Origin of the sequence: Bacillus sp. EKM208B (genome assembly GCF_011800725.1) — a bacterium.
Taxonomy (GTDB): domain Bacteria; phylum Bacillota; class Bacilli; order Bacillales; family Bacillaceae; genus Bacillus; species Bacillus velezensis.
In genome coordinates this window covers 1-57,671 of sequence record NZ_JAANHO010000011.1, presented here as the reverse complement: position 1 = coordinate 57,671, position 57,671 = coordinate 1, and the positions used below count along the sequence as shown (strand labels likewise).

Sequence of the window (57,671 nt, the reverse complement as noted above, 5' to 3'; positions counted from 1 at the left end):
CCCAGCGGCTTGCCGATCGGCACGTAACCGCCGTCGTCAGCGGATGCCAATGTCCCCGGTACGATATGAAAGACCGATGCATCCACACAGGTTTCCGTCGGACCGTATACATTGGTTATGAGCGGCATTGATGACCCGTTCGAAGCAAACAATTCAAGCAATTGCGCCGCCGTCGCCTGCGGGAGCGCCTCTCCTCCAATAAGCATGTGCCGGATCGTTACCCCATGAAGGCTGTCTGCAGCGATAAGCAATTGCAAATGTGACGGTGTTCCGTCTGTTACGTCAATGCGGTGGGTGCGATAATAGTTTGACAAGGCATAACCGTCTGATACTGATGCTTTAGGGACGATATACAGTGCATGTCCCCCTAACAGTGCCGCGAAAATTTGCTTGACCGATGCGTCGAAATAGTACGGTGCCAACAGAGACACACGCAATCCCGAATCATAAGCACCGTACACTTGTCCGCGGAGCCCCTCCATCAAATGAAGGACCTGGCGATGCTCAATCAGCGTGCCTTTTGGCTTGCCGGTTGTGCCTGATGTGTAGATCACATACGCCAAGTGATCCGGTCCGGCTGCCGTCACCAGATTCGAGCCGTCCCCGCTGTTCATTCGTTCGTCATTCAGCAGTAAAATCTCTCCGGCAAAGGATACACGATCTTGTAAATGGGGCTGTGCCAGCAGAACCTTTGCTCCTGAATCCTCCAGAATATAGCGGATGCGTTCCTGCGGGCTGTCCGGATCCATCGGCACATACGCGCCCCCGGCTTTCAGGATCGCCATAATCCCCACGATCATTTCCAGAGAACGTTCTGCCAGAATACCCACAGGCTGGTCAGGCTGCACGCCTTCGCTTCTTAAAATCCGCGCCAGGCGGTTGGCCCGCTCATTCAGCTCACGGTATGTGAATCGGCTTTTCTCGTAAACTGCGGCCGTATGTTCCGGCGTGCGCTCCGCCTGCTCCTCGAACAATTGGTGAATTGTTTTGTCCCGTGGGCAGTCTATCGCCGGTTGACCCCATCTCTCCACAATCTGCTCTTTCTCCTTCGCGGTGATCATCTCCAGCGATGAAAGCGGCGCCTGCGGATCATTCGCAATCGCCTCGATCAATTGGATAAAGTGCTTTGCCATGCGTTCCGCAGTTTCCTGCTTGTACAGCGCCGCCGCGTAACTGATCATACCTGTAATTCCGTCTTCATTTTCTGCCGCTTGGAACGTCAGGTCGAACTTCGCCATCGCATGGTTGTCCGGATAAGGGGTAAAACGCACATCATCGAGGCTCAATTCTCCCCGTTCTGTGTTTTGCCATATGAACATCGTGTCAAACAGCGGATGGCGGCTGAAATCCCGGGACACATTCAGCTTGTCCACCAGTTCGTCGAATGGATACTCCTGGTTTTCGTACGCTTTTAATGTATGCTCTTTGACTTCCTGCACGTACTCCCGGAATGTTTTTTCCCCGACCGGATTCGTTCGTATCGCCAGTGTGCCCACGAACATGCCGATTAAGCTTTCCAAATCCGAATGGGTTCTTCCGGCAATCGGGCTGCCTACTACGATGTCTTCTTGCCCGCTGTATTTGGCCAGCATGGTCGTATAAGCAGCCAGCAGCACCATGTACAGCGTGCTTTCGCTCTTCACCGCCAAGCCTTTCAGCTGTTCCGTCAACTCCGGTCCGATGACAAACTCGATTTGTCCTCCTTCAAAGCTCCGCGCAGCCGGTCTTCCGTAGTCGGTTGGCATATCCAGCACCGGAACCTCTCCGCTGAACATATCCAGCCAGTACGCTTCCTGTTTCTTCATCCGTTCGCTTTGCATATCCGACAGCTGCCACGCCGCATAATCTTTATACTGAATCCGCAATGGCGGCAATTCTTTTCCTTCATATAATGAAACGAACTCTTCAATCAAATTCTTGATAGATACGCCGTCTGAAATGATATGATGCATGTCAAACAGCAGCAAATGGCGGTCTTTTGCAAGCTCGATCAGTCCTACCCGCAGCAGCGGCGCTTTCTCCAAGTCAAATGCCCGCACAAACCCATGAACGAGGGCTTCCGCCTGTTCTTCTTTCGCTTGAGTGAATTCCACTGCAAATGGGACGTCGTCATAGATCCGCTGCACCGGTTCTCCATCTATCAGTTCAAAGCCGGTACGCAGCGTTTCATGGCGCTGAATCAGCTTGCGGATCGCCTTCTCGACAAGTTCCCGATCCAGAGCTCCATCGGCTCTCATGACACTCGGCATGTTGTAGCTCAGCTCTCCGCCTTTCAGCTGATTCAAAATGTACAGCCGTTTCTGCGCCGAGGAGACGGCATAGTATTCTTTTGCTTCAACGGTCGGGATAGATGTATATGCTGTGTGTTTCATTCCGGTAATCGTTTCTGCCATTTCTTCAATTGTTGGCGATCGGAACACTTCCCGCAGCGGCAGGCTGACCCCCATCTCTTTGTGCAGCTTCGCCGTCAGCGTCGTTGCCCGCAGCGAGTGACCGCCGATGTCGAAGAAATTGTCTTTCACGCCGATACGCGGAAGTCCAAGCACCTCTTTCCAGATATGCGCCAGCTGCGCTTCCGCCGCTGTACGGGGAGCAACGTATTCGCCCCCCGTTTGCACGCCTCCTTCTGGTGCCGGCAATGCTTTGCGGTCGACTTTTCCGTTTGCCGTTAACGGCAAACGCTCCAGTTGGATAAAGTACGACGGGATCATATACCCCGGCAGTTCCTGCGACAGCGCTATTCGCAGCTCGCTCACCATCAGCTCGGTGTTCGCTGAAAAGTATGCGCATAGCTGCTTTTCTCCGTCTTCAAGAGCGGTGACTACTGCTTCCTGTACCGACCCTATCTTTAAGAGCTGAGCTTCCACCTCGCCGAGTTCGATCCTGTATCCTCGAATTTTCACCTGATGATCGATCCGTCCCAAATATTCGATGTTACCGTCCGGCAGCCATCTCGCCAGATCGCCCGTCCGGTACATCCGTTTGCCGGGTTCGAACGGATGATCCACGAACTTCTCCGCAGTCAGCTCCGGACGGTTCAGGTACCCCCTCGCCAGTCCGTCGCCTGCGATGCAAAGCTCTCCCGGTACTCCGACTGGCTGTAGACGCATTGATCCCGGTGCCATCATATACAGCTGTATATTCGAGATCGGCTTGCCGATCGGTACTGATGCATACGCTTGGTTCGCTTCGCAGTTGAAGTACGAGACATCGACCGTTGCTTCCGTCGGGCCGTACAGGTTGATCAGTCGGGCGCCGTTCACAGGCGTAATAAGGCGATGAAATCTTGCCGTATGTGCCGGCATTAATGCCTCGCCGCTTGCAAACACTTGCCGCAACGTACGCAGCTTGCTTGTCTGTCCGCTCGCCGTCTGTGTTTCCGCAAACTTCAGGAAGGCGTGCAGCATCGCCGGGACGAAATGCATTGTCGTGATACTTTGCTCTTCTATTGTGTTCCAAATCACCTCAGGGTCTTTCTCTCCGCCGAGCGGAAGCAGGCACACCTTCGCACCGGTCAAAGCCCACCAGAACAGCTCCCATACCGAGACGTCGAAGGTGATCGCTGTCTTTTGTAAAATCGTATCGCCGCTGCCGATCGGATAAGCCTTTTGCATCCACATCAACCGGTTTATAACCGGACGATGTTCAACCATAACCCCCTTGGGCTTGCCGGTCGATCCGGACGTGTAAATTACATATGCCCTATCGCCCGCACCGGACAGCGGCTCCAAGTTAGAAACGTCATCATCATAAACGGAAGTATCATCGAGATCGATGACCGTTCCTGCAAAAGCAACCCGTTCTTTCACGTGACGCTGTGACAGCAGCAGGGTCGCTCCTGAATCTTCAAGGATGTAGCGGATGCGTTCCTCCGGGTAATCCGGGTCGATTGGCACATAAGCGCCTCCCGCTTTCAGGATTGCATAAATCCCGACCATCATTTCTAGAGAACGCTCAGCCATGATCGCAACAAGCTGGTCGGCCTGTAGGCCTTCAGCTCGTAAAGTGCGTGCTAGTTGATTGGCCCGTTCATTTAACTCAAGGTAAGTCATACGCTGCTCCTCGAATATAACCGCCTCATGGTCCGGCGTCCGGAGTGCTTGTTCCTCGAACAGCTGATGAATCGTTTGTTCACGTGGGTAATGCATTTCGTTAGACTGAAAACGGCTGTGCAGCTGTTCTTTTTCTTGCTGCGTCAGAAGTTCCATTTCTTCTATTTTGACAGAAGGCAGCTGCAATACTTGCTGCATAAGCTGTTCAAAATGTCCGCGAATCCGCTCTGCCTCTGATAGTCCATATTCATTTTGGTTGAAATCAAAATGAATGGTGAGTTGTTCGCCAGGAATGACAACTACATTAAAATCGTAATGAGTATGTTCTTCTATATGGAAATTCACGATATTTAAATCCGCAGCATCATGACCCTCTTCGACTTGCTGCCCTATCGGATAATTTTCAAAGATCATGATATGATCAATTAAGTTTTGCTTTTGTTCCGTTTGGGCCTGAATTTCGTATAAAGGATAGGTATCGTACGATTGGGAACCCAGCGCGTTTTGTTGAACCATTTGCATCGTATCAGCAAAAGTGCTGTCTTCATCGCAGCGGATGCGAACCGGAATGGTATTGATGAACAGGCCGATCATCTGTTCCACATCAGGAATTTCCGCCGGCCTTCCCGACACAACACTGCCGAAGACAACGTCTGCGGACCCGCTGTATTTCTGTAATAAAACTCCCCATAACGTTTGGATCAACGTATTTAATGTAACCTGATGCTGATTTGCGATCTGCTGTAATTGTTTTGTCTGTTCGTGATTAAATCGGCAGATCACATTGGCATAGGCGTATTCTTTTTGTTCATGCTGCTCTATTTTATGAAGAAGCGTGGTTTCACCTTTATATCCTTCAAGATACCCGCTCCAGTACCGCTTTGCCGCTCCCTGATCTTGGCGGTCAAGCCACTCGATATAGTCGCTGTAAGGAGCTGCCGATGACGGTTCTGGTTCCCTGCCTTCCTGTAAGGCGCTATAATGATCAAACACTTCCTTCGTGATAAGAGACAGGCACCAGCCATCCATCACAATATGATGGAAGCTCCAAATCAAATGATATTTGCGGTCTTCCATACGGAAAATCGCTATGCGCATCAGCCGATCCCGAGCCAAGTCAAATCCTTTTGCCTTATCTTCTCTTTGATAGGCTGCGATTGCATCCTCGCGCAGGTGCTCCTCTCTATCACGCAAATCTGCAAAATGAATTTGCGGTGTTTGCGTTTTATAGACAATTTGTAAAGGAGTATCGTTCCAGCCGCTGTAAAAACGGGTTCTGAGCACGGCGTATGTTTCAAATAATCGTTCAAGGCTTGCTTTAAACCAATCAATCTTTAACTCTCCCTGCAAATCGAACGATGCTTGTTCAAAATAAGAACTTGAGGCCTCGTCCAGCAGGCTGTGGAAGAGCATTCCTTTCTGCATCGGAGTGAGCGGATACACGTTTTCAACCTCACCTGCATGCGGCAGTTGAATGAGGAGCTGATCCAATTCGTCAATGGACATGCCTTTTAACAAAATATCGCTTGGCGTCAGTTCCGATTGTTCTTTATGAACGCAATGCGTAATGATGGTCCGCAGGCGGCTTTGAATCGTTTCCGATAACCGCATGATCGTTTCTTTTGCGTACTGTTTGCTGCTGTAGCTGATCGTAAGCCTCAACCGGCCCTCGGTGATCATTCCGTTTATATTCAATACATACGGTCTTTCTTGATTTCCGCTTGAGTCTGAACCGCAAGAATAAGAAGATAATTGAACCCCATGCTGCTGTAAATCTTGGTCAAACTGTCCCAGGTAGTTAAAGCTGATCTCAGGATTGAGTTTCGATGGCATTCCGCCGCTTAAGTACCTTGCTATTCCATATCCGATCCCTTTATGCGGAATTTGGCGCAATCCTTCTTTGGTCGTCTTGATATAATCAGAGATCTCTTTGCCCGGCTGCGCGTGCAGCACAACCGGATACAGACTTGTAAACCACCCGACCGTGCGGGAGATATCTATATCCTGTATAATCTGTTCTCGGCCGTGTCCCTCTAAATGAATCGGAATTTGTTCCAGTCCTGACCAATGCGATATGGAAAGACCCAGAGAAGTTAAGAGCAAATCGTTTATTTCCGTGTTATAAGCGCGATTCGCTTGTTTTAATAAGAGCTCCGTTTCCTCTTTCGTCCATTCCACAGCTGCTGTTTCACTGTCTTTTGCAGTTGTATGAGTTTCATGAAAATCTTTAGGCAGCGGTTTGACTTCGGTTTGTTCGATCTTTGTCCAATATTCCTGTTCTTGTTTTATGGTTTCACTTTGCGCGTATTCTGAAAGTCTCTTAGCCCATAATTGGAAAGAGTCTGTTTTTTGCGGCAGTTGAATCACTCGCCCGTTCTCGGCTTGCTTGTAGCCGCTAACGATATCTTCCAGTAAAATGCGCCATGAAATCCCGTCTATAATCAAATGATGGATGGCAATGAGCAAATGATCTCCATTTGCGCATTGAAACAACCCGGCTTTCATTAACGGCCCATCACTTAAACGCATACTGCTTTGTATCTCATCAGCCTTGGCTTCAATTGTACGCCCCGGATCGGAATCTTCTTTCAGATTCAGGACGTCTAAGCGGTACAGTCCGCTTTGGGCGATTTCTTCATTCTGTGCCTCACAGCCATTTTCCGTAGTCCGGAATGTCATGCGGAGCGCATCGTGATGTTCAGCAAGCTTTTGCAGGGTTTGACGAAGCTGCGTTTCCTGAAAACCTTCCGGCGCATGCAGCATGACGGCTTGATTGTAATAATGCTGATCTGTCGTTATGTGATCAAAGAACCAATGCTGAATAGGAGTCAGGCTGACTTTTCCTTTGACCTCACCTTGATCGGCTATACGCAGATTCTGCTTGATATGCGGACTCAAATCTGCAATTGTTGCATATTGAAACAAGTCTTTGATTTCCATTTTGTATCCTTGCTGATTTAATCTGGACGATACTTGAATGGATTTAATGGAATCTCCGCCAAGATCAAAGAAATTATCAAGAATACTGACGTTTTCAGCGCCTAATACCGATTCCCAGGCAGAAACTAATATTTCTTCCGCTTTTGTTCGGGGAGCTTTATACTCTGCTCTGTCCTGCAGCTCGAAATCCGGAGCAGGCAGCCCTTTTTTGTTTATTTTTCCGTTAGAAGTTAAAGGCATTTCATCAAGCTCGATAAAATAAGCCGGAACCATATAACTCGCAAGGGTTTGAGACAATTGTTTCCGGAGCCGGGCTGCCGTTGTTTGTCCGCCGCTCACGTAATATGCACACAATTGTTTAAACCCGTGGACATCCTCTCTGGCTGTAACGACAGCTTCCTTGATCGCTTCTTCTTGAAGCAGTGCCGCCTCGATCTCGCTTAATTCGATACGATAGCCTCTGATTTTCACTTGTTCATCTATTCTGCCCGCATATTCAATGTTTCCGTCCGCCAGCCACTTCGCCAAATCTCCGGTCTTATACATCTTGGCTCCGGGCTCAAACGGGTCATCGACAAATTTCTCTGCCGTTAATTCGGGACGGTTCAAATATCCTCTTGCCACACCGGCGCCGCTGATATAGATTTCTCCCGGGACACCGATCGGTGCGGGTTTCATATTTTCATCAAGAACGTAAATGCTCGTGTTTGCCGCAGCGGTTCCGATCGGTACCGCTTCCCGTCTGTCCTTTGCGGCATCATAACGGTAAATCATGCAGCCGACAACGGTTTCCGTCGGTCCGTACTCATTGCATATTTCAATCCGGCCTTCGAACTGTTCATGAATGCTGCGGGCTAACCGGGTGCTTAAGTTTTCCCCGCCCACAATCATTCTTCGGACAGCCGTTTGATCGGCAATGTTCATTTCTTTCAAAACCTGCAAATGGGCCGGGGTCAATTTAATGATATCCACCCTCGGGTCCCGCACAATCGATTCAAGCAGAGCTGTTTTATCCTCTCCGTCATAGACGATGATTGCATTGCCTGTGACAAGCGGCGTGAAAATAGAAGTCACCGTCAGATCAAAAGAAATTGACGAATACAATGGGAAGTTGGCTTTCTCGCCTTTTACATAAACCTCTTTCGCCCACCAAATATAATTGGTCAAGCCTCGGTGCTCGATTAGTACGCCTTTTGGCCGGCCTGTGGAACCTGACGTATAAATGACATATGCCAAATGGCTCGCATTATTTATCGGAGCAAGGTCAGAGCCATCTTGGTGATAAGAACTTTCATCATCAAGTAAAACCGTGGCGCCTTCATAGGCAAGCTGTTTCCTGACATCCCGCTGCATTAAAACGATTCCGGCTTGGGAGTCATCCAGCATATACCGGATGCGGTCTTGCGGATATTCCGGATCTATAGGGACATAGGCTCCGCCTGATTTTAAAACGGCAAGGATTCCGACCACCGATTCGATGCTGTTTCTTGTGATGATGGCTACAGGCTGATCCGTCTGCACTCCTTTCGCTCTTAACGTTCGCGCCAGGCGGTTGGCCCGCTTATTGAGCTCTCCGTACGTGAGCTGCCTATCCTTATCAATGACGGCTGCTTGATCGGGCGTACGCTGCGATTGCTCTTCAAATAATTGATGAACCGGCGTCTGCGGAAACGGCGCGGCCGTGTCGTTAAGCGTCTGCAGAAGGGTTTTTCTTTCGCCTTCCGTTAACAATTCCACTTGATCCACCCGGATATCCGCATCTGTCACGACTTGATGCAGGATTTGCATGAAATGTTCCCGAACCCGCTCTATGCTTGCCCGATCATACACATTTGCATTGTATTCAAAAGAGATGTTCATCTCGTCGCCCGGTATAACGGTCAAATTAAAATCGTAGTTGGTCTGTTCTTCCATTTGTACGTTGGAAATTTTGATGGATGTTCCGTTCTGGCGGCCTATACTTTCCATATACTGATCAACCGGATAATTTTCGAATATCATTAAATGTGTAATTAAATCTTGCTTTTGCGTTGTACGCGCTTGAATATCGTACAGCGGGTGCGTCTCAAATTGTTGAGACGCTACAGCCCTTTCCTGCGCCTCTTTCATAAGCCCGGCAAACGTTGTCCCTGCTTCACACCGGAACCGGACGGGAATGGTGTTAATGAATAAGCCGATCATGGTTTCCACGTTTGGAATTCCAGCAGGTCTTCCGGATACAACACTTCCAAACACAACGTCCCGGCTTCGGTTATATTTCTGCAGCAAAACCGCCCATGCTGTCTGCAGCAGCGTGTTCAGCGTGACATGATGCTTGCCTGCCGTCCGCTTCATTTTCGAAGTGAGATCGGAGCTTATGTCACACGCCACTTTTTCAGGAACGTATCGTCCGTCTTCCGCTGCATGGTGATCCTTAGGAAGGCCAGTTTGCTCCTCATATCCCTCCAAGTACTGATCCCAATAAGCCGTGGCCTCTTTCGCATCTTGCCGGCCGAGCCATTCAATATATTGACTGTACGGAGTAATTGATGATTGTTCAGGCTGCTTTTGCTGAAGCAAGGCAAAGTAATTCTCGAATATTTCTTTTGTAATCAGCGGCAGGCACCAGCCGTCCATCAAAATATGGTGGAAACTCCAGATAAAACGGTATGTTTTTTCATCCGTACGAAGGATGAATAACCGCATTAACGCGCCTTTTTCTAAGTCGAACCCCCGCATCTTATCTTCTCTGGCATACTGCTGAATCATCGCTTCTTTTTGTGATTCCTTCATCTCTCGTAAGTCATTGAATTGAAAACCGATTTTTTTCGTTTTGAATATGATTTGGAGCGGCTGATCCTTCCAGCCTCTGTAAAAATTTGTGCGGAAAATGTCATATTTTTGCGATAAGCCTTCCAAGCTTTTTGAAAATGAATCAATCTCCAGATCTCCATGCAGATCAAACATCGTTTGCTGAAAATAAGCACCTGAATTCGGATCAAATAAGCTGTGAAACAGCATGCCCTTCTGCATCGGCGTTAATGGATAAATATTTTCCGCTTCGCCTAATTCACGCGTCTGCTCCAAAAGCTGTTCCAGTTCGTCGATTGAGATGTCTTTTAACAGGATGTCACTTGGTGTGAGAGAAGTCTGCTGCCGGCTTACGCAATGCGCAATGACTTCTTGCAGACTTTCTTTCAACCCCCGGGCAAATTGCGCCATAGTAGATCTTTCGTATTGTTTGCTGCTGTAGCTCAGTGTCAGTGATAATGTCCCTTCGGCAATCATGCCGTTCAAATCAAGCACGGCCGTTCTCTCTTGGTTTTCGTTCATTGATAACCCTGTGGAAAAAGGCGAGATGCGTAAAGCCTGATGCTTCAGGTCTTGGTCAAATTGTCCCAAATAGTTAAACGATATCTCCGGATTCAGCTGCAGGCTGTCGGCTTCCGGATGCCCGGATATATATTTAATGATGCTGTAATTCATTCCTTTGTCAGGGATGCGGCGCAGCCCTTCTTTTACGATCTTGATCCGCTGCGACAGGTTTTTTCCGGCTTCCATCCTCAGGACGACAGGGTACTGGCTTGTGAACCATCCTATCGTGCGGGAAATGTCAGCATCCGGAATAATCGGTTCTCTTCCGTGGCCTTCCAAATTCACGACAATGTCTTCCGTGCCTGTCCACTTGTGAACAGCCAGCCCTAACGAAGTCAGCAGCAGATCGTTGATATCCGTGTTGTAGGCGCGGTTCGCATGTTTTAATAATTGCTCCGTTTCCTCTTTTGTCCATTGAATCGTCACTTCTTCGCTGTCTCTTAATAACGATCCTTCGCTGATAGTGTCCTTAGGCAATGGCTGAGGCTTTATACTTGAAAGCTCAGTCCAATACGCAATCTCCTCTTCCATATCGGTTTTTGCCGCATATTTGGACAATTGATCGGCCCAGAATGGAAACGAATCTGTTTTTTGCGGGAGCTGGATCGTTTGTCCGCGTTCTGCCTGTTCATAACCGCTTGCAAAATCTTCGAGTAAAATACGCCAGGATACTCCGTCAATCAGCAAATGATGAATTGCAATCAGCAAATGATCTCCGTCCGGACATTGGAACAAACCGAGCTTCATCAATGGCCCTTTGTCTAATACCATGCTGCTTTGAATCTCATTCGCTTTATCGGCAATCGCTTGAGCCGGTTCGGTTTCCCCTTTATAATTCATCACTTCCAGATGGTATAGTTCACTTTCATCTGTTCCTGTAATTCGCGGAGCGTATCCATCCGGCGTTTTTTCAAAGATCATCCTCAAGGCATCGTGATGCGACGCGATCCGTTCCATCGTCCGGCGAAGCGGAGCCTCTTGAAAGCCTTCCGCCGAATATAACATGACGGCCTGATTGTAATGGTGTGCATGCGGCATTTTTTGCTCAAAAAACCAATGCTGTATCGGGGTCAGCTTGGTTCCGCCATTCACTTCTCCTTGATCAGCCACCCTGCTGACCGGTGCTACAAACTGACTAAGTTCAGCAATCGAGGGGTGTTTAAACAAATGCTTCATATCAACCTTGTATCCGGCTTGATACAATCTGGATGACACCTGAATTGATTTAATCGAATCTCCGCCAAAATCAAAGAAATTATCCAGAATTCCTATACGTTTTGCCCCTAATACTTCTTGCCAGATGGACGCCAGCAGTTCTTCTATTGTGTTCCGCGGGGGTATGTATTCGTTTTCCGTCCGCGTATTTTCGTCAGCAGCATGCAAAGCTTTCAGATCAATCTTTCCATTGGAAGTGAGCGGAATGCGTTCCAAAGGGATAAAACGGGAGGGAATCATATAATTCGGCAGTTCCCGGGATAAGTCTTCTCTGAACTGCGCAGCGGTCAAAGAAGCCTCGCCGACATAATAGGCATACAATTGTTTGGCCCCGTCTGCGTCTTCCCGCGCGACGACTGCGGCTTCACGAACGTTTTCCAGGTTGAACATGGCTGCCTCTACCTCGCCGATCTCAATCCGGTAGCCGCGAATTTTCACTTGATGATCAATCCGCCCTAAATATTCAATCCGTCCATCTGGCATCCATCTGGCGAGATCCCCCGTTTTATACATCTTTTGACCAGGGACATGCAGATGCTCCACAAATTTTTCCTCCGTCAATTCAGGCCGATTGAGGTAGCCGCGGGCCACTCCCGCTCCTCCGACATACAGCTCTCCCGGTACGCCGATCGGCTGGATTTGATGTTGCGCTCCTAAAATATAAGCTTGATGGTTGGCCACCGGGCTGCCGATTGTGATCTGTTCATCAGCGGACTGAACAGGGTGAAATGTAGATACCACGCTGTTTTCTGTCGGTCCGTATTCATTATTGATCCGAATGCGAGGCTGCAGAGAATGCAGCTTCTCAACTGTATCTGTTTCCAGCTGCTCACCGCCTACAACAACATGCTGAACATGGATGAAATCCTCTCTGTTCATCTGTTCGATCATCGTTTTCAGAAGACGGGGAGAAGTTGAGAAATGAGTAATTCTCTCTTGTTTTATGGCATTTTGAATGGCGAAAGTTTCTTTATTCTCTTCATTAGGCAAAAGGTGCAAAGTTGCTCCCGAGATGAGCGGGCCGAAGAAATTTAAAATGAACGCATCAAAAACATACGGGTACAAGACAAGCACGCGATCCGCCGGAGAATGCTTAAAAAACGCCTTCTTCCATTGGAGCGAGTTTACAATGCCGCCGTGTTCAACCATGACCCCTTTCGGCTTTCCTGTAGTACCCGACGTATAAATGACATAGGCTAAATGGCTGTGTTCCGCTACTGGTGATAACAATGAGCAATCGGCATGGTATGATGTTTCATCATTCAAATCGATCACCGGGCCGTCAAAGGCGAGACTGTTTTTTAAATGATGCTGAACAAGGAGAACGTCTGCATCCGCATCATGAAGCAAATATTGAAGCCGCTCTTTTGGATATTCAGGATCCAGGGGCACATAAGCGCCCCCTGCCTTCCAAACGGCTATAATGGATACGATCATCTCTAAAGAACGATCAGCGAGAATGGCGACTAACGTATCGGGTTGAACCCCGCAATTACGCAATGTTCTTGCCAAACGGCTCGCCTTCTCATTCAGTTCCCTGTACGTCAAATGGTCGTTTTTAAACTTGACGGCCGCATGCTCAGGCGTTCTTTCTGCCTGCTCTTCAAATAATTGATAGACTGTTCTGCTCCCGGAGAAATCTGCGCCGGTGTCGTTAAAATCAAACAATAGCTTCTGTTTTTCCGCTTCCGGTAAGATCTCTGCCGTATGGATCGCGGCTTGAGGCTGAAACAGGATCACAGACAGCAGCTGATCCAAATGGGATACAATTTGATTGATATAGCGCTCATCGTACAGATTGCCGTTATAAAAAAGTTTCAAATGAATCCCGTTGTTCTCCAAATCAAAGTGAAACAGCGTATCGGCTGCAGTATCTTCTTTAAATTGCAAGGAATGAATTTCGTTAAGCGAAACGACGGTATGAATCAGAGGCATATGCTCGTCATTGTATTGCACGCTCAGATGCCGGACCATTTTTCTAAACGGCAGGTTTTGATTTTTCAGAGAATCATTAACGGCTTCTTTCAGCTGCCCGAATACGGTTTTAAATGTGCTCTCATTTGAAAGCGTATTTTTTAAGAGAACAATGTTGTTAACGGCTGACTGGCCGGCTTTTTGCTTCGATACCGTTGGAATGCCAAGAATCAGGCTCGTTTGATCCGTATATTTATATAACAAGCATTCAATACCCGCCAATAAAATCAGATAGGCCGCCATATCGGAATGATTCGCCATTGTGATGATTCTTTGAGATACTTCCGGAGATAAGGAACGGCAGATGCATTTTTCCTGGTAGCCGGTACGGGCCAACGATGCTTTATCCGCTGCTTTAAAGTAAGGGAATGCGCTTAGGCCGTCTTCTTCATCAAACAGGTTTTCCCAGTACGTTTCTTGAGTTTTAAATACCGACATTGGAGCACCTCATTTTATATAATTTAAAGAAATAATGCTTTTCCCTAAAAGTTCAATTGAATAGAATCAAGCGCGTTCTCTTCTTCCTCATTGCTGCCGCTCAATCCGATATGTTCGATTAGAATGCTAGGCTGTTCCAAAATCGCCGATAGGATGTGTAAGTAGTCGTTTGATAAAACCTCGATTCTGCTTTTCTTAAACAGTTTTTTCGAATATTCAAACAGTCCGTGATAGTTGTCGCGGTCCGCCTGAATCGACAAGGTCAAATCGAATTTGGCAACCGGATGATGAAATGGATACGGCTTGAGTTGAAGGGAATCGAAAGTCAATTCAGCATGATCAAGATTTTGCAGCACAAACATCGTATCGAATAAAGGATTACGGCTTGAATCTTTTGGAAGATGCAGATGCTGAATTAATTCTTCCAATGGATAGTCTTGATTTTTATAGGCGTTCAGCATGTTTTCTTTTACTTCGTTTAAGTAGGCATCAAATGTTTTACGGCCCGCCGGGTGATTGCGAATGACTAACGTATTGACGAACATTCCCACGACCGGCTCTACATCCAAATGAGTCCGCCCGGCAGATGGCGTTCCTACGATAATATCTTCTTGTCCGCTGTATTTGGATAAAAGAATCGTATAGGCTGCCAATAAAATCATATACAGTGTTGCTCCTGTGTCTTCTTCCATTTGGCTTAAACGCTGTTTCAAGTGTTCGGGTATAAGAAATTCAAATGATTCGCCTTCGTAATCGCGTATGGCAGGCCGCTCATAATCCGCAGGCATATCCAGTACAGGAATATCACCGTGAAACTGATCCAGCCAATACGCTTCCTGGCTCTTGATGTTCCGTTTCTGAATGTCCGATTGCTGCCAAACTGCAAAGTCTTTATATTGAATAGAGAGCGGGTCCGGTTCGTTCCCCTCGTAGATTCGGCTTAAATCTTTCATCAGAATATTGACGGACACGCCGTCAGAAATGATATGATGCATATCAACCACAAGCACGTGCCGCGCAGGTTCAATTTCAATCAGTCCGGCCCGCATCAGCGGCGGTTTGGCTAAGTCAAACGCTTTGATGAAATCAAACACACGGTCTTCCGCTTCTTCTTCGCTTGCTTGAATTCGTTCTATCGTAAAGTCGACGTTCTGATGAATACGCTGTGCCGGCTCGCCTTCATATAAATCAAAGCTGGTCCGCAACGCTTCATGACGCGCGATTAATTTTCGGAAAGCGGCGTTTAACCGTTCGGGATCGATCGTCCCTTCTACATTCATGGCACCCGTCATATTGTAAGTCAGCTCGCCGCCTTCTGTGTGACTTAACAAATACATCCGCCTCTGAGCTGAAGAAACCGGATAATATGGCATTTCCTTTGCAGCCGGAATCGGTACATATCGATTTTTGTCCATGTGTAACGCCTTGTCAGCCAATTGTTCAATGGTAGGAAACTTGAATATGTCTTTGAGAGACAGATTCACATCCAGCTCTTTGTGAATTCTGGCGGCTAAGGCAGCCGCTCGGATGGAGTTGCCTCCGAGATCAAAGAAATTATGTTTGATCCCCGCATGGCTTATTCCGAGCACTTCCTTCCATAAATCTGTCAGTTTGGACTCCGTCTCATTACCCGGCGGAACATATTCAGCTGTCTGCTGCAGACTCGCTTCTGGTGCAGGCAGTGCCTTACGGTTTATTTTCCCGTTGGATGTTAACGGCATATGCTCCAGATGGACAAAATAGGACGGAACCATGTAGTCCGGAAGCTGCGATGACAATTGTTCCCTAAGCTGCGCAGCCGCTATAGGCTTGTCGCTTACGTAATACGCGCATAATTGTTTTAAGCCGTCTTCTTCTTCTTTCACTGTAACCGCGGCTTTTTGCACCGCTTCCGCGTTATGCATTGCTGCTTCAATTTCACCAAGCTCGATTCGGTGTCCCCTGATTTTGACTTGTTCATCAACGCGCCCAATATATACAAGATTTCCGTCCTTCAATCGCTTAGCCAAATCCCCTGATTTGTACATCTTCGCTCCCGGGACATACGGGTTTTCAACAAATTTCTCTGCCGTTAAATCCGGGCGGTTCCAATACCCTCTGGCAACACCCGGTCCGCTGATATATATTTCGCCGATTACCCCGAACGGAACCAGGTTTCTGCTTGCATCGGCCACATAAATATCCGTGTTGGCAGCCGGAGTGCCGATCGGTACAAATTCCCGCTTGTCCCGTTCTGCGTCGAAGTGATAAATCATACATCCGACGACAGCTTCCGTCGGTCCGTATTCATTGAAAATGTCCAGCCGGCCTTTAAACTGCTCGCTGACACTTTTGGCCAGACGGGTGCTTAAATTTTCTCCGCCGACAATCATTTTCCGTATTGCGGTGCCGCCAGCGATATTCATCTCTTTGATGACGTGCAGGTGTGCCGGGGTCAATTTGATCATGTCTATTCTTGAGTCCCGCATAATCTCAGAAAGCACAGCGCTTTTGTCTTCGCCGTCAAAGACAATGATGGTATTTCCCGTAACCAGCGGTGTAAATATCGAGGTCACAGTCAGATCGAAAGAGATGGAAGAGTATAATGGGAAGTTGGTTTTCTCACCTCTTACATAAACCTCTTTCGCCCACCAAATATAATCAGCCAGTCCCTGATGCTCAATGAGTACACCTTTTGGATTTCCCGTGGAACCTGACGTATAGATCATGTAGGCCAAATCATGCGCATCGCTGTCCGGTTCAAGATTCGAGTGATCCCCATGGTATGAGTTTTCCTCATCCAAAAGCACAATGTCACCATCATACGGTAATTGATCCAGCAGGCTGCGCTGTGTCAACACAACCTCCGCCCTTGAATCTCTCAGCATATATTGAATCCGATCTTCCGGATATTCAGGATCAATGGGCACGTATGCGCCGCCGGCTTTCAGAACAGCCAAAATTCCGACAATCAGCTCGATCCGATGCGGGCAGATGATGGCAACGAATTGATCCGCTTGTACGCCTTTTGTCCGTAACGTCCGCGCCAATCGGTTCGCCCGTTCATTGAGCTGTCTGTACGTATACCGCTCATTGCCAAAAATAACGGCTTCATGATCGGGACTCTGTTCCGCCTGCATTTCAAACCACCGATATACCGTTTCCTTATGCGGATACGGCGTCTTTGTGCCATTACACTCCGTCAGCAGTTGATGCCGTTCGGTTTCAGACAGCATAGGAACGGAAGACAATGTCATCTCCGGCTGCTCAGCAAGACTGTTTAAAATGGCGGTATAGTGTCTGGTGATCTGTTCAATGGTGTCTTTTGTGAATCGTCCCGGTTTATAATCAAAATGCATCTCTATCTGTTGACCGGCATCTTCGATCGTAAGCATCAAATCATATAAAGAGACCCCTGGATTTCGTTCTTTCACTTTAAATGTACATTCATTGTGCCGGATTTCATGAAATTCAATGTTTTGAAACACAAACATCGTGTTAAACAGAGACTTTCCGGTTGTTTCCCGCTGCACATTTAATTTCTCCACAAGCCGGTCGAATGGATAGTCTTGGTTTTCGAAAGCGTCAAGCGTCTGCCGCTTTACTTCTTCCAGATAATCCGTAAACGTTCTATTGGCGTGCGGCTTCGTCCGGATTCCAATGGTTTGTATGAAAATACCGATGATCTTTTCGATATCCGGATGATTTCTTCCTGAAGCAGGCGTGCCAACGACAATGTCTTCTTGTCCCGTATATTTATGAAGCAGCACATTATAGGCGGCCAGAAGCACCGTATAGAGAGTGGTTTCCGCCTTTTGTGCCAAGTCTTGAAGCGATCGGATGACATCCGGCTGTAAGGAGCATGTCACACGCTGTCCCTCAGAAGACCGTTCTGCCGCTATTGAACCGTCTGTCGGCAGGTCGAGGATGGGAATTTCGTCTTGAAATTGTTCCAGCCAATATGTCTCCTGCCGCTTCATGGCATCGTCATTCAGCCGTTGGTTTTGCCATTCTGCGAAATCTTTATATTCAAATTCAATGTCCGGTAATGGTTTCTGATGATATAAAGCCAGCAATTCATTTGTAAGGATGTTGACGGAATAACCGTCCGAAATGATATGATGCATATCGATGAGCAGTTCGGCTTGCTCGTTTTCAATCTTGATCAGCTCCGCACGAACTAACGGAGCTTGGTCCAGGCGGAACGGTTTTACAAACCGGTCTGAATAGGCATCAAATTCATCCCGGCTCATTGTCCGGACATGAACGTTAAAATCAACTTCGTTTTCAAGTTTCTGAACGATATCGCCATCTATAATGTCGAAATACGTGCGAAACGCTTCGTGCCGCTGCATCACTTGTTGAAGAGATGAGATCAGGGCTTGCTCATCGTACTTCCCTGTTATTGATATGTGGCCGAACATATTTTGCGCCAGCTGATCCGGTTCCAGTTGGTGCAGGAAATATACTCTTTGCTGTGCCGGCGATGTCGGGTAATACGCTTTTTTCTCGGCAGCCTTCATCGGGAGGTGTACGACTTTCGTTTCGTTCTGAATGAAACGTGCTAATTCCTTAACAGTCTGGTGATTGAAAAATTGTCCGATGGAAACCTTTTGATGAAATGTCTTCTGAACTTTGGAAAGCATAAGCGTCGCCTGGAGTGAGTTTCCCCCCAGAGCCAGGAAGCGGTCTGATCTGCCGACCCGTTCAAGGCCGAAAAGTTCCTCCCAAATCCGCGCCAGCTGCCGCTCCGTTTCATTTACCGGCGCCTCATAGACTTCAGTAAAATTTGCCGTATTGCTTGCTATTGAAGAGACCCGCTTCTGGTGTTCGGCGTAAAGTGCTTGTAAATCTTGCTGTTCTTCATCGGAAAACATCATCATGGCGTCAAGAGGGATTGAATCTCCCTCAACCATTTTTTGCAGCAATTTTGCAAAACCCGCTCCCCACTTTTTCATGATTTCCGGACTGATGACGTTCGTATTAAAATCGAAATCAAGAACATATTCTTGATGCGCGTCAGTTATGTTAAGAAATAAATCGTACAGGGTGCATTTTACCGGGTATGCAACGGGCTCCGCCTCCGCCTTTCCGAAATGCAGCTTTCGAAAAGGCCTGTCTAAATTAAAGATAATACGCATATCCGGCACTTGATCGTGCGGAAGCTCTCTGGCCACCAATGTCATCGGGACGGCTTGGTGCCGCATTGCAAGATTCACGCTTTCTTTCATATTGCCAAGATAACCGGATAAAGTGCTTTCTGAAGAAGACGTGTTCTTCACCGGAATCATATTGACGCAATTTCCAATCAGAGCATGCTGTTTCATATGCGATTGACCTGCTGCGGGGATCCCGATCACAAGGCCTGACTGTTTGGTAAGCCGGTGCAGAAAAAGATGAAATGCGCCCAGCATCGTCACAAATACGCTATTTTTCATCTGAATGCTTAATGACCTTAAAGCCTCGCTCAATGGCCGTCCAAGCCTGACGGTACACCGGTCTCCCTCATACCCGTTCGGATAACGGACAGAAGCTGTGCTTGGCAGAATTGGCTGCTGTATCGGTTCAGAGAAATGACGCCGCCAATAACGGACCCCTTCTTCATAATGGCCGCTGTCAATCTGTGCCTGCTGCCAGTCTAAGTATTGGCGAAACGAAACATCTGCCTCTTTCGGTGAAATCGGTTTTCCTTGTACTATTGCCGTGTAGTTGCTCTCCAGTTCTTGAACAAAAACGGCGATTGACCATCCATCGGCAATGATATGATGGAACGTGAGCACAATCAGATGTTCATTGTGAGCCGATGTAAGCACATGGATTCTAAACAAAGGCTTTTGTTCATGGAAATGAAACGGCCGCTTGGCATCTTCTGTCAGCCATTTTTGGATTTCCGGCTCCCGATGTTCATGCGGGTGACCGGTAAAATCAATGACAGGTATTTCTATATTCATCCGTTCCTGCACTTGCTGTACCTCGTCATCGGGATGAATCACCGTACGTAAAGCTTCATGACGGTCAACGATATGCCGGACGGCTTGTTTTAATGGTGTATACTGCAGTTCGCCCTTCACTTTCAGCATAATGGACTGGTTTAAAGCGGCGGAAGCTTCATTCCCGTAATGGGATGCCATAACCAACTGCTTTTGTTCAGGTGAAAGCTCGCGCGTCCCGGACTTTTTACGGCCTCCGCCATCAGGGGAATCCGGACCTTCCGGAATAAATCCGCCTCGGCGAAGATCCTCCACCGTGTCTTTCACCGCTTGAATAATATTTTCGATATCATCCGCGGTATGCGCGGCAGACAAGAAGCAGTTGCGTCCTTCCCACACATAGACCCCTTTATAGTTTAGGTGGTAAAAGAACAAGTCATTATCAAGCGATGAGACAAACCGGAATAAAGAACCGAATCGAACCATGCGGATAGGCACTTGCGCTTGTTCGAAGCAACGATTCAGCTCATCGACCAGGTAGGCTGTTTGTTGATTAAGCTGCTCATACAGATGTTCTCCCTCGGTTTGCAAATGGCGAAGGACGGCTAATGACATCCTCATGGTAAGCGGGTGAGTATTGAAGGTGCCGGCCACAAACGTGCGTTTCGCCTCGTCTTGCGGGTAGGAATCGTCCCCATACTGCCAGGTACCCCCGTCGATCGCATTCATGAACTCAGCTTTTCCGGCAACTACCCCTAACGGCTGTCCGCCGCCGATGATTTTTCCGTAGGTCACTAAATCTGCCTGAATGCCGAACCATTCCTGTGCGCCGCCAAGACCGATCCGAAATCCGGTAATAATTTCATCCATAATCAGAGCTGTTCCGGATTGCTGCGTGATCGCCCGCAATTCTTTCAAAAATGCCCGCGGCTGCAAATCCGGTCTGCGGCTTTGTACCGGTTCCACCAGTACGGCTGCCAATTCATCACCAAGACTGCGGATCACATCCAGCGAATCGGGATTGTTGTAATGTAAAATAATCAAATCATCCATAAAGCTCTGCAGTATACCCGGAGCCAGCGGATTCGCAGACGCAGCCCCGCCTTTTGTGCCGGCAACCCCTAATACGCCGTCAAACGTGCCGTGATAAGATCCTGAGAACGCCACGACTTTCTTTCTTCCTGTCGCCGCCCGCGCCAAACGCAGGGCAACCATGACAGCCTCTGTTCCGGAATTATAGAAAGCGACCCTTTCCACTCCGGTACATGTGCGGATCCGGTCGGCAACTTCACCGGCGACATCTGACATCGGGCCGAGCGGAGGCAATGATGAACGGGTTGAATCATCGATAACCTGTGTAATAAAGGAAGGATGATGCCCGAAAAGGTTAACCCCGAATCCCATGGTGATATCGATATATTCATTTCCGTCAATATCCCACATTTTAGAACCGTCAGAACGTTCGGCGATAATCGGGTATACGATTTCCTTCCAATACGAACGGAAGCTGGACAAATTGCGGTTGTTTGCATGAGCAAATCGGGTATTGTCCGTATATTGTTTGGAACCTTTCGTTTTATCTGCGTATTTCTTGATGAAATCTTCTAAGTATTGTTTTTGCTGTGCGGTATAGTGTCCCTGATCATTCAGGTTCTGAGGCTGGAAAGGAACATAGGGTTTCGCTTCTTGAGCCGCTTTCTGTTCTGCAGTGACGGTCGGAGGCCCCTGCTTGACAGAAGGAATTGATTTCTCTTGCGCTTTAGCGTATTCTTTCTCACCGGAATGATGTCCGCTGTTTCTCAACAAATTAAAGCTATTTAATTGAGCTTGCAAGGTATCCTGAATTAATTGATTCTGAGAAGCGATGATTTTTTCGAGCATATGTTCTTGATGACCTTCTCTGCGATCTGATTCAGGCTGCGCTTCTGAAATGACCTGTATTTCCTGCGCCGGAACATTCTCTTGAGGCGGAGCGGCTGCAAAGGACGATGGAACGGTATCAGCCAAGTAATCTATGATACTTTGAAGGTTGGTCAACGTATCAAAAAAACGATCCATCGGGATATCTACCCCAAATTCGTCCGCGATGGCTTTTTTGACCTGTGACAGCATGATAGAATCCATTCCGAGCCCGATAAAATGAGCATTCAGATCGAGTTCCTCTCCCCTGATCCCTGAAGCATTGCTGATTACAGTTTTCAGGAAGGATTCAATATGCGCCTTCGATTGATTGATATTCAATGCCGCTTCTCCTCTCTTTTCGCCCTCGTTTAAGCGCAATTGGTCAGCTTCAGCCCAGCATCGGCTCCGTTCAAACGGATACAGGGGCAATGGCGTCTTTTGTACAGTTTCACCGGAATAAAGCGCGCGCCAATCGATAACGGCTCCTTGCACAAATAATTCGGCTGCGCGATTCAGCCATGTGATCCGTTCATCTTGCGTACGTAAACGCTGCTTATTCAGAGCGGCTGCTTGTTGATTCAGCTCTTCTTTATGAGCAGGCAGCATTTCCTTCATATTCTTGTAACCGATGTATACACCGGGAAGGTTTCTGTCTCCCTGAATCAGGCGGGTCAGCTTATCCGATAATTCTTGCTTACCGGATACAATCATGGCAATGCCATGATCCAAATGAGCCCTGCCCGTACTTGCTGTATAGCAAATGGACTTTAATGAAGCTTGGCTGTCATCCGATACATATTGCCGGTACTGCTGTGCGAGTTCATAGAGTGATTTTTCAGTATGAGCGGATAAAACAAATAGGTGCGGCCCATGTTCATCCTCGGGCGCATACTCACTTTGAGAAATATATTCTTCCAGTACCACGTGAGCGTTCGTTCCGCTAAAGCCAAATGAGCTGACTCCGCCTCGCAGCGGCTCATCACCCGATGTGAACTCCGAAACTTCCTGATTCACATAAAATGGTGATGAGTGAAAATGAATGAGCGGATTAGGTTCATTAAAGTGCGCTAACGGCGGATTTTTCTTGTGATTCAGCATGAGGACAGATTTGATCAGCCCGACGATGCCTGCCGCTTCAAACAAATGACCGATGTTCGATTTAACAGAACCAATCGCACAAAATTGTTTTTTTGCCGTATACTTTTCAAACGCTTTACAAAGCCCGTTAAATTCAACCGGATCGCCGAGCTTCGTTCCGGTGCCATGCGCTTCGATGAAAGATAGTGTTTCAGGAGCAATGCCCGCGTCTTTCCAAGCCGTCTCAATGACCTCAGTCTGAGCTGCCGGATTCGGTGCTGTAATCCCGGCGGTTGTTCCGTCTTGATTCATCGCGCTTCCCTTGATTACGCCGTAAATATGGTCTCCGTCGCGAACAGCATCCTGCAAAGGTTTTAGCAGGACTGCGGCCGCGCCTTCACCTGTGCCCGTGCCGTCTGAATCTTTGCTGAACGTTTTCGTGTACCCGTCCGAAGATTCCATATCAAGTCCGATACAGATCGGCAAGAGCGATGTCCGGATACCGCCGGCAAGAGCCATTTCACAATCGCCGGACATTAAAGATTTACATGCCATATGAACGGCGGCAAGCGATGAGGAGCATGCCGTATCCACTGTGACCGCCGGCCCTTTTAAATTTAAGAAATAAGCGATTCGGCTGGCTAGCACGGAAGGGAGATTGCCCACGATATATTGATGAAGTTCCTCCGGGTAATTCGCAGAAAGGAGACGTTCATAATCGTAGCCCACCTTTGAGTACCCTGCATATACCCCGACACGGCTCCCGTTCATGCTGCCGCCGGCATAGCCCGCATCTTCAATCGCATGCCATGCAGACTGCAAAAACAGTCTTTGGTTAGGGTCCATAAACTGAGCCGCTTTAGGAGCTAAACCGAAGAACGAATAGTCAAAGCGGTCGATTTCATCTAAATAGCCGCCCTTCACAAACTGATTCTCATTGAACTCGCTTTGGATGGACTTTAAATAATCCGCCGCATCTTTCAGCCGGGATTCGGGGTATTCTCGAATGCTGTGCTCACCTTTTTCAAGCAGATTCCAAAAATCACTTTTCGTTGACGCTCCCGGGACATTGAGCGACATCCCGATAATGGCGATATCTTTCGGTGTCACATGGCTTGGTTTCGCTGCCGCCTCCTGCTTGATTTCAGCACGGCTTTCAGACAGATATACCGCTAAATCAGTGATAGAAGGATACGTAAAGAGATCTGAAACGGAAAGCTCGCGTCCGAATTTCTGTTCTATGCGCTCGGCAATCTGCGATAACTGTAATGAATTTGCTCCCATATCAAAATAACTGTCAGCGAGGTGAACCTTTTTTCCATCGAGCACTTCGGAAAAGATAGACAGCAATTCCGTTTCTATCTCATGAATGGGTGTCTGTCCGGATGTTTCCGTGCTGCTCTCCAAACATTCATTGATGGCGGCGGACTCTGTTGAAAAATTCCCTGCCTCATACTGTCTGGCAAGTTCGTAGCGTTTAACCTTTCCGCTGGTTGTTTTAGGGAGTTTTCGGATCGGAAGGACTTCTTTTATGCTCCAGCCGCCCCGCTTGTACAAATGTTTTTTTATCTCTTTGACAAGCGGTGCAAATTTTTCAGGTGATTTTTTGTAAACAACAAAGAGCACGATTTCTCCGCTTTGTGTCTTTTGATCATATACACCGCAGGCGGCAACCCTTCCTAAGTCAACCTCTTCCATTTCAATCGCGACCCGTTCAATATCGTGCGGGTAGATATTTTTTCCGTTCACGAAAATAATGTCCTTTTCTCTTCCGGTTACGACTAAGTTACCACTTTCACTAATGAATCCGAGGTCTCCCGTTTTTACCCAGCCGTCAGAAGTCAGCGCTTTTTCCGTACTCTCGGGGTTGTTGTAATACCCTTGCGTCACATTGTCTCCTTTGATCTGGATATGGCCGATGATTCCGTCTTCTACTCTTTCATTTGTTTCATCGGAGATCCGAAGCTGACAATAGTCAATAGGTTGTCCCACCTCGACGAATGAAGCGCAATGTTGGTCCTCTTTGCTGACTTTTACAGCTCTTTCACCAAGATTTAAATAGTCACGATGCAAATAAACGGGAACGAATTCTTTACCTATTTTAGAGAACGCTGCGCCAACCGAAGCTTCCGCTAAACCGTAAACATTCAAAATGGCGGATCTTTTCAGATTGAATGCTGCGCATCTTTTCAAAAATTCGTCACACAGCTCCGGCAATATCGGTTCTGCACCGTTTGCGATGACCTTGATGTGGGATAAATCCCAGTCTGGTTCGTTTTTCAGAAATTTAAGGAAGTAGTTGTACCCGAAATTAGGAGATGATAGAATACTGGCTTTATGTTCATGAGCTTTTTTCATCCAAAGAATAGGTCTGCGAATAAATAACTCTGTAGGCATTAGATTTTGATTGATTCCGGTTATGAAGGGAACAAGGTGGCAGGCGATGAGCCCCATATCATGCGTTAAAGGCATCCATGATAAGAAAGAGTCTTTCGAATGAACGTGTAGGGCATTCCCAATGGCGCACGTGTTATGTATTAAGTTGTGATGCGTTAACATGACTCCTTTTGGATCTCCTGTCGATCCGGAAGAAAATTGGATAAAGGCGAGTTCATCCGCATCAGGTTCATAAAACGAAGCGGGGTAATCGTAGGTTTGATCTTGAATGACGTCAGATTTTTCGTTTAATTGATGATGGAAATCCTGTAAATCGTGTTCTGCAGCGTATTTCTTTATTTTGTCCAATACTTTTTCAGAGGCAATCAGAAACGGATGATTTAATATATTCCAAATGCGCCAGACCTTCAGCTTATGGTCATCATCTTCTCCGATACTGACCGGCACCGGGATCATTCCTCCTAATATACAGGCCCAAAAAGCAACGACAAATGATTTGTTTTCTTGGATTTGAAATACAATTTCCTGCTTCGGCTTAATGCCGAGATGCTGTAAATAGCCAAGATACCCTTGCGCCTCTTCAAACAATTGGCGATAAGAGACAACCGTCTCGTTTTTATCGGATTCGATAAAACGGATCCCGCGATCAGAGATATTGCTTCTTTCCCGAATGACATCTACTAAGGTTTGGAATTGACTGGTATACATAGGTCCCCTCCTGGGCGCTTTATTTTAAAATCCGCAATTCTTCCCAAGCCGGAAGCTGTTTAGCTTCACAAATTAATTTGCATAAATGGATCGAATGTTCGAGTTCTTGTTCTGAAAGCACGTCTTCATGCCTTTTCATTCTCTCTTTCAGCTCTTGGATTTGCGTAAATAATGGCGTCGTCATATTGGAATAAGCCGCTGAATCCTTGTTGTAATTTCGCGCAATGACGGATTGAATCATCAATTTATTCAGTTGTTTTTTGCGTAAATGGACAATATGTTTCTTTCTTTCCGCTGAATTGGAAAGCGGGGGAACATCAGATGTCTGTCCTAAGGGATAAGGTACAATGTGATTCGTTGTTTTTCTCAGCAGCCCGGCTAAGACATTGTTCGGACCCATTTCGATGACTTCCGTCACTCCGTGTAAAAGCAAATAATGCATCGATTCTGTCCATCTTACCGGCATCATCATGTGCTGCTTGAGGTGTTCGCTGATCGAATTTCCGCTGCTGTAAGGGCGCGCGGTGACATTTGAAATGATCGGCCATGCGGCATCCCGGAAGGAATACCGGTGTAATACAGTCTGGAATTGTTCGGAGGCGGATCGTATCATCGAACTGTGAAAAGGCGCACTGACATTCAAATAAGTGTATGCCGCACCCTTTTCCTCCGCCATCTTGATGACACGTTCCACAGCTTGCCGGTGTCCGGAAATCACATGCTGCTGTTCTGAATTCATGCAGGCTACTCCTGCCGGAAAGTCTTCCGTCGACACTTTCGAACATATTTCCTGCAACGTTTGAAGAGAGAGGTGAGTCACGGCGGCCATCGCCCCCTGCTGCTTGGGATCCGCATTTTGCATAAGAATTCCCCGCTCCCTTACAAGTGTAACGGCATCCTGAAAAGAAAGGGCGCCGGCACAGACAAGCGCTGAATATTCGCCTAAGCTATGGCCTGCCAGGAAGCGGGGCTTCACCCCTATTTCCTGCATATACACTTGAAAAGCAATAACACTGACCGTTAAAATAGCGGGCTGCGCGTTCATTGTCTTTGTCAATTCATTCATATCTCCGTTAAAACACAGTTTTTTTACATCCAAGGAGATCGCATCGCTCGCTTCTTCAAACAATCTCTTTGCGAGCACAAAATCATTCCAAAATTGTTTGCCCATTCCTACAAATTGAGACCCTTGTCCAGGAAATAAAAAGGCAAGATTGTTCATGAGATTCCTCCGATCATATTGAACAGGGAATACAATATCCTACAAAATATCCCTTTATCTAACATCCTAGCATGATTATAACAAATGTGTATAGAATACTTTCGGAGGAGTTATTGTTCGATTTTACAAACGAATTAGATATATTTATTCATAAAATAAAACATGGAGGTTTCACCGAAAATCAGTCTTAAAGAGAGATGATGAAAGCCGGCGTGGAGCCTGTTACCGGCTCTTCTTCACTTAGAACGCGCTCTTTATGTTTCATATGTTTTAGGGCTATCGGCATAATTGTGTCAGAAATTACATATTTTCTGTTTATTGTAAAAATTCATTTGTATATCTGTGAAGGATTGTAAACTGATTGCGCTTGATTATAAATGTGGCGCAAGAGATGGATCTGGATGGGGAAAATCTGCAAGGGCGAAATACGCCGGAGAACATGTGAATGACCCAGCCCGGATACCGATTGACGCAGTAAATCGGCCTATTGAGTGAACAAGGTTTTCAGGCATAAAAAAACAGCCGTTCAGAGCGGCTGTTTTTTTAAAAAGTATAAGAACTATTGAGCGGTATACCCGCCGTCCATGACTACGGCCTGACCTGTGACCCCTTTTGCTTTGTCGCTGGCCAAAAATACGGCGTAATCAGCGATTTCCTTCACTGACAGCAGCCGTTTTTGGGGAACGAGCGGAAAGATCACGTCCTCAAGCACCCGTTCGTACGGTACATTCCTTGTTGCGGAAATGTCCTTTAACTGATTGCGGACAAGCTGAGTGTCCACATATCCCGGACAAAGCGCATTGACGGTAATGCCGTCAGCCGCGCCTTCAAGTGCGCCGACTTTCGTTAAACCGATGACGCCGTGCTTGGCGCTGTTATATGCCGCTTTCCCGTGAAAACCGATCAGTCCGTTGACAGACGCCATATTAATGATTCGACCGAATTGCTGTTTTTTCATAATGGGGAATGCATGCTTCATTGCGATAAATGGCGCAGTCAGCATGAGACGAATGAGCCGTTCAAACTGTTCGGTGGGAAATTCCTCGATGGGCGCGACATGCTGAATGCCCGCATTATTCACAAGGATATCGAGACGTCCGAATTGTTTCTCGACCGTCTGCAGCATGTCGGCCACTTGTTTTTCATTTGTTACATCGCATGTGATGCTGACTGCTTCACAGCCTTCATCTTTCAGTCTTGCCGCCGCTTCTTTCCCCGCTTGTTCGTTTACATCAGAGATGATGACGGCTGCTCCTTCACGGGCGAATTCTTTTGCGATTTCAAGCCCGATTCCTCCGGCTGCTCCTGTTACAACGGCTGTTTTTTCAATAAGCAATGAATGCATGACGGCACCTCCTCATTTTGGTCTGACCCCGTTTTTTAACGACTGGCTGACAGTAAAATGACCTTCTGTTTTCTCAAAGACCTCCTCCATTGTTACACCTTCCTGCAGTTCGGTGAGCGTCATACGGCCATCAAGAAAATCGAATACAGCCAAATCTGTGATCAGCCGATCGACCACCTGCCTGCCGGTTAAAGGAAGCGTACATTCTGTTCTCACTTTAGATTCCCCATATTTATTAACGTGCTCCATGATGACAATAATCCGTTTTGCTCCGTGGACCAAGTCCATGGCGCCGCCCATTCCTTTGATCATTTTGCCGGGGATCATCCAGTTCGCCAAATCTCCCCGTTCGGAAACTTCCATCCCGCCGAGGATCGCTACATCAATGTGGCCGCCGCGAATCATGGCAAAGGATTCGGCACTGTCAAAATACGAGGCTCCCTTTACCTCAGTAATGGTTTCTTTTCCCGCATTGATCAGATCGGGGTCCTCCGTTCCTTCCGCCGGATAAGGCCCGATCCCGAGCAAGCCGTTTTCAGACTGAAGCAGGACGTTATAATCATTCGGTATCTCATTGGCTACAAGCGTCGGCATCCCTATCCCCAAGTTCACATTCATTCCGTCCTTTATTTCCTTTACAGCCCGTTTGATCATTCGTTTTCTGCTATCTCTCATTCTGTCAGCCTCCTTTATCATGCTTGCCGGACGGTGCGGCGTTCAATCCGTTTTTCATGAATCCCGCCGGGCAGCACGTGCTGCACAAAAATACCCGGCGTATGAATTTGATCCGGATCAAGCTCTCCGGCATCGACGATTTCTTCAGCCTCTGCAATCGTCACTTTGCCTGCCATTGCAGCGAGCGGATTGAAATTTCTCGCCGTCTTTCTGAACATCAGGTTGCCCAGAGGATCGGCTTTCCAGGCCTTTACGATGGCGGCGTTCCCTGTAATCCCTTTCTCCAGAAGATAGGTGCGTCCGTCAAATGTCTTATGTTCTTTTCCCTCGGCTACTGATGTTCCGACGCCTGCAGGTGTATAAAACGCCGGAATGCCCGCCCCTCCCGCGCGAATTCTTTCTGCGAGCGTTCCTTGGGGCACCAATTCGACTTCCAGCTCTCCGCTTAAAAACTGCCGTTCAAAGGTTTTGTTTTCTCCCACATAGGATGCGACCATTTTTTTGATCTGCCGGTTTGCAAGCAAGAGGCCTAACCCCCAATCATCAACACCGCAGTTATTACTGACAACGGTCAAGTTTTTTACGCCGCTGTCCCTGATCGCGAGAATTAATTGTTCCGGAATGCCGCACAGGCCGAAGCCTCCTGCGATGAGGGTGTCTCCGTCCTTGATCAGTGCAGCAGCATCTTGATAAGAGTCCATCACTTTTCCTTTTCCCATATTCGTTTCCCCTTTCTGTTTTGGCTACACAAGGCCCGTCAGACTGTAAATGGCGATGATGACAAACACAGCGGCTGTTTTAATGACGGTAATGGCAAAGATATCCCTGTAAGATTGGCGGTGGGTCAACCCGGTGACCGCGAGCAGCGTAATGACGGCGCCATTATGCGGAAGAGTGTCCATCCCGCCGGAGGCCATCGAAATTACCCGGTGCATGACCTCCGGCGGGATGTGGAATGTATTGATTGCTTCTGTATACGCTGCTGACATCGTGCTTAAAGCGATGCCCATTCCTCCTGATGCCGATCCTGTAATCCCGGCAAGCGCAGTGGTCGTCACCGCTCCGTTGACGAGCGGATCAGTAAACGTCTGCGATATGCCGCTGCTGACCATTTTAAAGCCGGGAAGCGCCGCAATGATGCCGCCAAATCCGTATTCGGCTCCTGTATTCATCGACGCCAGCAAGGCGCCCCCGATGCCCTCATTCAGTCCTTCTTTCAAATTGAAGAGGACTTTTTTCCAATCGAACAAAATCGTTGTCATGATTCCGATGAACAGTGCGAGTTCTACTGACCAGATCGCAGTGACAGAGGAAAGGTCAATCTTCCCGAACGCTTCTAAACCGAGCGGCGCAAAATCAAATCCGTCAGGGTACCAATGCGGGAGCCACATCGTGAAGCATTTGTTCATGACTCCCACAAGGATAAGCGGAACAAAGGCGAGCACTTGCCGCGCGGGGCTGGATTCTGCCTCCCGAGGTAAAACAGGCGTATGTTTTTCATTAGCCAGACCTGAGGATTCCTCTGCAGCGGAAACTTCAGATTGAAATCCAGCATAGCCTTCTCCGGCATTGGCCGCTTTTTTGCGCCGGGATTCTAAATAAATCATTCCGGCCGTAAGCACAAATGCTGCACCAATCAGTCCGAGCCAGGGAGCGGCATAAATGTTTGTTTTAAAAAATGCTGTCGGAATGACATTTTGAATTTGCGGTGTGCCGGGAAGCGCATCCATTGTAAATGTAAAGGCGCCCAATGCAATCGTACCGGGTATCAGACGCTTGGGAATATCAGCTTTCATAAATAGGTTTTTAGCAAACGGATAAATGGCAAACACCGCTACGAAGAGACTGACGCCGCTGTACGTTAAAATCGCACCCATTAAGACGATGGCGAGAATGGCTCTTTTTGCTCCCACAAGCTTGACGATTGTTTTTGCAATCGACTCGGCGAGGCCGGATATTTCAACAACCTTGCCAAAAACGGCCCCTAAAAGAAATACGGGAAAATACAGCTTAATAAATCCTACCATCTTCTCCATAAATATATTCGAGAAGAAAGGAAGTACGAAGCTTGGATCTGTCAGGAGCACAGCAAACAGCGCGCAAATCGGGGCGAATAAAATGACTGAAAAGCCCCGGTAAGCCGCAAACATCAGCATGCCTAATGCCAATAAAATAATAACAATGTCCACAAATCCCCCTCTTTTCTGCTCATATTAGTAAGCGCTTACAAAAAATCGAGAAAATAAAGCAATAAACATGCCGGTTTTGCACAGTTTCTGAGGCTGAAAAAATGTGCATCATGGTGAATTCTCCGTTAGGGCAAAAGAAAAGGAGACCCTTGCTGCATTATATTGATTGGCTGAGCAGTGAGTTTTTTAGGGATAGTGAGATGGATCAGAGAGGATTTTTGCTTTATAAATATGTATTCTTTTTTCTTTCATTTATTTCCTGCAAGAGGAACCGATAAAATCCGGCCCTCCTGCATGGTCATTCAGCCAATGACAACCGGAAGCTCTTTGAGCGACCTAAAACCAATGAGCTTGCGGTATTCAAGGCGGTGTGCGGCCAGCCGAAGCTTAGGCATCCGCTCAAACAGTGTGAGAATTGCAATTTGTGCTTCGATACGCGCTAATGAGGAGCCTATGCAAAAATGGGCGTTCTTTCCGAATGCAAGATGCGGATTCGGCCTTCTTTGGATATCCATTTTGTGAGGTTGATCGAATATGCTTGGATCGCGATTGGCTGCTCCTAAAAGGATATATACCTGCTCTCCTTTTTTTATGGTCTTCCCATTTATTTCACAGTCTTCTGAAGCGGTGCGTGCCGTCAGCTGCGCGGGGCTGTCGTAGCGCAAACATTCCTCAACTGCAGTTTCAATAAGCGAGGGGTTTTCTCTCAGTGCGCTAAGCTGTTCAGGGTGTTTCAATAAAGTAAACACACCGTTGCACATGAGGTTTACCGTCGTCTCGTGTCCGGCTATGACAAGTAAGATACATGTCGCGAGCACTTCCTCTTTTGAAAGCTGTTCCTCCATAATAAACCTGCTGATCAAGTCTTGCTGAGGGTGAGCTTTCCGCTTGTGAATCAAATCTCTGAAGTATGACGTCAGCCTGCCTGCGGTGTCGCTGGCTCTGACTAACGTCTTTCTTGACCGGGTAAGATCAATGGCCTGAATGACGTCTGCCGTCCATTGTCTGAATTGATATCTCTCCTCTTTCGGCACTCCGAGTATCTCCGCAATGATAAGGCTTGCCAATGGAAAGGCAAACTCTGAAACAAGGTCAGCGTTTTTTTTGATTTGGACTTGATCCAACAAGTCATGAACCGTTTCTTTTATACAAGGGCGAAGTGATTCCGCCGTCTTTGCGGTAAATTCTTTACCGATAAGCATCCGCATCCGCTTATGGTCTGATTGATTTTTAAATAACAACATATCGTGCTGGATATGCGATAGATTTTGATATTTCGTTGAAGCTTCCGGAAGAGGAATGCGGTTTTTAAATCGGGTGTCTTTCAGAATCGCTGCCGCCTCTTTGTACCCGGTGACATACCAGCCCGGATATTTTAATACGGTCCCTTTATAAACAGGATCAATGGATCGCAGTTTGTCATAAAACGGGTAAGGGTCATTCCAAAAATCCGAATCCGCATGGAGAGACGGATGTGCAATCGATAGGCCCGCCGTCATCTTATACCTCCGTATTGCAGGCGGATTGCAGGCCGGCTTTCATTTCTTCAACGGATTCGACTTCAAAACCTAAATCATGGAGCATTTGATGATCCTCTGTTTCTTGCTGCCCTGCTGTCGTTAAGTAATCTCCGACGAAAATCGAATTTGCGGCATAAAGTCCCAGCGGCTGCAGCGAACGAAGGTTGACTTCCCGGCCTCCTGAGATACGGATTTCTTTTGACGGATTGATAAAACGGAATAAGGCGAGCACTTTCAGGCAATACACCGGATGTAATTCGCTTACCCCTTCTAACGGAGTTCCGTCAATCGCATGCAGAAAATTAACCGGGATGCTGTCGGCGTCAAGCGCTTTTAAGCTGTTCGCCATATCAATGACGTCCTGTTTCGTCTCTTTCATGCCGACGATGACACCAGAACAAGGTGACATCCCCGATTGTTTCGCCGTTTCCACTGTGTTGACCCTGTCGTCATACGTGTGGGAGGTCGTAATGTTTGAGTGATTCCTTTGTGATGTATTGATGTTATGATTGTACCGGTCTACTCCTGCCTGTTTCAGCCGCTCTGCCTGTTCCGGCTTCAGCAGACCGAGGCATGCGCAGATTTTTAAACCGTACGTTTCTTTAATTTCTTTAACAGCATCAACAACTTGATCTACTTCTCTGTTCGACGGTCCCCGCCCGCTGGCGACGATGCAGTATGTCCCTATATTCAGGTCGTGGGCGCGTTTTGCCCCCTTCAGCAATATATGCTTATCCACCATCCGATAAGACTCGATCGGCGCTTTTGATATTGAAGATTGTGAACAGTACCCGCAATTTTCCGGACACAGGCCTGATTTTGCATTCATAATCATATTCAGCTTTACTTTTTTTCCGTAAAATCGTTTTCTGATATGAAAAGCGGCATGCATCAGCAATAAAAGATCCTCATCAGGACAATTTAAAATGGCCAGCGCTTCTTGATTCGTTACTTCCGCCCCGTCCAGCACTCTCTCTGCAAGATCCATCCATTGATTCATGTTTATCTCCCCATTTGTGTCAGATTCATGAAAGAGGAAACATCTATATGTTTCTCAATCATGTGTTGAATGTTTTCCGGTGAAACGTGATCCAGCTTCGGTGTGATTCCCAAAATCGGAACTTTGCATAATGTTTCAATCATGCTCGGGTTTGTCTTTTCGTCCAGCCCCGGCCGGCTCTTTACGCCGTTGATAATAATGCCGAGAACCTCTATCCCCATGTTTTTCGCATATTCAACGGTTAAATATGTGTGGTTGATGGTTCCGAGATCAGGCCTGGTGACAATCACTGCCGGCAATTCCAAGGCTTTTATCAGATCACTGACTAAGTAATTTTCACCAAGCGGGACGGAAATGCCGCCTGCCCCCTCGACGATGAAACACTCATGACGATTTTTGATCTTACTCCAGTGGGCCATGACTTCATCCATGCTCACGGATTTCCCCTCAAGCATGGCGGCCGTGTACGGCGCAAGCGGCTCTTTCCATTCAAATGGCGTAATTTCTTCATGAGACAGTGCGGTTTGTGACATGTCTTTCAACAGCGAGGTGTCACTTTCCGGATGAGTCCGCGGCACGCCGCTTAAAAACGGCTTAAACACTCCGATATCCGCCTGTTTCTGCCGGAATGCCGCGGCAAGTCCACAAGAAACGATGGTTTTTCCGACGCCGGTATCTGTTCCTGTGACAAAAAAACTTCTCATTTGTTTATATTCAGCTCTTTTCTAATGGAATCAAATGCTTCTGTCAGCTCGTCTATGTCCTGTAAGCTGCGATCCGCCGTAACGGTCAGCCTGATTCTGCTTTCGCCTTCCGGAACGGCGGGCGGGCGGATGGCCGGGGCGCAGATTCCCTTTTTCTCCAGCAGCGCAGCGGCTGAAACCGCTGTTTTTGCATCACCGATGATGACGGGGATAATCGGTGTATCTCCGCCTCTTACGGTAAAGCCGATATCGGCCAGACGCGTTTTTATTGTTTTGACAGACGTCTGCAGCTCACGGCGCGTATCGTGCATATCTGATATGATGTCAAATGCCGTATGCGAAGCCGCACAAATTGACGGCGGGAGGGCCGTCTGAAAAATAAACGTCCGCGCCTGATTCAGCAAAAAATCAATGAAAATGTTTGATCCCGCGGCAAAACCGCCTTCCGTTCCTACAGCTTTGCTTAATGTGCCGATGACAACATCAGGACAAACACCGAAATAGTCACTGGTTCCCCCGCCGTTTTCCCCGAGTACACCGGTTGCATGCGCGTCATCTGCTATCACAAATGCCTGGTACTGCTTTGCAAGCGCCATTATGCGGTCAAGAGGCGCGATGGTGCCGTCCATGCTGAAGACGCCGTCTGTGACGATAAAGCGGCGGTTCCGAGCCTGGACGGAGGCAAGTTTTTTCTCAAGATCAGCCATATCAATATGGCGGTAAACGATGGTTTCCGCTTTTGATAAACGGCAGCCGTCAACAATGCTCGCATGGTTCAGTTGATCGCTTAAAATGACATCGCCTTTTTGAGGCAGTGAGGCAAGCACGCCGATATTTGCCAAGTAACCGCTTGAAAACAATAAAGCCGCTTCCGTCTGTTTAAAGTCCGCGATTGTTTGTTCAAGTTTTTCGTGCCACACAGTATTTCCTGTCGTTAACCGTGAGCCGCCGCTTCCCGCTCCGAACCGGCTCAGCGCTGTTTGCGCGGCTGTGATCAGCCGCTCATCTTTTGACAGGCCTAAATAGTCATTGGACGCCCAGGTCTGCCGCTTTTGCCCCTTGGTTTTGAGAGCGATTTCCTGTGTTCGCAGCGTCCGATACAGCCCGTCTCTTTTCACCGCGTCGAGCCTTTTGAGGAGCCATCCGTCAAAATCCACGGCCGGTCACCTCGGCTATCGCTTCTTTCATAATGGAGATCATGGCTTGTAACTGATCGGTTGTGCTGGCAAGCGGCGGCAGAAAGGCGATGACGTCTCCGAGCGGCCGTGTCAGCATACCAAGCTCTCTCATTTTCAAGGACACCTTGTATCCCATCCGCTTTTCAGGCGGATAAGGCTGTTTTGTCCCCTTATCCTGCACAAGCTCTATGCCGCACATAAAACCGAGCTGGCGGACATCGCCGACATGAGGAAGCTGCTTCAGATCATGAAGAAATTTCGCTGCCGTTTTTGATTTTTCGGCGACTTGTTCAACGATGCGCTCTGATTCGAATAAACGCAGATTTTCAATTGCCGCGGCACAGCCAAGCTGATTTCCTGTATAGGAATGGCCGTGGAAAAATGTTTTCATTTTGTCGTAGTCATCGTAGAAGGCTTCATAAATGGCTTCTGTGGCAAACGTCACAGCGATCGGCAAATAGCCTCCCGTAATGCCTTTCCCTGCCGCCATCAAGTCCGGCTGGACATTTTCATGCTCACAGGCAAACATTTTTCCGGTGCGGCCGAACCCCGTCGCCACTTCGTCAACGATCATTAACACATCATATGCCGTACACAGCTTTCGTACGCCTGCCAGAAAGCCTTCAGGCATGACGATCATCCCGGATGCGCCTTGCACCATCGATTCAATCGTAAGTGCGGCAATCTCTTCGTGGTGCTTTGCAAGCAGCTGTTCGAGCGCGTGAAGGCATTCATCCCGGCACTGTACGGGGTCGCCGCTTTCAGATCTGTATACATACGGAATCGGGGCTTTGTAGCTTTCAAACATCAGCGGGCCGTACACATGGTGGAAGAGTTCAATGGAGCCGACGCTGACGGCTCCGATCGTATCGCCGTGATAGCCGTTCTGCATAGAAATAAACGTCTGTTTCTCGGGTCTCCCTATGTTTTTCCAGTATTGAAAGGCCATTTTCAGAGCGATTTCCATTGCTTCCGCTCCGCTGTCGGAGTAAAAAACGCGTGTCAGCTTTTCCGGTGTGATGCCTGTCAGCATCTCGGCAAGTTCTGTTGCGGGAACGTTTGTCATACCCAGCAAAGTCGAATGAGCGATTTTTTCAAGCTGTTTTTGAATCGCTTCATCCATTTCTTTTTTGCGGTGGCCGTGTACATTGAGCCATACTGAAGAAAAGCCGTCATAATATTCTTTGCCGCTGATGTCTTTCAGCATGATCCCGTTTCCGCTTTCAATGATTAACGGATCTTCATCGTAATCTTTCATTTGTGTGAAAGGCAGCCAAAGATGCTGTTTGCTTTTTTCAATCATTGATTGTTTCATCATTTCTCCTCCCGCTGAATGAATACAGGCTGCTTCTCCAAAAAATGGATACAGCTCTCTGTATCTATGGAGCCATCTGTAAAGAAAATCCGGCAGCCGCTTTCATCTCCGGCATTTTTCATCTTGGCAATCCGCTGATATCCCAGCTTCTTTGCGGCAACGTAGCCTGTTATGTAATCAGGATCATCCGACCAGCACAATTCAGCAATAATCCCCGGATATGCGCAAACTTTTGCCGCGATGGCATGTGCTTCTTTTATTCGTGAATTTTCCGGCATGTTGTGAGTAAAAGCCCATTTTTGAAAATCATGTGACGGCCAATCCACTCGGGATACCCGCACACCTCTATTTCCTCTGCCGTCAATGCGTTTTCCTGCCCGGATATCAAACAGGACCGCTCCTCTTGCGTCTGCATATTCCGCAATGTTTTCGTACGCTTTCTCTATCATGTGCGGGGGAATTCCCGCCTTTTGCAGAAGCTTGCGGGCGATTGCTTGTCCTTTTTCCGGCGTGTCTGTTTGATGGAAAGCAACCGTCAAAGGGCGGATCGTTTCGATCGGTTCATTAACGCTTTCAAGCTGAATCTGCATAAAATCAGGTATCCCTCTTGAGTGCGAGAAGCCTTTATGTAATAAACCATCTACCGCTTCCTGTAAACCGCCGTAAGTGATGAGCCGTTCTCCGCCGGAAATGTGTTTTCCGCCCTGCTCATGGGGGGCGTTTCGGGAAGCTCTCATTCTGACGCTGTAATAGGTTTCTTCCCGCATATATTCCCCTCCTTTCTCTTACTTTGAAAATTAATGTTAACCAAAATAATTAAAGGTTAACACTTATACAGAATATTAGTGCCCCTCACGGAATATGTCAACCTAAACTATCAAACTGTTAACTTAATGAGTTTTGCAAAGCCTCATTACGTTTTCATGTTTTGTTCATATTTTAGTAATTGTTTATTCAACACTGTCCGTTAAAGTAATCCATATCAACAAATAGGACAGCGATCCGCATCTTACTTATGAAGGGAGGTCAAAGCCGGATGCCGTTATGCTGAAAGAAAAAGTAAAGACAGCAGGCCGTTTTTGCACTGTAGGCGTCGGCAATACGCTGATTGATTTTGGTGTCTTCTTTCTTCTCGCCGCTTGTCATGTCCCCTATCTTCCGGCGCAGATCTGCTCCTATTCGGCAGGGATCATCAACAGCTATGTATGGAACCGGAAGTGGACGTTTCGTGTAAAACGCAAGGCTGACGGGAAAGAGATCATGCGATTTCTCATGATTAATCTTGCCGCGTCGGGAATCACCTTTTTGCTGCTTTACGCGTTTCAAAAAGGCGGCTGTTCGCTATTGGTGAGTAAGTTAGCCGCCACTATCGGCGGAATGATGATGAATTTTATCGGAAACCGAATCTGGGTATTTGGAGATTCGCTGAAAAACATACAGGATCAGGAGTGAGGATAATGAGAAAAAAAGTGAGAAAAGCGGTCATTCCCGCAGCAGGTTTAGGAACGAGATTTCTGCCGGCGACAAAGGCGCAGCCGAAAGAAATGCTGCCGATTGTCGACAAACCGGCCATCCAATATATTGTCGAAGAGGCCGCAGCGTCAGGAATTGAAGATATACTGATTATTACAGGGAGAAACAAACGCTCGATTGAAGATCATTTTGACCGGTCGGCGGAATTGGAATTCAATCTGCGGGAAAAAGGCAAGACGGAGACGCTGAAGGAGATGCAGCAGATCGCCGATTTGGCCAATATTCATTACATCCGTCAGAAAGAACCGCTCGGACTAGGCCATGCCGTGCTGTGTGCGGAGCATTTTATCGGAGATGAGCCTTTTGCCGTTCTATTAGGTGATGATATTATGGTATCTGACACTCCCGCTCTTTCACAGCTCATAGACGTCTATAACCAACACGGCACAGAAACGATCGGCGTACAGCCCGTCGATCCTGCTGATGTCAGCAAATATGGTATTATACAGACGGGGCGGCAGAGCGGTCATGTGTACCAGGTTGAGGATCTGATTGAGAAACCGGCTGTTGAAAAGGCGCCCTCTCATATTGCCGTGATGGGCCGCTACATATTAACCCCTGCCATTTTTAAAACGCTGAAGACGATCGGAAGAGGCGCGGGCAACGAAATCCAATTGACAGACGCGCTGCGCGAAGTGTGCCGCACCCGAAGCATTTATGCGCGGGAGCTTGAAGGAAGCCGGTTTGATATAGGAGATAAGTTCGGCTGTTTTAAGGCCGGCACGGAGATCGGGCTTCTGCGGGAAGAAATGAGACCGAAACTTTTAGCTTATTTAGAAGAGGTGTTAAAAAGAGAATCTGAAGAAATCGTGCGCTAAAAAATAATTTGTAACCATTTTGCTTGTCAATCAGTCATATAATTGGGTAAAAAGATAAAGAGGTTGTGAACAGTGTGGGCAATTTTATTAGTGAAATATTATCCTGGCTGACAAGTATGGGCTATTTAGGGATTGCGCTCGGATTAATGATCGAAATCATTCCGAGTGAAATCGTTCTGGCTTACGGAGGCTATATGGTGTCAGAAGGTACGATCAGCTTTATCGGCGCCATTGTCGCCGGTGTGATCGGGGGAACGATCGCGCAGTGCTTTATTTACTGGATCGCCCGTTATGGGGGACGGCCGTTTTTGGACAAGTACGGCAAGTACTTACTTCTGAAAAAGCATCATGTTGATGTTGCGGAAAACTGGTTTCGCCGTTACGGCGCCGGCGTTGTGTTTTCGGCGCGGTTTATCCCGGTCGTCAGACATGCGATTTCCATCCCGGCCGGCCTTGCGAAAATGCCTCTTTCCAAGTTTGTCATATTGACGACGCTTGCCATTATTCCGTGGTCTGTCATTTTCGTTTATCTCGGGTATCAGCTCGGGGGACAGTGGAAAGACGTAGACAGCTATGCCGGAATGTATACAACCCCGATCATTATCTTGGCTCTCGTATTTATTGTTGTTTATTTTGTTGTGAAGAAAATGAGATCAAGACTGTGAAAAAAGACTGCATAAGAACGGCTGTGAGCCGGATCTATGCAGTCTTTTTTTTATTTATACCGGGTATACGGGGTGTTTCCGGTGTGTGAATGTCAGTTGTTTGGACATGTAAGCAGTGAGGCGTTTATTGAGTTCATCCCGCAAGGAATCAGCAGGAACAATGCCGTCAATCACCATTTCAGAGGCAAGCCGGTAAAGGTTAATGTCTTCCTTATATTCATCACGCTTTTCTTGAATAAAAGCCGGCCTTTCTTCAGGGGCTAGCTCGCTGATTTTGTTTGCGTAGACCGCATTCACCGCTGCTTCAGGACCCATTACGGCAATTTGCGCAGTCGGAAGCGCTAAACAGCAGTCCGGTTCAAAAGCAGGCCCCGCCATCGCGTATAATCCGGCACCGTAGGCTTTTCTGACGATAACGGAAAGCTTCGGAACAGTCGCTTCCGCCATTGCGGAGATCATTTTTGCGCCATGCCTGATGATGCCCGCCTGCTCAACCTTCGTTCCGATCATGAATCCGGGAATGTCTGCTAAAAACAGAAGCGGAATATGGAATGCGTCGCACAAAGCGATAAATTTTGCGGCTTTATCCGCCGAATCGAGAAATAAAACCCCGCCTTTGACACGCGGCTGATTGGCGATAATGCCGACCGGCTGTCCGTGAATCCGCGCAAGCCCCGTTATTAATTCCTGCGCAAATAACGGTTTAATCTCAAAAAATGTGTCTTCATCAATGACACGTTCAATTAAATCCATCATGTTGAACGGTGCGTTTTGATGTGCCGGGATGACATCTGAGAGCGGTTTTTCAAAAGCTATCGGGTTCTTAGATTTGTTGACTGGCGCTTTTTCAGTATAATTTGCCGGAAAGTAGCTGAGATATGTCTGCGCCATCATGATTGCTTCTTGTTCCGTCGGGGCGAGGAGATCACCGCAGCCTGATACGGAACAATGCATACGGGCGCCGCCCATTTCTTCAAGCGATACTTTCTCGCCAATCACCATTTCCGCCATACGCGGGGAGCCTAAGTACATGGATGCATTGCCTTCGACCATAATGACAATGTCGCAAAAGGCCGGAATGTAAGCGCCGCCCGCAGCGGAAGGGCCGAACAATAAACAGATTTGCGGAATGCGGCCCGACAGCTTTACTTGATTATAAAAGATGCGGCCGGCTCCCCTTCTGCCCGGGAACATGTCGACCTGATCCGTAATTCTCGCACCTGCGGAATCGACTAAGTACAAGAGCGGACACTGAAGCTTTTCCGCCGTCTCCTGAATGCGGATGATTTTTTCCACCGTTTTCGCGCCCCACGAGCCCGCCTTTACGGTTGAGTCGTTTGCCATCACACAAACGGTTCTGCCGCCGATGGTTCCGATCCCGGTAACGACCCCGTCAGCCGGCAGTCCGTCTGACATGCACTCGGCGAAAAAAGCGTCTTCAACAGATATGCCGTCATCGAATAAAAGCTTCAGCCTGTCTCTTACAAAAAGTTTTCCCTTCTTTTCATTGCTTGCGTGATATTTCGCGGCTCCTCCCTTTTCAATCGTTTTGCTGCGTGTCTGCCGTTCTTTTTCGTAATCCATCCGAGTCCCTCCATGTTTTATTTTCCTTTGTATTCAGGGGGTCTTTTTTCTTTAAAAGCGCGCAGGCCCTCTTCTCTGTCAAGTGTGGGGATGACTTGTTCATATGCTTTTCGTTCGATTTCGAGCCCTGTATTGAGATCTGTCTCCAGACCCTTGTTTATCGCGGATTTTGCTTGTCTGACGGCGATCGGCCCATTAGCGGCGATGCGGCCGGCCAGTGCTTTTGCTTTTTCCATAAGTTCATCGGCTTCACAAACATGCTCGATCAGCTTCATGTCTTTTCCCTCTTCGGCAGAAAGCCTTCGGCCGGTATAGATCAATTCTTTTGCCGCGCCGGGGCCGATAAGCCGGGGCAGTCTCTGCGTTCCGCCCGCTCCGGGAATGATCGCAAGCCCTGTTTCAGGAAGGCCGAGGCCCGCCCGGCTGACGGCGATTCTGATATCGCAGGCAAGAGCGAGTTCAAGGCCTCCTCCGACAGCGGTGCCGTTCAGCGCTGCAATGACCGGCTGCGGGAGAGCTTCAATGGATGCGGCCGTTTCACCGATACGCCTGACGCTTTGTTTGACTTGTTCATGGTCCATCCCCGCTCTTTCTTTTAAATCAGCACCGGCGCAAAATGTGTTCCCGGTGCCGGTGAGAATGACACAACGAATGGATGGCGAGTTTTTGATGTCTTCAATCACACGCTGTAAATGATCAATCATTTCTGAAGACAGCGAGTTGGCCGCATGCGGGCGGTTCAGCGTGATCAGACCGATCGTTTCTTGACAGACGGAATACAAGACGCAATCTTCCATGGCTTCTCCTTTCTCATTTCGTTCTGAATGCCTGCAGGTTTCTGCTTGGCAGGTCTTTGCCTATTTTATCCGCGATCCAGCCGGCGGCATAAAGAAGTTTATTCATGTCCGTCCCGGTATCAATCCCCATTTGTTCGAGCATATAAATGACGTCTTCTGTGGCAGCGTTGCCTGCTGATCCAGGGGCGTACGGGCAGCCGCCAAGCCCGCCTGAGGAAGTATCAAAGGATGTGATGCCCATATCAAGAGCGGGAATGATATTCGCTAGAGCCGTTCCTCTTGTATCATGAAAATGGAGTGCGATTTTTGAGGCGGGAATTCTCGGCAAAAGGGCTTCAAGCACGGCTATGACCTGCAAGGGGTTTGCCGCGCCGATCGTGTCGCCGAGCGATATTTCATCAACACCCATTTCGAGCAGGGTGTCTGACAGGCGGATGACTTGTTCGACCGGCACGTTCTGTTCGTACGGACAGCCGAACACAGTGGACAGATAAGCTCTCGTCGCCATTTTTTCAGCTTTTGCTTCAGTAATAACCCGCCTGAGCTCTTGAACGGTCCGGTCAATCGGTTTGTTTACGTTTTTTTGGTTATGGGTTTCGCTTGCAGATAAAAATACACATGCCTGATCGATTCCGCCTTCTGCCGCATGCTCCAGTCCGATGAGGTTCGGAACGAGAGCCGCGTAGACCGTATGTTCAGATCTGGCAATGCCTTTTGCGACGTCCAGGCTGTCACGAAGAGCCGGAATCCATCTCGGATGCACGAATGATGTCACTTCGATATAGGAAAGGCCTGTTTTTGACAGCATATTGATCCACTCAATCTTATCTTCTGTATCCACCCACGCCGATTCATTCTGCAAGCCGTCACGCGGTCCTACTTCATTGATGCGGACATGTTTCGGACAGTTCATGCTGCACCTCCCGTTTTATTGAAGTTCAATCAGGACCTCTCCTTCATCAGTGAAATCACCTTCTGATTTTTTCACTTCTTTCACCGTACCCGCTGCATCAGCGATAATCGGAATTTCCATTTTCATAGATTCCAAGATGGCCACTTCCTGTCCTTCTTCAATGACATCACCCGGCTTCACATGAATTTTCCACAGGTTTCCCGCCATCTGAATTTTTATGACGCTCATTTTGACGCCCCCTCGTTCATTGTTTGTAAAAAGCCGGTTGTCGCCTCACCCTTTTCAAACACTTCTGAATGGGCAATTTTTGTCAGCAGCGGAATGTTGGTTTTAATCCCTTCTACATGATATTCGCCAAGGGCGGTTTTCAGTTGTTCAATGGCTTGTTTTCTCGTATTCGCCGTGACGATCATTTTGGCAATCATCGGATCGTAAAACGGAGAAATGACGCTTCCCTTTTCGACGGCGCATTCGTGTCGCACTGACGGGTGTCTTAAAACGGAAAAAGACGAGATGGTACCGGGTGACGGGTAAAAGGTGACCGGATCTTCCGCATAGATCCGCACTTCTATCGCATGACCGCGGTGGTTGATATCTTTCTGCGAGAAAGTCAGCGCCTGCCCAGCGGCAATTTTCAGCTGTTCTTCCACAAGATCCAGTTCTGTAATTTCTTCTGTCACCGGATGCTCCACCTGCAGTCTTGTGTTCATCTCTAAAAAATAGATTTGTTTCTTTTGGTCGACGAGAAATTCTATTGTGCCTGCATTTTGGTAGCCGATCGATTTTGCGGCTTTAACGGCGGTTTCACCGAGTCTTTGTCTTAATTCATCGTCAACAAACGGTGACGGCGCTTCTTCTATCACTTTTTGGTGGCGCCTTTGGACTGAACAGTCACGTTCAAACAGATGAACGGTGTTGCCGAAAGAATCTGCGAGTATCTGAATTTCAATATGACGGGCATTTTCAATGACCTTTTCCATGTACATTGCGCCGTCTCCGAAAAAGGACGCGGCCCGCTTTTGATTGCCTTCGAACGCTTTGGCCAGCTCTTCTTCTGAATGTACGATCTGCATGCCGATTCCGCCGCCACCTGCGGACGCTTTCAGCATGACCGGAAAACCGATGGCACGGGCTTCGGCTAAGGCGGAGTGAACATCGGGCAATGGCTCTGAAACACCGGGAACGATCGGGACCTTTGCTTTTTGCATCGTTTTTCGGGCTTCTATCTTGCTGCCCATCTTGGCGATGATATCACCGGGCGGACCGATAAATGTGATTTGTTCCTTCCGGCAGCGTTCGGCGAACAGGCTGTTTTCTGACAGCAGCCCGTAGCCCGGATGAATGGCGTCCGCTCCGGCGGATTTAGCGGCTTCTATGATTCTGTCGATATGTAAATAGCTTTCATTTACTCTCGATTTACCGATCGGATAGGCCTCATCAGCAGCTTTTACATGCAGCGCGTCCCGGTCGGCTTCTGAATACACAGCTGCCGAGGGGATGCCGAGACGTTTGCAGGTGCGGATAATTCTTAAGGCGATTTCTCCTCTGTTGGCAATCAGGACTTTTTTAAACAAATGTGAAGCACTCCTTTTTCATTAAGTTAACTTGAGCTCTTCAATCGTTTTTTCCCGCAGCTTGAATTTCTGAATTTTTCCGGAGGCTGTCATTGGATATTCATCTGTAAACAAAACATACCTGGGGACTTTATAGCGGGCGATATGTTCTTTGCAAAAGGCTCTGATGTCTTCTGCGGAAGCGGTTTGTCCGTCTTTGAGCCTGATCCACGCCGCGGCCTCTTCTCCGTATTTCGGATCAGGCACGCCGACGACCTGAACGTCTGCTACCGCGGGATGCCGATATAACATTTCCTCAATCTCGCGCGGATAGATATTTTCGCCGCCCCTGATCAGCATGTCTTTCAGACGGCCCGTGATTTTGCAGTATCCGTCCTCGTCCATGACCGCTAAATCACCGGTATGCAGCCAGCCGTCTTTGTCTATCGCTTCTTCGGTCGCTTCTTGATTTTTATAATAGCCTTTCATGACATGATATCCGCGGGTGCAGAGCTCTCCTTGTTCGCCCCGGGCGGCTTCTTGGGATGTTCCGGGCCGAACGATTCTAACTTCGATATGGGGAAGCGCGCGCCCCGCTGTTTCCACTCTTCTTTCAAATGAATCATCCGTTCTTGTCTGCGTAATAACAGGTGATGCTTCGGTCTGTCCGTAGGCAATTGTAATGTCGGTCATCCCCATTTTGCCGATCACTTCTCTCATGACTTCCGCCGGGCATGGCGAGCCTGCCATAATCCCGGTTCGGACGTGGGAAAGATCATATTCAGAAAAACGGCTGTCATTTAGGAGGGCGATAAACATCGTCGGTACACCGTGCAGAGCCGTGCAGGCTTCTTTCTCCACCGTTTTCAGAACGGCCGGCGGAGAAAACTGTTCGATCGGAATCATCGCCGCACCCGCGGAAACACATGCCAGAACGCCGAGCACACACCCAAAGCAGTGGAAAAACGGCACGGGAATACATAAACGGTCACATGAAGTAAGCTTCATGCATTCTGCGATATTGGCCGCGTTATTTACGATATTAAAATGTGAGAGCATGACGCCTTTCGGAAATCCGGTCGTACCTGATGTATATTGCATATGAATGCAATCATCCCTTTTCAGGCTGTCCATCCTTCCGTCAAGCTCTGCATCCGTTACAGACTCGGCATCCTTCAGCAAAGAATCCCAACGGCGCATCCCGGGCGGGCTTTTATCACCGATATATAACACCGTCCGTAAAAATGGATAACGTTTCGAACGCAGCCTGCCGCGCTCACAAGTTTTCAGCTCCGGAATCAGCTTATTCACCATCTCAACATAAGATGTCTGCCGGTAGGAATCCATGATTATCAGGGACGAGACATCTGAATGTGCCAGCAGGTAATCGAGCTCTGCGATTTGAAAATTGGTATTAATGGTGACCAGAACGGCGCCGATTTTCGCCGTTGCAAATTGCGCCGCGAGCCATTCCGGAATGTTGGATGCCCATATGGCCACATGATCTCCTTTTTCAACTCCCAGCTTCATCAGCCCTTTTGCGGTTTGCCGGCATAACCGGTCAAACTCGGCATACGTATAACGAAGGCCGCGCTCAGGGTAAACAACCGCTTCATGATCCGGAAAAAGCTTCGCGGTCCGCTCAAGCAGCTTTCCGGCTGTTAAATGGATAAGTTCAGCCATATGACCTGCCCCCTTCCATCCCTGTCTTGGTAAACGTTTTCATTTCACTTCAAAAGCTGTCTTGCGATGACCATTCTTTGAATTTCTGACGTTCCTTCGCCAATCTCCATCAGCTTTGCGTCACGAAGCATACGTTCGACACCGCATTCCTTCATATAACCGGAACCGCCATGAATTTGGATGGCCTGAAGGCACGTTCTGACGGCCATTTCTGAAGCATAAAGCTTGGCGAATGCCGCTTCTTTCGTAAATGGCAGGTTTTGATCCTTCAGCCATGCCGCTTTAAGCACCATCTGTCTGGCAAGGTCAATTTCCATCGCCATATCGGCCAGCTTAAATTGAATGGCTTGAAATGACGATATCGGACTGCCGAACTGCTTGCGTTCCTTCGCATATGACAGCGACGCCTCCAGCGCGCCTTGAGCGATACCGACAGCCAGTGCCGCAATCGAGATCCGCCCGCCGTCTAATGTATATAAAAATTGTTTAAAACCTTTTTCAGGATCACCGAGCAGGTTATCGGCAGGCACCCTGACATCCTCAAGCACAAGCTCGGCCGTATCCGACCCTCTCACACCCATCTTGTCGTACGGATTTGTGATCGTAAATCCCGGTGTGTCTGTGGGGACGATGAGAGCTGAAATGATCGGTTTTCCGGCGGAGTTTTTTCCCGTAACGGCGGTGACAATGACCGTGCGGGCGTAATTTGCGTTTGTGATCCAGCATTTCTCTCCGTTTATCACATAGTCATCGCCCTTTTTCTCGGCTTTTGTCTGGGTGCCGCCGGCATCTGAACCGGCATTCGGCTCTGTCAGCCCGAATGATCCGAGCGCTTTTCCCGAAGCAAGCGGAATAAGATGTTCTTGCTTTTGCTGTTCAGTACCGAAATAGTATAATGGGCTTGCGCCGAGTGACACGGCTGCCGCGTAGCTCAGCCCCGTGCTGCCGCAGGCTTTTCCGATTTCTTCGACCGCTGCTGCATATGAAATGGTATCACCGCCCGCCCCGCCGTATTCTTCCGGAAACGGAATTCCGAGCAGCCCGAGTTCGCCTATTTTTTTAAATGTGTCTATCGGGAAGACGGCTGATTGATCAACCTCATGGGCTTTCGGGGCAATTTCATTTTTGGCGAAATCTCTGACCATTTCGCGCACCATCTGCTGTTCTTTTGTCAGTTGAAAATTCATTAACCTTCCTCCTTCTGCTGCTTTCTACATTTTATTAATGGGGGTCTTTATTCATTCCATCCAAATGAAGTCTGAACATTCGGACTCATCCGCCGCAAAAAAACTGACAGCGCCGCAACTGTCAGTTTATTAATAATGGCTATTTAATCGTCCGTTTTGCGGAGGGACGGCTCTCATGGTGTAGCCTGTCAACGGAAGTAACGATATAGGTACAGGCTTCTTCCGCCCGAATTTCAGTATCTGAAAATGTCTGCGTCCGTGAGGATGTTTTTCTGACTGTATCCACTAAATAAGGCTGCTTTCCCTTTTCTGCGCGGTAAATGGCGTAATAAGCCGTTTTTTTACCGTTGGATTTCGCATCTTCAATATAGAGTGTATGGCCTGAATCGTTCTTCTCCGCCCGTTTGACAGCCGGTTTTTTTAAAGCGGAATGTCCGAGCCAAGGCATCTCGGGAATTAATGCGGGCCGGCTGTACATGTCTTTGATCAAACGGTTTTTCACATCGAGCGGATTACGGTTTAAATCCTTTAAACTGAAATGCATGCTGCCTTTTATCCATGCTGATCCCCTGTTAAGAGCAATCTGTCTTCCGTATTCCCCCGGGTCGGCCCAGGCCGGATCAGCATTGTTGTTGATTTTATAAGCTGCCTGCCCGATATATAAATGCACCGGCCGATTGTTCACTTCTTTTCCCCACCAATCCGCTAAGACGTCATATGCCGCCGCTTTAAATCCGATGCTCCAGTAAATTTGCGGTGCGATGTAATCAATGTATCCTTTTTGGATCCATTCTCTCGTATCAGCATATAAATCATCGTAGTTCCGCACCCCGGCGGCCGTTTCGGAGCCTGTCGGGTCATCTGCGGCATTTCTCCATACGCCGAACGGGCTGATTCCGAATTTGACATAAGGTTTTTCTCGTTTGATGGTTTGGTTGATTTCTTTTACAAGCCGGTTGACGTTATCCCTGCGCCAGTCATCAACTGATGCAAAGTGAGCTTTTCCGTACCGTTCGTATTCCGCCTGATCGGGGAATTCCTGTCCGGCAATTTTATAAGGATAAAAATAATCATCCATATGAACCGCATCAATGTCATAACGGCTGACCACCTCTTTGATTCCATCCGTTATAAATTGTCTTACTTCCGGAATGCCCGGATTATAGTACAGCTGTTTTCCGTATGCAGCGACCCAGTCCGGATGGGAACGCGCGGGATGATCGTCTGAAAGCGCATTCAAATTTGTGTGGTTCATCGTGATCCGGTAAGGATTGAACCAAGCGTGAAATTCAAGATTCCGTTTATGTGTCTCTTCAACTAAAAAAGCAAGCGGATCGTAGCCGGGATTTTTGCCTTGTGTTCCTGTCAGATACTCTGACCAAGGCCCGTAATCTGATGGATAAAAAGCATCAGCCGCAGGCTTAATTTGGACGATAACGGCGTTCATCCCCATCTCCTGAACGTCATCCAGCAGCTTGCTGTATTCTCTTTTTTGCTCTTCCGGTGACAGCCCTTTTTTAGAGGGCCAGTCGATATTGGTGACAGACGCGATCCAGACGGCTCTCATTTCTCTCTCCGGCTGAGTGCCGCTTGCTTGTGCGGATGCTGAGAATGTAAAGATGCCGGCTGTCAGTACAACGGCCAAAAACCATATCATGCTAAAACGGCAGCTTTTCATGTTTTTCCCCCTCTCTGCTTTACGGTATTCCGAAGCATTCCGGGCGGTGAATCAGAAAGCCTGCTTTGCTCCTCTCAGCCTAAAAGGGAAAGAAAAAAGTCCTAAAGCGAATAAAACGCTTCAGGACTTTTTATGTTTCATGGCGGCGAGCACGTCAATGATCTTCGTTCCGACGCCGACACAAGTTTCAAGAATGGCCTGCGCTCCGGCGATGGATAAAATGAAAATAACCGGATGTGCATAGCGGGGCCAGACCAAGTAGCAGATGCCGATCAATATGGCGCACCAGACACCCGCACACCAATAACATTGCAGCATATAACCGAATGCGGAGGAAGGGACTTTTTTTTGGACGGCGCGCCCGTTTTGATCGACGGTTTTTTCTTGCTTTATAAAGGGTTTTCTTATGAATTCCGTAATCTTATCAAATACGATCAAATGGGTCAGCCGGTAGCTGGCAAGAATAATCATTACATACGTAAGCCAAGATAGGTTCGTCATGTCAAAGCCTCCAAAAAACTGAGTTTGATTCCCCTATCTTGCCCTTTGTCTTCTTCAGCCATTCTGCCGGATGTTACAGATTCCGCGCCAAGCGTCTTCCGCTGTTTGCAATGATGTCCAGTATGACCTCAGCATTTTGCTGTGCAAAGGCGGGTTCAAACATATCTTTATGGGCGCCCCCGCCTTGATATTCCTGATAGAGTCCCGTTGTGGCGCCTTCCCATTTCATCGGCTCGGTCTTATCACTGTGCTCTTCCTTTATGCCGGCCTCGATAAAATGGAGGTTTGCAGCGATTTGGCCGTCATTTATCAGTTCCGCCCAGTACGTTTGATAGCGCTCTGTCTTTTTGATGACTGCTTCTCTGACGGCTTCCGGGACGTTGTCGGCTGTTGCGTTTGTTGGCTGCGGCGGCAGTGCGTCAAGCTTTCTGTACGCGTCTGCGATAATGACGTCACTGATTTCTAAGCCGCGCTTTTCCATCGCTTTTGCCGCCTCGAATGCCGTATTGCCGCCTGCCGAATATCCGAAGAGGATATAAGGGCCTTCCGGCTGGATTTCCAGCATTTTATCAATGTATTGTTCCATTCTGCTGTCTTCTTCAATAAAGTTAAAACCGTACACAGCAGCCCGTCCGTTTAATGCCGCCGCAAGATCTTTAAAGAAAATGCCGAAACCTGAGATAGGCGGAAAACAGAAAAGATTGCGGCCTTTCGGCTGGTTCAGTCTGCTGATATGCTGCTCTGCAGCTTCTGACAGTGTGTTTGAATACAGCTTTTCAGCCAATTGTTCAATTGTCGGATATTCAAATATCATTTCAATCGGCACATCCATCTGCTGCCTGGTCTTCAGCTGATGAATCACTTGCAATGCTTTCAATGAATGGCCGCCCAGCTCAAAGAAGTCATCCTGTATGCCCAGCTCCCCGCAGCCGAGGATCGGCGTCCAGATGTCGATCAGCTCACGCTCTACCCAGTTTCGTGGCGGAACGGCTTTTGATGACGTTTTTTTCCGTTCTGGCGCAGGCAGCCCGCGGCGGTCCACTTTGCCGTTTGCGGTAAGCGGCATACGGTCAAGCTTAATCACATACTGAGGAATCATATAGTCAGGAAGCGACCTGGCCAATAGAGATCGAATGGTTTTTTCTTCAACATGCGCGCCCGTATAATACGCACAAAGGATTGCTTCTTGTCCTTCTTTTGCTACGATGACTGCCGATTCCCTGATTCCATCTATTTCAGTCAAGCGCGCTTCAATTTCGGCCGGCTCAATCCGCTTCCCGCGAATCTTGAATTGACGGTCAATACGGCTGATGTATCCGATGCTTCCATCAGGCAGCCAGTGTGCCAAGTCGCCTGTTTTGTAGATCTTTTCTTCAGGATGAACCGGATGGCTGACAAACGCTTCACTTGTTAAGTCAGGCCTGTTTAAATAGCCTTTGGCAACCCCGTCACCGCCGACACAAAGCTCACCGGGCACGCCGATCGGCGCAAGTCCGCCATTTTTATCAATGATATACGCGGTTGAATTGCTGATCGGTTTTCCGATTGGGATCGGCTGAGAAAAATCGTGCCTGATTTCGTAAAAGGTAGAAAATGTCGTATTTTCCGTCGGTCCGTATATGTTATAAAGGCTGAGATTCGGACAGCGGTGTCTGACCTTATTGATGAGCGCCGGGGACAATGCTTCTCCGCCGACATATAAGGTGTGCAATCCGGAAAACATCTCCGGATCTGCCTGGGCAAACTGGTTAAAGAGCGCCGTCGTCAAAAACAAAATCGTAATCCGGTTGGATGAAAGATAATTGCCGAACATCTCAGGCGCAAGCATTGTCGAGCGGTCAACCACATGAAGGCATGCTCCGTTCAAAAGCGCACCGAAGATTTCAAACGTCACTGCGTCGAAACCGATGGACCCTGTCAGAATGAGACGGTCCGTCATGCCGGCCGACGTGTAATTGCTGTTTGATACGAGCGATACGACGTTTCGGTTGGAAATCATCACGCCCTTCGGTTTTCCTGTTGAACCGGATGTATACATAATATAGGCAAGGTCATCAGGTGCTGTATCGGTATTCAGTTTTCCCGCATCAGCGGTTTGTTTCTCTGCGGCAGCCGGGATAGAGATGATGTGAGAAAAGTCAAAGTCAGTCTCAATCCCTTTTTGCACCGTTAACAGCTGTGCTCCGCTCTCAGTGAGCATATCGGCGATCCTGTCGGTTGGCAGTTCTGCATCAAGAGGAAGGTACGTCCCTCCCGCTTTCAATACAGCGAGAACAGCGATGATAAATTCCGGTGAGTGTTCGGCCAGAATCCCGGCAATTCCCTTTGGCGCCAAACCGTTTTCCAGCAGGGTGCGGGCGAATGCAGTTGACCGTTCATCGAGCTCCCGGTACGTCATCGTCAGCCCGCCGGCGTGAAGCGCCTGATGGTCCGGGGTTTTCTTCACCTGTCGGCTGAACAGGCTGATGATGCTTTCGTCTCTTTCATAAGTTGTTTTCGTGTCATTAAATTCGCCGATTATTCTTGATTTTTCCTTTTGTCCGAGCATCGGAAGCCGATCAGCGGGAACATCGGGATTGAAGGCGGCGCCGCGCAGGGCTTCTTCCAAGTGTCCTTTTACGCTCTCTATCCATACTTCGTCATAAACGTTCGCATTGTAGCTGAATTTGATGAGCAGCTCATCGCCGGGCGCTATGATGAGGTTAAAATCGTAGCCCGATTGTTCCGACACGTTTACATTCCCGATCCGGAACGGTGCATCCGATTCCTTTTCCGCGTCTTTCATCTGCTGCTGAATCGGATAATTTTCAAACACAATGATATGGTCGATTAAATCCTGTTTCAGCTCAGTCTGAGATTGGATGTCAGCAAGCGGATGATAGCTGAACGCCTCTGAGTCAAGCATTTCTTTCTGGCAGCGGCCCAGCAGTTCTCTAAAGCTTTCGTCACCCGTTTTAATGCGTACCGGCACGGTATTGATAAACAGCCCGATCATGCTTTCCACGCCGTCAATGACGGAAGGCCGCCCTGATACGACGGCGCCGAATACGGCATCGTCCGTCCGGTTGTAGCTCTGCAGCATCAGGCCCCATACAGTCTGCATAAGAACCGCGAGCGTAGCGCCCTCTTCTTTGGCGATGGTTTTCAGCCTGTCTGTCAGATTTTGATCTAAAGAAAACAGCAGCTCTTTCTTACGGTAGCCTTTTTCCTGAGGACGGGCCGATATTTTCGGGAGTCCTGAGGGTGTCTCGCAGCCTGCTAAATATCCTTTCCAATACTCAGAAGCCGCGTCTTTGTCCTGATCAGTCAGCCATGTAATATAAGTGCTGTAAGGCTTTGCGGGCGCCAGTGTGACGGGTGAGCCTGATTCAATCGCCCGGTACATATGCATGAATTCCTGAAGGACGATGCCGAGGCACCAGCCGTCCATAAGGATGTGATGGTGGCTCCAGACGCATACATATTCCTCGTCTGCCGTTTTAAACAAAGAAACACGCATCAGCATATCCTTTTGCAAGTCAAAGCCTTTTAAGCGGTCACGTTCCTTAAATCGCTGTAAATAGACGCTCTGTCCCGCTTCGTCCAAATGTGTAAGATCTTCGCGGTGCAGCCGGAATTCCCGCTCACGCAGCACAACTTGGCGGGGGCCGTTCAGCTGAGCGACATGAGGTAAAAAAACCGTTCTGAAAATATCGTGGCGGCTGATGACAGACTGTACGCTTTGCTCAAACAATTCCGGACGAAGCCGGCCTTTTATGGTGAAGACGGATTGCTCGATATATGCAGCCCCCTCCTTTTGCAGAAAGGAATGAAAAAGCATTCCTTCCTGCATTCGGCTGAGGGGATAAATATTTTGGATATTTTTCGTTTTGTCCATGTGTTCCTCCCGCTCGGTTTAGTGGAAGCTGAGTAAGTCGGCAATATCCTGCAATGCTTCCTCAGTCAGCTCCCGATCATCAAAGTCACTGACGGTCTTCTCCGTATCGGTTTTGCTGAGGCAGTGTTCCGACAGTTTCAGGAGATAATACCGGCAGCTTTCGGACAGCCGTTCGATCGTATCTTGCCGGAAGCGCTCCGTTTCATAGGAAATGCTGACGGTCATCCGGCCTTTTGCCGCAATCGCGCTGATTTCAAGTGACTGCTCCCGTTTCCATGTATCTGTCACATCATCTCCGCCTCCCAAAGGAGAAAACTGAAACGCGTCAGGCTGTTCCGTTTCTGCCGGATTCCCGCCGGGCGCATCGAATTGTCCGAGATAATTAAAGCTGATCTCCGGTGCTTTCCCGAAAGTCATCCCGGCAAGCTCCGGCGATGTCAAATATTTGAGGACGCCGTATCCGTTCCCTTTATCCGGAATGCGCCGCAATGTGTCTTTGACGGTTTTCAATGTGCGAATTTCATATTCTTCATGAGGTTCATAAACTCCGCTCCGGAAAAGCACCGGGTAAATGGAAGTGAACCACCCCACCGTCCTGCTGATGTCCGCACCTGCCTGCTCCGATTGGCGTCCGTGTCCTTCAAGGGCGATTTTCAAAGTGTGCCGCGGCGACCACTTTTGAACGGCAAGCACGGCGGAAGCCAAAAGCACATCTTGCGTATCCGTATTGTAGGCGCTGTGCACATCTTTCAACAGGGCGTCCGTTTCACTTTCTGTCAGAGTGAAGGATACCGTGTTCCGTTTTTTTGCAGGAGTTTGAGATAAATCTGCCTGCTCGTAAGGAAGACTTTCTGTTTCATAGTGTTCAATCTCCCGCCAATACTCCGCCTGCTGAAGAAGCTGTTTACTTTCGGCATAATCGGCCAGCTGCTCCGTATATGTTTTGAATGACATGGTTTTCGGAGGGAGTTTGATTTCCTGTCCAGAGACGGCCTGCTCATAAGCAGAAGCCAAGTCTTCCAATAAAATCCGCCATGATATCCCGTCGACAGCGAGATGATGGACCGTCAGAAACAAGTAATCTTCTGCTTCAGAGCGGAACAGCCCCGCCTGTACCAGCGGCCCGTTCTCTAAATCCATGTTTCTCTGAAGCTCTGCGACGCGGCGTTTTACAAAACGTTCCTTCTCATGCTCATCGCCTTCCGTTTCTAAAATGGTCAGGCTGTAAAGCTGCTCATCTGCAAGGTCAGCCGGTCTGTTGAAGAGGAGAAGACCTTTCTCTTCGTCTTTTTTGCAGACAAGGCGCAAGGCATCATGATGAACGGTAATGGCTTTTAACGTTTTCCTCAGGGCCTCTTCATCTATTGAATTTGTTCTCGTCAGCATGACGGACTGGTTAAAATGGTTTGCTTCCTTCATGTCTTGTATGAAGAACCATTTGTGAACCGGCGACCACTTCACTTCTCCTTCTGCAGGAGCTTGGCTGACCGGCTGCCGCTCTGTACGGACATAAGGCGCCAGCTCTCTAATTGTCGGCCGGCTGAAAATATCTTTTACGGCGATCTGTTTTCCTGCCTGATGTAATCGGGCTGATACTTGCAGGGCTTTGATGGAATCGCCGCCCAGTTCAAAAAATGATTGATCCGCGGCAATATTTTCAGTCCCGAGCACTTCGCTCCAAATCGCGGAAAGCTCTTTTTCCATGTCGCTTTCAGGCTCGGTAAATGCCCGTCCGGTGTGCGCTTTTTTCTGCGGCTCAGGAAGCGCGCGGCGGTCAAGCTTCCCGTTCGGTGTGACAGGCAGGGCTTCAAGTGTTTCAAAGAACGCCGGCACCATATAAGCGGGCATTTCATTTCTGAGCGCCTGCTGCACGGTTTCACTTTCTGTTCCTTCTTCTGTCACGATATAAGCGCATAGTTCCGTTTGGCCTGCTGATGCGGGCAGAGCGGTGACGACTGCTTCTTTGACACCTTTTATGCCTGTTAAGGCGGATTCAATTTCTTTCAGTTCCACCCGGTAGCCTCTGATTTTGACTTGCTCGTCCATTCGGCCGATATATTGCAGCGTGCCGTCCGGCAGCCATTTTGCCAGGTCGCCCGTGCGGTACATGCGCCGGTTCTTCCGGAACGGGTCTTGGACAAAGGCTTGAGCCGTTTGCTTAGGAAGATTGCGGTACCCTCTTGCAAGGCCGGAACCCGAGATGCAAAGTTCTCCCGTTACACCGATCGGCTGCGGGTGATCCCCGTTTAAAATATAAACGTGTGAATGCTCAATCGGACGGCCGATCGTAATGTTCTCACTTTGTTCTATATGTCTTGCCGCTGTAGTGGCGACGCTGTTTTCCGTCGGTCCGTACTCATTGGCAAGCTCCGTCTGAGGACAAACTGATAAACTGCGGCTGATAATGTTTTGGTCGACAGCTTCTCCGGCTAATGTGACAATCCGGAGAGACTCGGCATCACCCGGCTCCAGTACGTCAAGCAGTGTGCGATACAGCACGGGAACAATGATCATGTGAGTGATGCGGTAAGATGCAAGATAGTGTTTAATAGCAAGAATATCTCTTGCTTCATCTTCGGCTAAAACGGCCGCTTTCGCACCGGAAATCAGCGGTGTGAACATACTTGTTACAAAACCGTCAAATGAAAATGAAAAGAGCTGAAGAATCGTATCTTTCTCATTCAGATCATAAAATCCGCTCCGCCATTGAAGGGTTTGGCTGACGGAACGATGTTCGACCATAACCCCTTTCGGCCTGCCTGTCGTCCCGGACGTGTAAATGAAGTAAGCCAAATCTTCCGGTGCTGATAATGACTGAACCGGTGATGCGTCTTGTTCTTGGATATCCTCCAGTGCGAGCACTTCACCTTTAAAATGATCAGGCACTTGATCTATTGCGCCGTGTACGGTAAGGAGAAGCGCTGTGCCGCTGTCTGAGATGATATATTGCTTGCGTTCCTCCGGATATTCAGGATCTATCGGGACGTAGGCGCCCCCGGCTTTCCAAACCCCGAAGACTGCCGCGACTTGTTCTGGTGATCTTGGTATCACAATGCCGACGGCGGCATCCGGTCCGATCTGCCGTTTTTGCAGAGCTCTGGCGATTTTATTCGACCATTCATCTAATTCTTTATATGTGATTAAAGTTTCCCCGCTGATAAGGGCTGCCGCATCCGGTGTTTTTCGCGCCTGGGTGATGAACAGTTCATGAACTGTTTTTTCAGGCAGCTGTTGATCCGCCATGCCGTTAAAGTCCGAAAGAATCCGGTTCCGTTCCGGAGCAGTCAGCATGCTGATCGCTTGTATAGAAGTTTCCGGTTCACGGACAATGTGTTCAAGCATCGTCATAAAGTGGGAAGCCCAGCGCTGCATCGTTTCTTTCCGGAATAATGACGCCGCATATTCAAACAGAAAATGAATCTGTCCCCCGCCTTCAGAAGCCTGCAAAGTGACATCAAATTTGGAAACCGGACGGGACACGTCCGCATTCTGAATATGCAAACCGTCCAACAGCAGTTCCTCATGCTCCATATTCTGAACGACAAGCATGGCGTCAAACAGCGGATTGCGGCTTGTGTCCCGCTGCACGCCGAGCCGCTCCACAAGCTCTTCAAACGGGTAATCCTGATGCTCATACGCTTCAAGCGCCGCCTGGCGGACTTCCGCCAAATAATCGGTAAACCGTTTGTCCCCTTTCGGCTCCGTTCTGATGGCCAGCGTGTTGACGAACATGCCGAGAATCGGTTCAAGGTCTTTGTGCGGGCGCCC

At 48.3% G+C, this 57,671-nt stretch carries 27 protein-coding genes (1 of these 27 running past the window's edge); 3 read left to right on the top strand and 24 right to left on the bottom strand.

Going from position 1 to position 57,671, the window contains the following annotated elements; all coding sequences use genetic code 11:
• The 13 genes from G9F75_RS17130 to G9F75_RS17070 all read right to left on the bottom strand — a co-directional run.
• On the bottom strand, window positions 1-13,973 hold the 5' portion of the coding sequence (locus G9F75_RS17130) for a non-ribosomal peptide synthase/polyketide synthase (RefSeq protein WP_167409257.1). It extends 2,146 nt beyond the left edge of the window; 13,973 of the gene's 16,119 nt are visible here — the first part of the coding sequence; its start codon is at window positions 13,971-13,973; its stop codon lies off the left edge, out of view.
• A gap of 44 nt (window positions 13,974-14,017) precedes the next feature.
• Window positions 14,018-25,966 carry a bacillomycin D hybrid PKS/NRPS BamA gene (bamA, locus tag G9F75_RS17125; protein WP_103526841.1) on the bottom strand — a complete coding sequence of 3,983 codons (11,949 nt, stop codon included), beginning with the start codon at window positions 25,964-25,966 and terminating at the stop codon, window positions 14,018-14,020.
• A gap of 19 nt (window positions 25,967-25,985) precedes the next feature.
• Entirely contained in the window at window positions 25,986-27,188 is a 1,203-nt protein-coding gene (gene bamD, locus G9F75_RS17120; protein WP_014418049.1) for a bacillomycin D biosynthesis malonyl-CoA transacylase BamD, read from the bottom strand.
• A gap of 559 nt (window positions 27,189-27,747) precedes the next feature.
• Complete coding sequence (locus G9F75_RS17115; protein WP_014418050.1) at window positions 27,748-28,533, bottom strand: 3-hydroxybutyrate dehydrogenase; 786 nt, start codon at window positions 28,531-28,533, stop codon at window positions 27,748-27,750.
• A 12-nt stretch (window positions 28,534-28,545) separates the two neighbouring features.
• Entirely contained in the window at window positions 28,546-29,208 is a 663-nt protein-coding gene (locus tag G9F75_RS17110) for a CoA transferase subunit B (RefSeq protein WP_014418051.1), read from the bottom strand.
• Between the two features lie 17 nt (window positions 29,209-29,225).
• The gene (locus tag G9F75_RS17105; RefSeq protein WP_014418052.1) at window positions 29,226-29,927 is read right to left on the bottom strand and encodes a CoA transferase subunit A; all 702 of its coding nucleotides are present in this window, start codon (window positions 29,925-29,927) and stop codon (window positions 29,226-29,228) included.
• A gap of 24 nt (window positions 29,928-29,951) precedes the next feature.
• Window positions 29,952-31,397 (bottom strand): GntP family permease, encoded by a 1,446-nt coding sequence (locus G9F75_RS17100; protein ID WP_021493389.1) that lies wholly within the window; start codon window positions 31,395-31,397, stop codon window positions 29,952-29,954.
• 302 nt (window positions 31,398-31,699) lie between these two features.
• Window positions 31,700-32,896 (bottom strand): cytochrome P450, encoded by a 1,197-nt coding sequence (locus G9F75_RS17095; protein ID WP_021493388.1) that lies wholly within the window; start codon window positions 32,894-32,896, stop codon window positions 31,700-31,702.
• Window position 32,897: 1 nt separating this feature from the next.
• Window positions 32,898-33,917, bottom strand: a complete 1,020-nt coding sequence (bioB, locus tag G9F75_RS17090) for a biotin synthase BioB (RefSeq protein WP_007410132.1) — start codon at window positions 33,915-33,917, stop codon at window positions 32,898-32,900.
• Window positions 33,918-33,919: 2 nt separating this feature from the next.
• Window positions 33,920-34,621, bottom strand: a complete 702-nt coding sequence (gene bioD / locus G9F75_RS17085; protein ID WP_022553264.1) for a dethiobiotin synthase — start codon at window positions 34,619-34,621, stop codon at window positions 33,920-33,922.
• Entirely contained in the window at window positions 34,618-35,778 is a 1,161-nt protein-coding gene (gene bioF / locus G9F75_RS17080; protein ID WP_128496661.1) for an 8-amino-7-oxononanoate synthase, read from the bottom strand. The genes bioD and bioF overlap by 4 nt, the downstream gene beginning before the upstream one ends.
• Entirely contained in the window at window positions 35,768-37,114 is a 1,347-nt protein-coding gene (gene bioA / locus G9F75_RS17075; protein ID WP_012117687.1) for an adenosylmethionine--8-amino-7-oxononanoate transaminase, read from the bottom strand. Before bioA ends, bioF begins: the two co-directional genes overlap by 11 nt.
• Window positions 37,114-37,881 carry a 6-carboxyhexanoate--CoA ligase gene (locus G9F75_RS17070; RefSeq protein WP_095060163.1) on the bottom strand — a complete coding sequence of 256 codons (768 nt, stop codon included), beginning with the start codon at window positions 37,879-37,881 and terminating at the stop codon, window positions 37,114-37,116. The genes bioA and G9F75_RS17070 overlap by 1 nt, the downstream gene beginning before the upstream one ends.
• Window positions 37,882-38,158: 277 nt before the next feature.
• Between G9F75_RS17070 and G9F75_RS17065 the strand changes: the two genes are divergently transcribed.
• The 3 genes from G9F75_RS17065 (at window position 38,159) to uptA (ending at window position 40,130) form a co-directional block, all read left to right on the top strand.
• Window positions 38,159-38,566, top strand: a complete 408-nt coding sequence (locus tag G9F75_RS17065) for a GtrA family protein (RefSeq protein ID WP_017417912.1) — start codon at window positions 38,159-38,161, stop codon at window positions 38,564-38,566.
• 5 nt (window positions 38,567-38,571) lie between these two features.
• The gene (gene galU / locus G9F75_RS17060; protein ID WP_053285118.1) at window positions 38,572-39,465 is read left to right on the top strand and encodes a UTP--glucose-1-phosphate uridylyltransferase GalU; all 894 of its coding nucleotides are present in this window, start codon (window positions 38,572-38,574) and stop codon (window positions 39,463-39,465) included.
• Between the two features lie 74 nt (window positions 39,466-39,539).
• Window positions 39,540-40,130, top strand: a complete 591-nt coding sequence (gene uptA, locus G9F75_RS17055; protein WP_007410125.1) for an undecaprenyl phosphate transporter UptA — start codon at window positions 39,540-39,542, stop codon at window positions 40,128-40,130.
• 54 nt (window positions 40,131-40,184) lie between these two features.
• On the opposite strand, the gene G9F75_RS17050 is transcribed toward uptA, so the two are convergent.
• From G9F75_RS17050 to G9F75_RS17000, 11 genes are all read right to left on the bottom strand, one after another.
• On the bottom strand, window positions 40,185-41,714 hold the full coding sequence (locus G9F75_RS17050) for an acyl-CoA carboxylase subunit beta (protein ID WP_128496662.1): 1,530 nt from the start codon (window positions 41,712-41,714) through the stop codon (window positions 40,185-40,187).
• A gap of 17 nt (window positions 41,715-41,731) precedes the next feature.
• Window positions 41,732-42,511 (bottom strand): enoyl-CoA hydratase, encoded by a 780-nt coding sequence (locus G9F75_RS17045; RefSeq protein ID WP_103526838.1) that lies wholly within the window; start codon window positions 42,509-42,511, stop codon window positions 41,732-41,734.
• Between the two features lie 13 nt (window positions 42,512-42,524).
• Window positions 42,525-43,424, bottom strand: coding sequence for a hydroxymethylglutaryl-CoA lyase (locus tag G9F75_RS17040; RefSeq protein WP_061862265.1), 900 nt, complete (start codon window positions 43,422-43,424; stop codon window positions 42,525-42,527).
• 15 nt (window positions 43,425-43,439) lie between these two features.
• On the bottom strand, window positions 43,440-43,652 hold the full coding sequence (locus G9F75_RS17035) for an acetyl-CoA carboxylase biotin carboxyl carrier protein subunit (RefSeq protein WP_007410121.1): 213 nt from the start codon (window positions 43,650-43,652) through the stop codon (window positions 43,440-43,442).
• Window positions 43,649-44,998, bottom strand: a complete 1,350-nt coding sequence (locus tag G9F75_RS17030) for an acetyl-CoA carboxylase biotin carboxylase subunit (RefSeq protein WP_095060165.1) — start codon at window positions 44,996-44,998, stop codon at window positions 43,649-43,651. The genes G9F75_RS17035 and G9F75_RS17030 overlap by 4 nt, the downstream gene beginning before the upstream one ends.
• A gap of 21 nt (window positions 44,999-45,019) precedes the next feature.
• The gene (locus G9F75_RS17025) at window positions 45,020-46,660 is read right to left on the bottom strand and encodes an AMP-binding protein (RefSeq protein WP_129091219.1); all 1,641 of its coding nucleotides are present in this window, start codon (window positions 46,658-46,660) and stop codon (window positions 45,020-45,022) included.
• A 44-nt stretch (window positions 46,661-46,704) separates the two neighbouring features.
• Window positions 46,705-47,847: an acyl-CoA dehydrogenase family protein gene (locus G9F75_RS17020; protein WP_003153894.1), complete on the bottom strand. Its 1,143-nt coding sequence runs from the start codon at window positions 47,845-47,847 to the stop codon at window positions 46,705-46,707.
• A gap of 139 nt (window positions 47,848-47,986) precedes the next feature.
• On the bottom strand, window positions 47,987-49,525 hold the full coding sequence (locus tag G9F75_RS17015; protein WP_095060169.1) for a glycoside hydrolase family 10-like protein: 1,539 nt from the start codon (window positions 49,523-49,525) through the stop codon (window positions 47,987-47,989).
• A 120-nt stretch (window positions 49,526-49,645) separates the two neighbouring features.
• Window positions 49,646-50,026 carry a DUF1360 domain-containing protein gene (locus G9F75_RS17010; RefSeq protein WP_014418069.1) on the bottom strand — a complete coding sequence of 127 codons (381 nt, stop codon included), beginning with the start codon at window positions 50,024-50,026 and terminating at the stop codon, window positions 49,646-49,648.
• Window positions 50,027-50,099: 73 nt separating this feature from the next.
• Window positions 50,100-53,903, bottom strand: a complete 3,804-nt coding sequence (locus G9F75_RS17005) for a non-ribosomal peptide synthetase (RefSeq protein WP_167409256.1) — start codon at window positions 53,901-53,903, stop codon at window positions 50,100-50,102.
• 18 nt (window positions 53,904-53,921) lie between these two features.
• Window positions 53,922-57,671: non-ribosomal peptide synthetase (locus tag G9F75_RS17000; RefSeq protein ID WP_167409255.1), on the bottom strand; the 3,750-nt coding region annotated here is incomplete at its 5' end.

Bases quoted from the DNA above. Each gene is read 5' to 3' on its own strand.
- bamA (WP_103526841.1), bottom strand. From the start codon at position 25,966: ATGTATACCAGTCAATTCCAAACCTTAGTAGATGTCATTCGGGAAAGA.
- bamD (WP_014418049.1), bottom strand. From the start codon at position 27,188: ATGAACAATCTTGCCTTTTTATTTCCTGGACAAGGGTCTCAATTTGTA.
- G9F75_RS17115 (WP_014418050.1), bottom strand. From the start codon at position 28,533: ATGCATTCATTGCTTATTGAAAAAACAGCCGTTGTAACAGGAGCAGCC.
- G9F75_RS17110 (WP_014418051.1), bottom strand. From the start codon at position 29,208: ATGAGAGATAGCAGAAAACGAATGATCAAACGGGCTGTAAAGGAAATA.
- G9F75_RS17105 (WP_014418052.1), bottom strand. From the start codon at position 29,927: ATGGGAAAAGGAAAAGTGATGGACTCTTATCAAGATGCTGCTGCACTG.
- G9F75_RS17095 (WP_021493388.1), bottom strand. From the start codon at position 32,896: ATGACGGCGGGCCTATCGATTGCACATCCGTCTCTCCATGCGGATTCG.
- bioB (WP_007410132.1), bottom strand. From the start codon at position 33,917: ATGAATCAATGGATGGATCTTGCAGAGAGAGTGCTGGACGGGGCGGAA.
- bioD (WP_022553264.1), bottom strand. From the start codon at position 34,621: ATGAGAAGTTTTTTTGTCACAGGAACAGATACCGGCGTCGGAAAAACC.
- bioA (WP_012117687.1), bottom strand. From the start codon at position 37,114: ATGAAACAATCAATGATTGAAAAAAGCAAACAGCATCTTTGGCTGCCT.
- G9F75_RS17070 (WP_095060163.1), bottom strand. From the start codon at position 37,881: ATGCGGGAAGAAACCTATTACAGCGTCAGAATGAGAGCTTCCCGAAAC.
- G9F75_RS17065 (WP_017417912.1), top strand. From the start codon at position 38,159: ATGCTGAAAGAAAAAGTAAAGACAGCAGGCCGTTTTTGCACTGTAGGC.
- galU (WP_053285118.1), top strand. From the start codon at position 38,572: ATGAGAAAAAAAGTGAGAAAAGCGGTCATTCCCGCAGCAGGTTTAGGA.
- G9F75_RS17050 (WP_128496662.1), bottom strand. From the start codon at position 41,714: ATGGATTACGAAAAAGAACGGCAGACACGCAGCAAAACGATTGAAAAG.
- G9F75_RS17045 (WP_103526838.1), bottom strand. From the start codon at position 42,511: ATGGAAGATTGCGTCTTGTATTCCGTCTGTCAAGAAACGATCGGTCTG.
- G9F75_RS17040 (WP_061862265.1), bottom strand. From the start codon at position 43,424: ATGAACTGTCCGAAACATGTCCGCATCAATGAAGTAGGACCGCGTGAC.
- G9F75_RS17035 (WP_007410121.1), bottom strand. From the start codon at position 43,652: ATGAGCGTCATAAAAATTCAGATGGCGGGAAACCTGTGGAAAATTCAT.
- G9F75_RS17025 (WP_129091219.1), bottom strand. From the start codon at position 46,660: ATGGCTGAACTTATCCATTTAACAGCCGGAAAGCTGCTTGAGCGGACC.
- G9F75_RS17020 (WP_003153894.1), bottom strand. From the start codon at position 47,847: ATGAATTTTCAACTGACAAAAGAACAGCAGATGGTGCGCGAAATGGTC.
- G9F75_RS17015 (WP_095060169.1), bottom strand. From the start codon at position 49,525: ATGAAAAGCTGCCGTTTTAGCATGATATGGTTTTTGGCCGTTGTACTG.
- G9F75_RS17010 (WP_014418069.1), bottom strand. From the start codon at position 50,026: ATGACGAACCTATCTTGGCTTACGTATGTAATGATTATTCTTGCCAGC.
- G9F75_RS17005 (WP_167409256.1), bottom strand. From the start codon at position 53,903: ATGGACAAAACGAAAAATATCCAAAATATTTATCCCCTCAGCCGAATG.